51 protein-coding genes and 1 tRNA gene (2 of these 52 running past the window's edge) are annotated in these 57,671 nt (G+C 30.1%); 36 read left to right on the top strand and 16 right to left on the bottom strand.

The window, feature by feature from the left end; all coding sequences use genetic code 11:
- The 7 genes from ACYPV9_RS12990 to truB all read left to right on the top strand — a co-directional run.
- Positions 1-612: the 3' end of a DUF5689 domain-containing protein gene (locus ACYPV9_RS12990; RefSeq protein ID WP_459744353.1), read on the top strand. 813 nt of this gene lie to the left of the window's left edge; the window shows 612 of its 1,425 coding nt (coding positions 814-1,425); its start codon lies off the left edge, out of view; the stop codon is at positions 610-612.
- 72 nt (positions 613-684) lie between these two features.
- Positions 685-1,131: a hypothetical protein gene (locus tag ACYPV9_RS12985; protein ID WP_459744350.1), complete on the top strand. Its 447-nt coding sequence runs from the start codon at positions 685-687 to the stop codon at positions 1,129-1,131.
- Between the two features lie 23 nt (positions 1,132-1,154).
- Positions 1,155-1,556, top strand: a complete 402-nt coding sequence (gene mce / locus ACYPV9_RS12980; RefSeq protein ID WP_459744347.1) for a methylmalonyl-CoA epimerase — start codon at positions 1,155-1,157, stop codon at positions 1,554-1,556.
- 74 nt (positions 1,557-1,630) lie between these two features.
- Complete coding sequence (locus ACYPV9_RS12975; protein WP_459744344.1) at positions 1,631-2,509, top strand: cell division protein FtsX; 879 nt, start codon at positions 1,631-1,633, stop codon at positions 2,507-2,509.
- Positions 2,510-2,513: 4 nt separating this feature from the next.
- Positions 2,514-2,756, top strand: a complete 243-nt coding sequence (locus ACYPV9_RS12970; RefSeq protein ID WP_299063134.1) for a DUF3098 domain-containing protein — start codon at positions 2,514-2,516, stop codon at positions 2,754-2,756.
- Between the two features lie 2 nt (positions 2,757-2,758).
- Positions 2,759-3,553, top strand: a complete 795-nt coding sequence (locus ACYPV9_RS12965; protein WP_299063138.1) for an undecaprenyl-diphosphate phosphatase — start codon at positions 2,759-2,761, stop codon at positions 3,551-3,553.
- 22 nt (positions 3,554-3,575) lie between these two features.
- The gene (gene truB, locus ACYPV9_RS12960) at positions 3,576-4,274 is read left to right on the top strand and encodes a tRNA pseudouridine(55) synthase TruB (protein WP_459744340.1); all 699 of its coding nucleotides are present in this window, start codon (positions 3,576-3,578) and stop codon (positions 4,272-4,274) included.
- 1 nt (position 4,275) lies between these two features.
- Here the strand turns inward: truB and ACYPV9_RS12955 are convergent, their stop codons facing one another.
- Entirely contained in the window at positions 4,276-5,949 is a 1,674-nt protein-coding gene (locus ACYPV9_RS12955; RefSeq protein ID WP_459744336.1) for an RluA family pseudouridine synthase, read from the bottom strand.
- Between the two features lie 159 nt (positions 5,950-6,108).
- Here ACYPV9_RS12955 and ACYPV9_RS12950 point away from each other — a divergent pair, with 159 nt between their 5' ends.
- Both ACYPV9_RS12950 and ACYPV9_RS12945 read left to right on the top strand, forming a co-directional pair.
- Positions 6,109-6,807, top strand: coding sequence for a hypothetical protein (locus ACYPV9_RS12950; protein WP_459744334.1), 699 nt, complete (start codon positions 6,109-6,111; stop codon positions 6,805-6,807).
- A gap of 161 nt (positions 6,808-6,968) precedes the next feature.
- The gene (locus ACYPV9_RS12945; protein ID WP_299063152.1) at positions 6,969-7,442 is read left to right on the top strand and encodes a hypothetical protein; all 474 of its coding nucleotides are present in this window, start codon (positions 6,969-6,971) and stop codon (positions 7,440-7,442) included.
- Positions 7,443-7,498: 56 nt separating this feature from the next.
- Here ACYPV9_RS12945 and ACYPV9_RS12940 read toward each other — a convergent pair whose 3' ends face one another.
- The 4 genes from ACYPV9_RS12940 to ACYPV9_RS12925 form a co-directional block, all read right to left on the bottom strand.
- Complete coding sequence (locus ACYPV9_RS12940) at positions 7,499-8,650, bottom strand: lycopene cyclase family protein (RefSeq protein ID WP_459744331.1); 1,152 nt, start codon at positions 8,648-8,650, stop codon at positions 7,499-7,501.
- A gap of 7 nt (positions 8,651-8,657) precedes the next feature.
- On the bottom strand, positions 8,658-9,143 hold the full coding sequence (locus ACYPV9_RS12935; RefSeq protein ID WP_299063159.1) for an ABC transporter ATPase: 486 nt from the start codon (positions 9,141-9,143) through the stop codon (positions 8,658-8,660).
- 87 nt (positions 9,144-9,230) lie between these two features.
- Complete coding sequence (locus ACYPV9_RS12930; protein WP_459744328.1) at positions 9,231-9,842, bottom strand: thioredoxin family protein; 612 nt, start codon at positions 9,840-9,842, stop codon at positions 9,231-9,233.
- Positions 9,843-9,906: 64 nt separating this feature from the next.
- A complete protein-coding gene (locus ACYPV9_RS12925; RefSeq protein ID WP_459744326.1) occupies positions 9,907-10,848 on the bottom strand; it encodes an NAD-dependent epimerase/dehydratase family protein in 942 nt (313 codons plus the stop codon).
- Between the two features lie 173 nt (positions 10,849-11,021).
- Here ACYPV9_RS12925 and ACYPV9_RS12920 point away from each other — a divergent pair, with 173 nt between their 5' ends.
- On the top strand, positions 11,022-11,645 hold the full coding sequence (locus ACYPV9_RS12920; RefSeq protein WP_299063169.1) for a hypothetical protein: 624 nt from the start codon (positions 11,022-11,024) through the stop codon (positions 11,643-11,645).
- A 5-nt stretch (positions 11,646-11,650) separates the two neighbouring features.
- Complete coding sequence (locus ACYPV9_RS12915) at positions 11,651-12,166, top strand: nuclear transport factor 2 family protein (protein ID WP_299063172.1); 516 nt, start codon at positions 11,651-11,653, stop codon at positions 12,164-12,166.
- Positions 12,167-12,272: 106 nt separating this feature from the next.
- Here ACYPV9_RS12915 and ACYPV9_RS12910 read toward each other — a convergent pair whose 3' ends face one another.
- From ACYPV9_RS12910 to ACYPV9_RS12890, 5 genes are all read right to left on the bottom strand, one after another.
- Complete coding sequence (locus ACYPV9_RS12910; protein ID WP_299063174.1) at positions 12,273-12,746, bottom strand: regulatory protein RecX; 474 nt, start codon at positions 12,744-12,746, stop codon at positions 12,273-12,275.
- 124 nt (positions 12,747-12,870) lie between these two features.
- Positions 12,871-16,332, bottom strand: coding sequence for an efflux RND transporter permease subunit (locus tag ACYPV9_RS12905; protein ID WP_459744321.1), 3,462 nt, complete (start codon positions 16,330-16,332; stop codon positions 12,871-12,873).
- Positions 16,333-16,345: 13 nt separating this feature from the next.
- A complete protein-coding gene (locus ACYPV9_RS12900) occupies positions 16,346-17,518 on the bottom strand; it encodes an efflux RND transporter periplasmic adaptor subunit (protein ID WP_459744319.1) in 1,173 nt (390 codons plus the stop codon).
- Between the two features lie 9 nt (positions 17,519-17,527).
- Positions 17,528-18,859 carry a TolC family protein gene (locus ACYPV9_RS12895; RefSeq protein ID WP_459744317.1) on the bottom strand — a complete coding sequence of 444 codons (1,332 nt, stop codon included), beginning with the start codon at positions 18,857-18,859 and terminating at the stop codon, positions 17,528-17,530.
- A 7-nt stretch (positions 18,860-18,866) separates the two neighbouring features.
- The gene (locus ACYPV9_RS12890) at positions 18,867-19,466 is read right to left on the bottom strand and encodes a TetR/AcrR family transcriptional regulator (RefSeq protein ID WP_299064036.1); all 600 of its coding nucleotides are present in this window, start codon (positions 19,464-19,466) and stop codon (positions 18,867-18,869) included.
- A gap of 127 nt (positions 19,467-19,593) precedes the next feature.
- Here ACYPV9_RS12890 and ACYPV9_RS12885 point away from each other — a divergent pair, with 127 nt between their 5' ends.
- From ACYPV9_RS12885 to ACYPV9_RS12875, 3 genes are all read left to right on the top strand, one after another.
- The gene (locus tag ACYPV9_RS12885) at positions 19,594-20,565 is read left to right on the top strand and encodes a polyprenyl synthetase family protein (protein ID WP_459744314.1); all 972 of its coding nucleotides are present in this window, start codon (positions 19,594-19,596) and stop codon (positions 20,563-20,565) included.
- Between the two features lie 61 nt (positions 20,566-20,626).
- Positions 20,627-20,700, top strand: a tRNA-Ile gene (locus tag ACYPV9_RS12880).
- 82 nt (positions 20,701-20,782) lie between these two features.
- Positions 20,783-20,962 (top strand): PID-CTERM protein-sorting domain-containing protein, encoded by a 180-nt coding sequence (locus ACYPV9_RS12875; protein ID WP_299063187.1) that lies wholly within the window; start codon positions 20,783-20,785, stop codon positions 20,960-20,962.
- 12 nt (positions 20,963-20,974) lie between these two features.
- Here ACYPV9_RS12875 and ACYPV9_RS12870 read toward each other — a convergent pair whose 3' ends face one another.
- The gene (locus ACYPV9_RS12870; protein WP_459744312.1) at positions 20,975-21,571 is read right to left on the bottom strand and encodes a riboflavin synthase; all 597 of its coding nucleotides are present in this window, start codon (positions 21,569-21,571) and stop codon (positions 20,975-20,977) included.
- Positions 21,572-21,628: 57 nt separating this feature from the next.
- Here ACYPV9_RS12870 and pdxA point away from each other — a divergent pair, with 57 nt between their 5' ends.
- The 9 genes from pdxA (at position 21,629) to ACYPV9_RS12825 (ending at position 28,148) form a co-directional block, all read left to right on the top strand.
- Positions 21,629-22,669: a 4-hydroxythreonine-4-phosphate dehydrogenase PdxA gene (gene pdxA / locus ACYPV9_RS12865; protein WP_299063192.1), complete on the top strand. Its 1,041-nt coding sequence runs from the start codon at positions 21,629-21,631 to the stop codon at positions 22,667-22,669.
- A gap of 80 nt (positions 22,670-22,749) precedes the next feature.
- Positions 22,750-23,286 carry a YceD family protein gene (locus tag ACYPV9_RS12860; RefSeq protein WP_299063195.1) on the top strand — a complete coding sequence of 179 codons (537 nt, stop codon included), beginning with the start codon at positions 22,750-22,752 and terminating at the stop codon, positions 23,284-23,286.
- 1 nt (position 23,287) lies between these two features.
- Entirely contained in the window at positions 23,288-23,482 is a 195-nt protein-coding gene (gene rpmF / locus ACYPV9_RS12855) for a 50S ribosomal protein L32 (RefSeq protein WP_068361688.1), read from the top strand.
- 153 nt (positions 23,483-23,635) lie between these two features.
- Positions 23,636-24,625 (top strand): beta-ketoacyl-ACP synthase III, encoded by a 990-nt coding sequence (locus ACYPV9_RS12850; protein WP_299063198.1) that lies wholly within the window; start codon positions 23,636-23,638, stop codon positions 24,623-24,625.
- 31 nt (positions 24,626-24,656) lie between these two features.
- Positions 24,657-25,142, top strand: coding sequence for an acetyl-CoA carboxylase biotin carboxyl carrier protein (accB, locus tag ACYPV9_RS12845; RefSeq protein ID WP_459744308.1), 486 nt, complete (start codon positions 24,657-24,659; stop codon positions 25,140-25,142).
- A gap of 81 nt (positions 25,143-25,223) precedes the next feature.
- Complete coding sequence (accC, locus tag ACYPV9_RS12840; protein WP_299063204.1) at positions 25,224-26,561, top strand: acetyl-CoA carboxylase biotin carboxylase subunit; 1,338 nt, start codon at positions 25,224-25,226, stop codon at positions 26,559-26,561.
- A 94-nt stretch (positions 26,562-26,655) separates the two neighbouring features.
- On the top strand, positions 26,656-27,105 hold the full coding sequence (locus ACYPV9_RS12835) for an Lrp/AsnC family transcriptional regulator (RefSeq protein WP_077810914.1): 450 nt from the start codon (positions 26,656-26,658) through the stop codon (positions 27,103-27,105).
- Positions 27,106-27,109: 4 nt separating this feature from the next.
- Positions 27,110-27,427, top strand: a complete 318-nt coding sequence (locus ACYPV9_RS12830; protein ID WP_299063209.1) for an Hpt domain-containing protein — start codon at positions 27,110-27,112, stop codon at positions 27,425-27,427.
- Between the two features lie 13 nt (positions 27,428-27,440).
- Entirely contained in the window at positions 27,441-28,148 is a 708-nt protein-coding gene (locus ACYPV9_RS12825; RefSeq protein WP_459744303.1) for a LytR/AlgR family response regulator transcription factor, read from the top strand.
- 259 nt (positions 28,149-28,407) lie between these two features.
- On the opposite strand, the gene ACYPV9_RS12820 is transcribed toward ACYPV9_RS12825, so the two are convergent.
- Genes ACYPV9_RS12820 through ACYPV9_RS12805 form a run of 4 tightly spaced genes read right to left on the bottom strand, consistent with a single transcriptional unit; the run spans position 28,408 to position 32,485 of the window.
- Positions 28,408-29,427, bottom strand: coding sequence for a UDP-glucose--hexose-1-phosphate uridylyltransferase (locus ACYPV9_RS12820; RefSeq protein WP_459744301.1), 1,020 nt, complete (start codon positions 29,425-29,427; stop codon positions 28,408-28,410).
- A gap of 5 nt (positions 29,428-29,432) precedes the next feature.
- The gene (gene galK / locus ACYPV9_RS12815) at positions 29,433-30,584 is read right to left on the bottom strand and encodes a galactokinase (protein ID WP_299063217.1); all 1,152 of its coding nucleotides are present in this window, start codon (positions 30,582-30,584) and stop codon (positions 29,433-29,435) included.
- Between the two features lie 11 nt (positions 30,585-30,595).
- Positions 30,596-31,483 carry an aldose 1-epimerase gene (locus ACYPV9_RS12810; protein WP_299063220.1) on the bottom strand — a complete coding sequence of 296 codons (888 nt, stop codon included), beginning with the start codon at positions 31,481-31,483 and terminating at the stop codon, positions 30,596-30,598.
- A gap of 3 nt (positions 31,484-31,486) precedes the next feature.
- Positions 31,487-32,485, bottom strand: a complete 999-nt coding sequence (locus ACYPV9_RS12805; RefSeq protein ID WP_459744298.1) for a GntR family transcriptional regulator — start codon at positions 32,483-32,485, stop codon at positions 31,487-31,489.
- Positions 32,486-32,590: 105 nt separating this feature from the next.
- On the opposite strand from ACYPV9_RS12805, the gene galE reads away from it, so the two are divergent.
- Entirely contained in the window at positions 32,591-33,622 is a 1,032-nt protein-coding gene (galE, locus tag ACYPV9_RS12800) for a UDP-glucose 4-epimerase GalE (protein WP_459744296.1), read from the top strand.
- A gap of 38 nt (positions 33,623-33,660) precedes the next feature.
- Positions 33,661-35,277 (top strand): solute:sodium symporter family transporter, encoded by a 1,617-nt coding sequence (locus ACYPV9_RS12795; protein WP_299063227.1) that lies wholly within the window; start codon positions 33,661-33,663, stop codon positions 35,275-35,277.
- A 902-nt stretch (positions 35,278-36,179) separates the two neighbouring features.
- Here the strand turns inward: ACYPV9_RS12795 and ACYPV9_RS12790 are convergent.
- The gene (locus ACYPV9_RS12790; protein WP_299063230.1) at positions 36,180-37,067 is read right to left on the bottom strand and encodes an AraC family transcriptional regulator; all 888 of its coding nucleotides are present in this window, start codon (positions 37,065-37,067) and stop codon (positions 36,180-36,182) included.
- A gap of 461 nt (positions 37,068-37,528) precedes the next feature.
- Here ACYPV9_RS12790 and ACYPV9_RS12785 point away from each other — a divergent pair, with 461 nt between their 5' ends.
- From ACYPV9_RS12785 to ACYPV9_RS12735, 11 genes are all read left to right on the top strand, one after another.
- On the top strand, positions 37,529-38,941 hold the full coding sequence (locus ACYPV9_RS12785; protein ID WP_299063233.1) for a hypothetical protein: 1,413 nt from the start codon (positions 37,529-37,531) through the stop codon (positions 38,939-38,941).
- Positions 38,942-38,983: 42 nt separating this feature from the next.
- Positions 38,984-42,010: a SusC/RagA family TonB-linked outer membrane protein gene (locus ACYPV9_RS12780; RefSeq protein WP_459744291.1), complete on the top strand. Its 3,027-nt coding sequence runs from the start codon at positions 38,984-38,986 to the stop codon at positions 42,008-42,010.
- A gap of 4 nt (positions 42,011-42,014) precedes the next feature.
- A complete protein-coding gene (locus tag ACYPV9_RS12775) occupies positions 42,015-43,595 on the top strand; it encodes a RagB/SusD family nutrient uptake outer membrane protein (RefSeq protein WP_299063239.1) in 1,581 nt (526 codons plus the stop codon).
- A 21-nt stretch (positions 43,596-43,616) separates the two neighbouring features.
- On the top strand, positions 43,617-45,242 hold the full coding sequence (locus ACYPV9_RS12770) for a glycoside hydrolase (protein ID WP_459744287.1): 1,626 nt from the start codon (positions 43,617-43,619) through the stop codon (positions 45,240-45,242).
- A gap of 42 nt (positions 45,243-45,284) precedes the next feature.
- Positions 45,285-46,721 carry a hypothetical protein gene (locus tag ACYPV9_RS12765; protein ID WP_459744283.1) on the top strand — a complete coding sequence of 479 codons (1,437 nt, stop codon included), beginning with the start codon at positions 45,285-45,287 and terminating at the stop codon, positions 46,719-46,721.
- A gap of 125 nt (positions 46,722-46,846) precedes the next feature.
- Positions 46,847-48,403 (top strand): glycoside hydrolase, encoded by a 1,557-nt coding sequence (locus tag ACYPV9_RS12760; RefSeq protein WP_299063246.1) that lies wholly within the window; start codon positions 46,847-46,849, stop codon positions 48,401-48,403.
- A 13-nt stretch (positions 48,404-48,416) separates the two neighbouring features.
- Positions 48,417-50,027, top strand: coding sequence for a sulfatase (locus tag ACYPV9_RS12755; protein WP_299063249.1), 1,611 nt, complete (start codon positions 48,417-48,419; stop codon positions 50,025-50,027).
- Positions 50,028-50,076: 49 nt separating this feature from the next.
- Entirely contained in the window at positions 50,077-51,480 is a 1,404-nt protein-coding gene (locus ACYPV9_RS12750) for a sugar porter family MFS transporter (RefSeq protein ID WP_459744280.1), read from the top strand.
- Entirely contained in the window at positions 51,481-52,218 is a 738-nt protein-coding gene (locus ACYPV9_RS12745) for an SGNH/GDSL hydrolase family protein (RefSeq protein WP_299063255.1), read from the top strand.
- Positions 52,219-52,240: 22 nt separating this feature from the next.
- On the top strand, positions 52,241-55,081 hold the full coding sequence (locus ACYPV9_RS12740; protein ID WP_459744277.1) for a glycoside hydrolase family 2 protein: 2,841 nt from the start codon (positions 52,241-52,243) through the stop codon (positions 55,079-55,081).
- 37 nt (positions 55,082-55,118) lie between these two features.
- Positions 55,119-57,671, top strand: partial view of a DUF5107 domain-containing protein gene (locus ACYPV9_RS12735; RefSeq protein WP_459744275.1) — the 5' portion only. The gene runs 747 nt beyond the window's last position; 2,553 of the gene's 3,300 nt are visible here — the first part of the coding sequence; it begins with the start codon at positions 55,119-55,121; its stop codon lies off the right edge, out of view.

Genomic DNA, 57,671 nt, shown 5'->3' with positions numbered 1-57,671 from the left:
GATTATAATGGAGATTTCTTAGTACTTGTATTAAATTCTACAGAAGACGTTTTAATGTCTAATGAAAGATGTACTACGCAAACCGAAGAAGATTTTAATATTACATTATTAGAAGAAGATTTCGAAATAACTTCCGGAGAAATTAGAATTTCGGATTGGTTAAACTACAGAGAAGAAGGTACAAAATCTTGGCGTTCTTACACAGATACTTATTCGCAAAGTAAAGCTGCAAGAATAGGTTCTGCTAATTCTTCTGATGCAAGTACAATAACTTGGCTGATAACCAAAGGTATTGATTTAGATACTACTTTAGAAGAGTTTCTTTCTTTTGAAACATCAAATAGTTTTGCTAACGGTAGCGAATTAGAAGTTTTAATTTCTACGAATTTTGATGGTGATTCAAATAATATTAATTCAGCAAATTGGACGGTCTTACCAGCAAAAATTGTTTCTGATGGAGAGGGTTTTAAAAATTGGGTACATTCTACTTATATAGATTTGTCTAATTACTCGGGCACTGCACATATTGCTTTTAAATATATAGGAAATGGTAATGTGAATTTTGATGGAACTTACGAACTAGATAATGTAAAAATTATAGCAAAAGATTAAAATACTGATGTTTATGGGTGTTTTTCCTTAGATATGTAAAACAATCTACATGTATTTTTGAAATAAAAAATTATGGAAATTGTTTTAGATAAAACTACCGGGTTTACATTTTATGAAGAATTAAAAGAAATAACGATATCTGGTAATATAGATTTTAATTCTAAATATAGTGCTTTTACAAATAAGAAATTAATTATTCCTGTTTACGGTATTTATAAAATAGATTGGGGTTTTAGTCAAAACTCTTTAAGTACATTTTATAAAGATGCAGCATCAGAATTAAGTTTATATGTAAATAATTATAAATATGAAATTACAGCAGTAATTAGTAAAGAAACTAAAAGTTATCATGCTGTAAAATCTACTAATAAATCTATAACTTTATTATTAAGAGAAAAAGATTCAGTGTTTTTAAATGCAGTAAATTTAAATTCAGAAAACTTATTAATGAATAATGTTTATCTAAAAATAGAAAAATTAGAGGTTGAAGACAAAAGTGGTTTTGGTTATGATGGTTAAATAGCTTTTACTATTTTTACCTTATGGATAAAATAGAACACATAGGTATTGCAGTAAAAGATTTAGAGGTTTCAAATAAACTATTTGCATCACTTTTTGGCGAAAAGCATTATAAAGAAGAAGAGGTTGTATCCGAAGGTGTTATAACTTCATTTTTTAAAACAGGGCCCAATAAAGTAGAATTGTTACAAGCAACAAAAGAAGATAGCCCAATTGCTAAATTTATAGAGAAAAAAGGAGAAGGAATTCACCACATAGCATTTGCTGTAACAGATATTAATGCAGAAATAACTAGATTAAAAAACGAAGGTTTTACTGTGCTAAATGAAACCCCAAAAAAAGGAGCAGATAATAAATTGGTTGCTTTTTTGCATCCTAAAACAACAAACGGTGTTTTAATTGAGTTATGTCAAGAGATAGAATAGTTAAAATACTGCTAACAGACACTGTTAACTGCATACTAATTATTATCTTGCCATCGTTTTAAAAGTTATTATAAATGCCTTCAAAATTTGAATCTTATCAAAAAAGACGCTTAGCTTCTTCTTACATTTCTGTTGTAATTAGTATTGCTTTAGTGCTTTTTATGGTTGGTGTCTTAGGTTTGGTGCTTTTAAAATCTACTTTGGTTTCTAATCGAGTAAAAGAAAAAGTAGCGATTACATTATTTTTAAAAGATAATGTAAATAGAAAGCAAATAAATTCTTTTAAAGAGTCAATTCAAAAAGAAGAATTTACAAAAAGAGTTATTTTTACTTCGAAAGCGCAAGCTGCAAAAAAATATAGTAAAGAAATAGGAGAAGATTTTATGAAGTTTTTAGGTGAGAATCCTCTTAAAAACGGACTAGATATTTATTTAAAAGCAGATTTTGTTACTCCAGAAAAAATGGAATCTTTAGAAACTAAGTTTTTAAAAAATGCATTTGTTGCAGATGTTTCTTACGATAAACCTTTAATAAATATACTTACTAAGAATATTAAAAGAATTAGCTTTTGGTTATTAGCCTTAAGTGGTTTTTTTAGTTTGGTAGCAATTATATTAATTAATAGTGCTATTAGATTGTCTATTTATTCTAAAAGATTTAATATAAAAACCATGCAAATGGTTGGGGCAACAAAAGGTTTTATTAGAAGACCGTTTATTTGGCAAGGTATTAAGTTAGGCTTAATTGGTGCAATTTTGGCATTAATTGGTTTAGGCTTAGTAATCTATTACCTAGATAGTTTAGCACCAAGTTTAAAATTGTTAAAAGATTATGTTACTATCAGTTATTTGGTTGTAGGTGTATTGTTATCTGCTTTTATTATAACTTGGTTAAGTACATTTTTTGCAACGCAACGCCTTTTAAATTTACAAACAGAAGAACTTTATTATTAATACTATGAAAGACGAACAGGTACAGAGTCCAGAATTTATTTTTGGGAAGAAGAACTATATTTTTATGATTATTGGTATTGCAGTAATTACTTTAGGATTTATTTTTATGTCTGGTGGAGGTAGTGATAACCCAGAGGTTTTTAATGAAGAGATTTACAATTGGCAAAGAATTAGACTTGCGCCAACATTAGTAATTCTAGGATTGGCAATAGAGATTTATGCAATCTTATTAAATCCTAATAAATAAATATGGATATTTTAGAAGCTATAATTCTTGGAATTATACAAGGTTTAACAGAGTTTTTACCAGTTTCTTCCAGTGGTCATTTAGAATTAGCAAAAGCTATTTTAGGTGATACGTCTGTGCCAGAAGAAAGTTTAACTTTTACCGTAGTTTTGCATTTTGCAACAGCCTTAAGTACAATTGTAATCTTTAGAAAAGAAATTTTAGAAATTTTTAAAGGTTTGCTACAGTTTAAATGGAATGAAGAGTTTAAATTTTCTCTTAAAATTATAATTTCCATGATTCCTGCAGTAGCTATAGGTTTATTGTTTGAAGAGCAATTAGAATCTTTCTTTGGCGGTAAAATTTTACTTGTAGGTTGTATGCTTTTACTAACAGCTTTGTTATTATTGTTGGCAGATAAAGCTAAGAATACAGAAAAAAAAGTATCCTTTTTTAACGCAGTAATTATTGGTGTTTCTCAAGCAATTGCAATGTTACCAGGTATTTCTAGATCTGGTGCAACAATTTCTACATCAGTGTTGTTAGGTATTGATAGAACTAGAGCTGCTAAATTTTCTTTTTTAATGGTTGTGCCTTTAATTTTCGGTAAAATAGGAAAAGATGTTTTAAGCGGAGATTTAAATTTTCAGTCATCTGAAATGATGCCAATTATTGCAGGTTTTATAGCTGCATTTTTAGCGGGGTTATTAGCCTGTAAATGGATGATTTCTTTGGTGAAGAAAAGCAAACTTTCATACTTTTCTATTTATTGCGCTATAGTTGGTTTTATTGCAATAGGATATTCTCTTTTAAATTAATTTTACAAAACGATTCAGCTAAATGACTGAAGAAGATTATAAAAACGGACAGGTTTTATTGATTGATAAACCACTAACTTGGACTTCTTTTCAAGTAGTAAATAAATTACGTTGGGAAATTAGACAACGTTTTAATATCAAGAAAATAAAAGTTGGTCATGCAGGTACTTTAGATCCTTTAGCAACAGGTTTACTTATTATTTGTACTGGTAAACAAACCAAGCAAATAGATACTTATCAAGGGCAAATTAAAGAATATACAGGTACTTTTACAATAGGTGCAACAACACCTAGTTACGATTTAGAGACAGAAATAGACAAAACATTTTCTACAGACCATATTACAGAAGAGTTATTACATGAAACTACCAAACAATTTGTAGGTGAGATTCAGCAAAAACCTCCTATTTTTTCTGCAATTAAAAAAGACGGAAAGCGTTTGTATGAATTGGCTAGAAAAGGAGAAACAACAGAAATTAAAGCAAGAACAGTTACCGTTTCAGAATTTGAAATAACCAAAGTAAATTTACCTGAAGTAGAGTTTAGAATTGTTTGTAGTAAAGGAACTTACATTAGGTCTTTAGCTTTTGACTACGGATATGCTTTGAATTCTGGTGCGCATTTATCAGTATTAAGAAGAACTAAAATTGGAGATTTTTCTGTGGATAAAGCTCTTTCGGTAGAAGGTTTTATTGAGAATTTGAAAAAAGAACAAGCCTAAATTAAAAATCGGCATCTACTTTTAAACTCATTCTTTTAAGAGTTTCAGGATGATTAAATTCTATAAATTCTGCATGTAAATGCAACCTGTTTTCTTTGTTTCCATACAAATCATCGCCAACAATTGGTGTGTTTAAACCATCTTTATGAGCTGCATGAACTCTTAATTGATGGGTTCTACCTGTAATTGGATAAAAATAAACTTTAGTTTTATTATTGATTTCAGAAATTATTTCCCAGTCGGTTTCTGCAGGTTTTCCAAAAGTAAAATCTACCAATTGCTTTGGTCTGTCATCTAAATCTACTCGCAGTGGTAATTTTATTTTACCTTTATTTTTAGGTAAAACTCCGTCTAATAAAGCAACATAACGTTTTTTAATAGTTCTATTTATAAACTGACTTTGTAAAACTTTGTTAGCTTCTTTCGTTTTGGTAAGTAATAAAATACCAGATGTAGACATGTCTAATCTATGAACAATTATTGGGCCGGTAGCTTCTGGATATTTTTCTTTTATTCTTGTGTAAACAGAATCTGTAATTTCTTTACCTGGTACAGACAAAAATTCTGAGGGCTTGTTTACCGCAAGAAGCACACTATCTTCATAAATTATTTCTAATTCTTGATTTTCTGACAAACTATCTAATAATAAATTATCATCCATATTAACACCTTTAAGCATGTGAGATAAAATAGGTTTACATCTACTTTGGCAAGCCGGATAATAATTTTTATGCTTTCTAATTGCTGAGTTTGGTGAAATTCCCCACCAAAATTCTGCCATTGTAATTGGTCTTAAATCATTTTTAAAAGCATATTGTAAAAGCTTCGGTGCAGAACACTCTCCAGAACCAGCCGGCGGTTTAACTGCAGGATCATTAAATATATCTAATAAATTTTTAGAATCTTTGTCTTTATTTAAAAAAGCATATTTACTAAATAAGGTTTGCTGTAAATAATTTGATTTTTCTTTTCTAGATTTTTTTAATTCTGAAATTTTAGCTTTAAGTACCAAGTAATTACTACTAGCTTTAGATAATTTATCTTGATAATATTCTTCTAATTCTTTTATAAAAAACTGGTTGTTGTAACTCTCTTGCATCAGTTTTTGTGTAAGCTTTTCAAACTCTTCCTTATTTAAAGAGTTTTCAGCATTTCTTTTTACAGCTTTCCTTTCAGACTTTAAAAGTTTCATTTTTTTTCTTTGAAAAGCTAAATCATCTTCTATTTCTTTTGATAATTTTTTTACACTTTTTTTTGCAGCCATAAATTCTGTACTATTTATTATAGTACCAAGTTTTACATTTATAGCGTCTATTTCTAATTCGCCTTTTATATAAAAACTTCCTTTTGTGCGCATATTAAAAACAGGAGGTACAAATTTATTTGGCAAACTTTTATCTGCTAATTTGCCAGAGAAAGCCGCTAAATAACCAATGTTATCAAACTTATCTTTTACAACCAAAACACCAAACATTTTACCTATTGGTAAAGTTGTAGTATCGTTATTTAAGCCAAAATTGTGTTTAAAATCTTGCTGATTTACTAAATACTCTTGCAGCTCAGTACTAGCAATTTTAGCCAAAGGATGTGGTTCATAGTAAAACGGAAATGTAAATTTTTCTGGCAATTGTATGCTAGATATATCTGTTTTAAAAGATTGTAAGTGCTTTAACATATTTAATATAAAAACCCAAAGATAGTTAGTTTATAGGTAATAAGTTTTTTTAAAATAGAATAGAAATTATCTTTATTAAAAGAGTCAACATAATTTTTGAATGCGTTAAAAGATAGATTAATTATCCTATAGTTTTGTATCGAACTTAAAATGAATATTATGAAAAATATAAAAATGAATTCGATAAAATTATTTGCTACGGCATTAACAGTTTCTAGTTTTATGCTAGTTTCTTGTGACAATACAAAAAAGAAAACTGAAGAAGCAAAAGAAGAGGTTGCAGAAATGATAGATTCTGCAGAAAAAAGTTTAGAAGACGGTGCTAATGAAGTGAAAGAGGAAATGGAAGTAAAGACCAGAACTTATAAAATGAAAGATGGTACCGCTATTGTTTATAATTTAGATGAGAAAGGTATTGTAGGTTTTGATGATTGGTCTGACTATACTGTTGTTAATTCTGAATTGGCAGAAATTAGAAAAACAAATTATGTTACTACAGCTCAAAGAGTAAGAAACATGAACTATAGAATTGCAAACTTAGGTAACACAATTCCGGCTTGGTTAAAAACAGAAGAAGTTATGGAAGACGTTGCAGATGTTCAGAAAGAATATTTAGAACTAATCGAAGACGCTGATGCTTCTGAAAGTGAAATGAAAGAAAATTTAGAGGAATTATCTGAAAAATTTGACGATTTAAGAGAAGAATTAAACGAAACAGTAGAAGAATATACTAAGATTAACGAGTCTGCAATCGAAGAATTTAATGAAGAATTTAAAAAAGGTAAGATAGATGCAGCTATTGAAGAGTATAACGAAGAAATTAAAAAATTAGATAAAATGATTGAGAAGAAACAGTAATAAAAACTTCTTAAATAAATTTTTAAAGAGGTAGACTTATAGTCTACCTTTTTTTTTGAAATCGATTGTTAGCTCATTTGTAAAGAGTTAATAATCGATTTATCTGCGTTAAAAAATAGTGCATGTTTCCTTTAATTTTGTATCAAATTAAAACACATATTATGAAAATTATTAAAAAATTTACAGCAGTTTTAACAGTTACAGGTTTATTATTTATGTCTTGTAATAAAACTACAGATACTGAATATAAAACCATGGAAATTAAAATTGCAGACGGACAAACAGTTGAGTATAAAGTAGACTCTGAAGGACATTTGGCATTTAACGATTGGGATGTATTTAATGATGCAAATCGTGAATTAATGGAAATTGAAGAGAGAGATTTGGCAGTTAACCCAGAAATTATCGAAGGCTTAAATAATTCTGTAAATAACTTAGGAAACACGATTCCTTCTTGGTTAAAGACAGAAGAGGTTTTAGAAGATATAGAAGATGTACAAGAAGAGTATAAAAAACTTTTAGACGAAAGAAATGAACCGGCCAAAAACGTAAAACAGAATTTAGAAGAATTAAACGAAAAGTTTGATGATTTACGTGAAGAGTTAAATGAAACGATTGAGGATTACAATTCTTAATAAAAAAATAGTTAACATTAAAGGATAGATTTTAAATCTATCCTTTTTTTTTGAAATTATCTTTTGATAAATAGTTGTCGAATTCCGGAAGTTAAAAAGGGAAGAATTGGTAAATTTTTCATTATCGAAAAATCTTCTTTTATAGTACTTTCGTTGCCTAAAAAAGCTAGAATTTTTTCTGGTGAATTTTTTTTAAAAATTCTTGTAAAAACTTCTTTACCAGTTAATTTGTTAGAAAGTAGTACATCAATTAAAGTTCTATCATACCAGTTATATATTCTATCTTTAAAAGTAGTTTTATTTAAAATAGGTTGATTATTCTTTAAGTTTAATACAATTTCTGATACATTCTTTTGAATGAATTGAAATGTATAACCGCTGCTTGCTTTTGTAAATCCGCCAGCAGTACCAATATTTATTATTGTATTGCTTTCAGTTCTTTTAAAATTTGCTAAAGACATTGGTATAACACCAAATTCTTGATGTTTAATTGAATATTTATCTATATTTAAATCTTCTTTAATATATTTCTTTAAAGCGTTATCGTAGGCTTCTTTTTCTATAAGTTTTGGTGTAAATAAAGTGTATTCTATTAAAGCTTCTGTTTTAGAAGTTGGTAAAACATACATAAAAGTGGCACCATGTTCTTGAGAAATGGTAAAATCCATTAATCGCCCAACGTTTGTGTCAAATTGAGCTGTTTCTGTTTTTATAACCCAACCTTTAAAATGTTGTAAAAGAGAGTTTTTTTCTGTGATTACAGGATTGAATAAACTTGTCGAATTGAACACTATTTTACTCGTATAATTGGCAAGGTTTGTTTTTACAATTCCAAGATTTTCATCAGAAGAAATCGAAAGAATATTTTCTTGAACAAAAGTTACGTTTGTAAACTTTTTTACAGAGTCTAAAACAAAATTATAAAAATCAATTCCTTGAATCATTTTGTAAGTGTAACTGCCTAAATCTAGATTTTTTTTAAAATTTGAGGTTAGAAATGCAAGACTATTCCATTTTGCGGAAACAACTGCTTCAAAAGTACCAGTTTCTTTTTCCCAATAACACCAAGTTCTATCGTTGGTTTTCTTAGAATCTTTATCGATTACTAAAATAGATTTATGTTGTAGTAAAGGTTCTTGTAATATACGATATAGCAAGCTTAAACCTGCGCATCCAGAACCTGCAATAATATAATCGTATTTTTTCATCAAAAAATTATTTCAAAAAGCGGTTATACCAACTGTCTTCGATAGGAATTTCCCAGAAATTCTCAAAATCTTCTTTTGTAGTAATTAAGTTATCAAAAACTATTGATTTACCTGTTAAAGCTTTGTTTTTTAATAGTTTTTTAAAGTCTTTTAAATCTTTGTATTGTACAAATTCACCTTGTTTAAAACAAACATTCATTCTGTCTAGAAGTTCTACATCATATTCTTGTTGTAAACTTAAAATAAACGATACAGAAGCATCTATATCTGCGCCTTTTAAAGGTGTGGTAACATCATCTGCCGTAATTACAATAAATCGATTGTATAAAATTTTATAAGAAGCTTTAAAAGTCTCATCATCTTGTTTCCAAGTACTAATAAATGCTTTTACCTTTTCTTCTAAAGCTTCAATTTCATTTGCATAAAATTTTCTACTAGAAGGATATACCCAAACTTTTGCGTCTTCTGGTATTTCTTTAAAATCTACAAACATTCTATTTTATTTAGAGTACAAATATAACCAAAAGAAAAACCGCAAACAGAAAATGTGTTTGCGGTTTTTAAAAAAGATAAATACTATTTATATTTCTTTTGCCGATATTTCTGTAGCAAGCTTTACTAAATCTTCTTGCACATTTTTACCTTTGTTTTTATTGTACCAAACTTGTAAATCTTGTTTAAACTGTGCGTCAATAGTGCCATTTTTTTCTTTATAATCTGCAACCATTTTAGTAGCTGTAGAAGGTCTTGGTCCCCAAGTATTAATAACATTGTTGTCTTTATCTAAAGCAATTAATTTAGGAATACTTCTACCGCCGTTAGTAAGAAACAAATCCATTAAAGGTAAGTTTTCGTCTCTTAAAACTATTCTTAAATCTACTTTATCTGTAGTATCTGCAATTTTTTGAAGTACAGGAATGTTTTGTGCAGCATCGCCACACCAACCTTCGGTAATTACCAACCAAGTTTGTGGTGCAGTTACTTTTTGAAATTTAGAGATTGTTTCTTCAGAAATTTTAATAGTTTTATCTAAACGTTTCATACGTTTATCATTTAATAAACTATAATTTGTTAAAGCCTCAGATTGTATTGGGCCTGTTGCTTTACCTTCTTCTAATAAATTGCTAACTAAATTTCTGTACTCTGCGTAAGAAATTGTGTTTTTAAGACTATTCTCTATAATTTCTTTCATGCTAAAAATTGCTTGGTTTAAGAGTTTAGACGTACATTTTTAATAATCTTACAATGCTTAAATTTTAATTATTTAAGTTCGATAAAATTTCTTTGGTCATGCTTTCTAAATTAAATTTATGTTGCCAGTTCCAATCTTTTCGAGCTTCAGAATCATCAATAACAGAAGGCCAACTATCTGCAATTTCTTGTCTAAAGTCTGGTTTGTAAGAAATTTTAAATTCTGGTAAGTGTTTTTTTATTTCTAAAGCAATTTCTTCTGGTGTAAAATCTATAGCGGCTAAATTATAAGCAGTTCTAACTTTTACATCTTTTGGTTTTGCTTGCATAAGTTGTATGGTAGCGTTTACAGCATCATCCATAAACATCATTGGTAAACGTGTTTTTTCTGATAAAAAGCATTCGTAATTACCTTCTTCTAATGCTTTAAAATAAATATCTACGGCATAATCTGTTGTGCCGCCACCTGGTTTTGTTTTCCAAGAAATGATACCAGGATAACGAATGCTTCGAACATCTACACCAAACTTTTCGTGATAATAATTACACCAAAACTCTCCAGAAAGTTTACTAATTCCGTAAACAGTACTTGGTTCCATTATTGTTTTTTGTGGTGTATTCTCTTTAGGAGTTGTTGGTCCAAATACGGCTATAGAGCTTGGCCAATAAACTTGTTTTATATGTTTTTCTTTAGCCAAATCTAATACGCCAAGTAAAGATGTCATGTTTAAATCCCACGCTTTTTGTGGAAATTTCTCGGCTGTTGCAGATAACATTGCCGCTAATAAATAAACCTGAGTAACATCATATTTTTTAACCATTTTTAAAATGGTTTCTTTATCTGTGGCATCTATAATTTCAAAAGGACCAGAAGTCATCATATCTTCATTACCTTCTCTAATATCAGAAGCAATAACATTATTGTTACCGTAAATTGTACGTAGTTTTTGGGTTAACTCGTTACCAATTTGCCCGCTGGCACCTAAAACTAAAATAGTTTCATTCATTTTTAGATTGAATTAAAATCAACAACAAAGGTACTTAATTTAAGTATTCGTAATAATTATTTAATAAAATAATTATTCAGTAATTTATTAGCTTATATAACCAATTTGTTATCATTTCTTTAAAAACTATTTTACGCTTAAAAATGTGTATTTTTACTTTTTTAAATAATATCGTGAAATATATATACCTTTTATTACTAAGCGTTTTTGTAGTTTCTTGTGGAAACAAACAAGAAAATAAAGAAGAAATAAAACCAAAACCATTAATGGCTTTGGCACAATCTCACACCAAAACAGCACCAGTTTTACCTACATTTTACAACGAAGTAAAAGACTGGAAATACCTAAAAGAAGTAGATTCTTTTTTTGTTAAATATCAAAAAATTTCACCTAACGAAGCTTTAAGTAATGCTGTTGAGTTAAAAGATTTGGTTAAAAGGTTAAAAGACAGTGTTAAACCTCAAAAATTTGATATTCCTTCTGTAAATGCTAGAATCAATATTTTATATAATGAGGTTTTAAGATTAGCAGATATTACAGAAATTAGTGCTATTGAAGCAGCAGAAGTAAATAAACAAGTAAGTAAAACGATGGCTGCCTTTTCTGATATTAATACAAAAATAAATACCGTTTTAGCTAAAATTAGATTTGAGAACGAAATTGATATTGATGTAGATTTTATTGGTTTAGATTCTACGCGATTAGATACTGTTTCTAAAAAATCGATAGATTTAAGAATGAAAGAAAAGCTAATAGAAAAAAATAATTTAGACAAAGGCTCTAGGCAAAGACAATAAACATCATGAAAAAAGTAATAGCAATATTAACAAGTATATTGGTTTTAAGTGCTTGTGCATCATCAAAAGTTATAAAAAAAGATGCTGAAACTATAAAGGAAGATATAAACATTTTTATGGTGAATTGGCACAAAGCTGCTGCAGATGCAAATTTTGACAATTACTTTAATGCAATGTCTACAGACGCGGTTTATATTGGTACAGCAGCCGAAGAAATCTGGACCAAAAAGGAATTTATTGGCTTTAGCAAACCTTTTTTTGATAGAGGTAAAGCATGGTCTTTTACCACTTTAGAAAGAAATGTTTATGTAAACAAAAACAAAGATTTTGTATGGTTTGATGAGCTTTTAAATACTTGGATGGGAACTTGTAGAGGTTCTGGTGTTTTAGAAAACATCGATGGTAAATGGCAAATAAAGCAATATGTTTTATCTGTTGCAATTCCAAATGACGATGTTCAAAAAGTTATAAATGCAAAAAATGAAAATGATGCTAAGTTTTTAAAAAAATATAAAAATTAATTTTTTAGTAGCTATTTCCTGCTTTCGCAACTCGCTTTTTTCGTTCCTCAAAAGAGCTCAAACAAATTGCTCTATCAGGGCTAAGTGTATTTGCTAGCTTATTCTATTAACTAACAATTTCATTAACCACTTTAAAAATAAGTTCATTTTCAAAACCTTTGCGCATTAAAAAGCCTATCAATTTATTTTTACGTTTGTAAATATCGCTTTCAGAAATTACAGCATTTCTATTTTCTGTAATTCTATAAATGGTTTCAATATATTCTTCTTCTTCAATTTCTTTAAGAGCAGTTTTAATATTATAAGCAGAAATATCTTTAAACTTTAACTCTCTAACAATTCTTTGTTTTCCCCAATTTTTAATCCTGAATTTTCCTCTTGCAAAACTTTTAGCAAAACGTTCTTCGTTCAGAAAATTATCTTTCATTAAACTTAAAAGTATAAGTTCTCTAGCTTCCGGAATCAAATTATAATCACGCATTTTTTGTTCTACCTCTTTATGGCAACGATCTTGGTAAACACAATACTGTTCTATTTTGCGTTTAATTTCTTCTACGGTAAACGATTTTTTTTGCATCATTGGCTCAAAAATATAAAAAGGGATGAAACCTAAACGATTTCATCCCTTTATTTGTTTACATTTTCTTTTAAAAATTATTCTTGTCCTTCTGTGTAAGCAAGTTTTGTTTTATCTACGTCATTATTTAATTGTCTTTAATTCTCATTTTAAATTTAGTAATTAAAAAGAATAAAATTGGCACAACAATAAGAGTTAAGAAAGTTGCCACAACAAGACCATAAATAACTGTCCAAGCTAATGGTCCCCAAAAAACAACGTTATCTCCACCAAAATAAATATGAGGGTTAAACTCGCTAAATAAAGTGAAAAAGTTAATATTTAAACCAATTGCTAAAGGTATTAAACCTAAAATAGTAGTAATAGCAGTTAATAAAACGGGTCTTAGACGCGCTTTACCAGCTTGTACAATACTTGTAAATAGTTCTTCTTTTGGTAAAAATTCATCTTCCTCTAAATCTAAACTATCTTTCTTTCTATCTATTAACAATTGTGCGTAATCTAGTAAAACTACACCGTTGTTTACCACAATACCAGCAAGAGAAATAATTCCCATCATTGTCATCATAATAACAAAAGGAGCGCCAGAGATTACCAATCCACCAAATACACCAATGAAACTTAAAAATATGGCAAGCATTATAATTCCTGGTTTAGAAACCGAATTAAATTGGAAAATTAAGATGAAAAATATCAATGCCAATCCTGTAAAAAATGCTCCAACTAAAAAGTTCATTTGCTTTTCTTGTTCTTCTAGTTGACCAGTATAATCTATTTTAATTCCTTTAGGTAAATTTTTAAAGTTTTTCATTTCTTCTCTAATTTTACCAACAACAGCGCCTGCATCTGTTTCTCCAGGAGCTAATGCAGAGTAAACTGTTACAACACGTTTTAATTTTTTATGCTTAATTGCACTGAAACCAGAGTTGTTTGTTTGTGTGGCTACTGTAGAAACCGGAATTTCTTTTATTTTACCAGAAGCCATATCTCTAAAGATTATATTCTGATTAAAAACAGCACTTTTATTATATCTATCTTCTTTATTAAAACGAACATAAATGTCATAATCTTCACCATCTTCTTTATAAACACCTGCTTTGTTACCAAAAATAGAAGCTCTTAATTGTTGCCCAACTTGTCCTGTAGATACGCCTAATTCACCTGCTTTTTTTCTATCTACAACAACTTTCATTGCTGGTTTGTCTCTGTTAACATCAATTTTTAGTTCATCAATACCAGAAATACTTTTGGTATTAATAAAATCTCGCATTCTTTGCGCAGTTGTAATTAATTCTGCGTAATCATCACCTTGTATTTCAATGTTGATAGGAGATCCAACTGGTGGTCCGTTTGCGTCTTTTTCTACAGAAATTAATACACCAGGATAAATACCTACCAAAGCAGTTTGTACTTTTTGTCTTAAAAGCTCACTGTCTAAACCTCTTCTATATTTATATTCTCTCATAGAAGCGGTAATTTTACCTTTATGTGGCATTTCTGCTGCAGAACCACCATCCGTTTGTGGATTTCCGGCACCTTCACCAACTTGAGATACTAAACTTTCTACCATAAAGTTGTAATCGCCATCCATATAATCATCACTATATAAAACATCAGATACCTTTTGTTCTATTAATTTAGTAATGCTATTTGTTTTTTCGATATCTGTACCTTCTGGGTATTCTATATAAACAATAATTTGATTTGGTTTGTTGTCTGGAAAAAATTCAACTTTTGTTCTTTGTGATTTCAAAGACATACCAAAAGACATAAAAGCAACAATTAGTAGTACAAAAGTACTAAAGGTTAAAACATAAGGTGTCCAGCCAGACAATGCTCTTTTTAATTGTCTTTCGTACCAAGATTCTAACCTAGGTAATACTTTATTTTGAAAACTATTTGCCCAACCTCTTAAAAATAATCTATAAGCCCAAAGCATTATTGCTGTAAAAATCATTAAAGTACCTAAAGCCCTATAAGCGCCACCAGTTATTAAAACTAGAACACCTAATGCTGTCATAATACTTGTAATAATTACAATTCTTTTTACTGGCATATCTTTATCTTCTACGCTCATGTATTGTGATACAAGTACAGAGTTAAAGAAAATAGCAACTAATAAAGAAGAACCTAATACAGTAGATAATGTAATTGGTAGCAACTTCATAAAGTCTCCCATAATTCCTGGCCAAAGACCTAAAGGAATAAATGCAGCAACTGTTGTTGCAGTAGAAATAATAATAGGAAAAGCAATTTCACTAATACCTTTTTTAGCGGCATCAACTTTATTCATTCCTTCTTCATCCATTAAACGATATACGTTTTCTACAACTACAATTCCGTTGTCAACTAACATACCAAGACCCATAATAAGTCCGAAAAGTATCATGGTATTCATGGTGTAGCCCAACATGTTTAAAATCATTAAAGACATAAACATAGACATAGGTATTGCAAAACCAACAAAAACAGCGTTTTTAAATCCTAAGAAAAACATTAAAACAACGACAACTAGTATTACACCAAAAATAATGTTGTTTACTAAATCATCTACTTGTCCAATAGTTTTGGGAGATTGATCATTTGCAATTGTAACTTTTAAATCTTTTGGAAACTCATTTGCAATAGCATCATCTACAATTACCTGAATTTTTTCTGCGGCAGCAACCATGTTTTTACCTGCACGCTTTTTAACATCTAACATTACAACAGCTTCACCACGTTCTCTTGCATAAGTTGTTTTGTCTTTATCTTTAAAAGATACTTTTGCAACATCTTTTAAGTAAATAGGATTGTTGAATTCAGATTTAATTACAAAATCTTCTAATTCTGAAGGTTTGTCTATTTCTCCTATAATTCTGATGGTTCTTCTTTGTCCGCTTGTTATAAAATTACCGGCAGACATTGTTACGTTTCCGTTTCCAATTGCAGCTGTAATGTCGGCAAAACTAACTTTATTGGCCATCATTTTATAAACATCAACAGCAACTTCTACCTCTTTTTCTTGCGCACCTCTTATATCTGCCTTTTTAATTTCTGGTAAATCTTCAATTTCATCTTGTAAATATTCACCAAACTCTTTTAGTTTATAAACAGGATAATCTCCAGAAATATTAATATTTAAAATTGGCATTTCTTCAGACATACTTAAATTAAATACGTTTGGTTCTACTTTTGCGCCATTAAAAGTAGGCCAATCTTCACTAGAAGTTTCTGTATCTATTTCGTCTTTTACCTTTTGTTTGGCTTGTTCTACGGTAATGTTTTCATCAAACTCTACAATTACAATAGAATAATCTTCTTGCGAAGTAGAAGTAACTTCTACAACATTACTTACTGTTTTTACTTTATCTTCTAAAGGATCTGTAATTAGTTTCTCTATATCTTCTGCTGTGTTACCAGGATAAATTGTACTAATATATATTTTAGTTTCTTTTACTTCCGGAAAATTTTCTCTGGCCATACTAAAATATGCAGTAATACCATAGAAAAACAATACGCCCATTATTACATAAATGGTAGTTTTGTTGTTAATTGCCCAAGAAGATAATTTAAACTCTTTGTCTATTTTCTTTTTTTCTTTTGACATCTTAGATGAGTTTTTATTTATTGATAACCTTTACAGTTTGACCATTATTTACACTTCTAGCACCTTCATCAATAATTTCTGTACCTACAGGTAAGTTTTCTAAAACCTCTATAAGATTACCTTGTGTTTTACCAGTTTTAATAATTACTCTTTCTGCTGTAGCTTCTTGTGCATCATTTTTATCTCTAATAACATAAATAAACTGTTCTCCGTTAGCGTTTTCAGAAATAATACTTTGAGGAATTAATACAGATTCTTCATCAGAATAATCATTAATTTGAAGTTTTGCCGTTAAGTTAGGTTTTACATTTCCGCTTTTATTAGAAACAGGAACCTCTATTTTAAATGATCTGTTGTTAGGATTGATGTAGCTACCAACTTGATTGACTTTACTGTCTAAAGAAATTCCTAAAACAGGAAAACTAACTTTAACAGCTTTGTTTTTTGTAATACTTGTAATATATCTTTCTGGCACTTCTGCTTCGATATACATATTGTTTAAGTTAACTATTCTAAAAACTTCAGAACCTTGCCCAGGTGCAATTACTGTACCTGCTTCTTTAAAAATATCATCTATAACTCCAGAAAAAGGAGCTCTAATAGAAGCTTTTGCTAACTGACTTTTTAATTGCTTTAAACTGCTTGATTGTGCTTGGTAATTTGTTTTTGTTTGTAAAAACTGTATTTCAGAACCTATTTTTTGTTCCCATAAACGTTTTTGACGTTCGTAAGTAGTTTTTGCCAATTGTGTAGTTGCTTCTAGTTGTGCAACTTGATTTGCCAAACCGCCATCGTCTATTGTAGCCAACAATTGTCCTTTGTATACTTTTTGACCTTCTTTAACCAAAACTCTTTTTAAAATACCAGGCATTTCTGGGTATATTAAAATGTTTTGTTTAGTTGTTACGTTTCCTTGTAACTCTAAATAATGATTAAAAACAGTGTCTTTTGCAACAAAAGTTGTAATTAAAGGAAGTTTTTTATCAGTATCTTTTTCTGCAATAGCTGCATTTATAGCTTCTAAATCTTTATTTATTTCTTCTAATTTAGAAGTTATTTCTTTTTTCTTTGCTGTTAATTCTTTTAAATTACCAGTAGTAACGATGCTTTCTACTGATGTTTCTTTGCTTTCTCCACAAGAAACTAAAATAGCCGATATAACTAATAATGAATATATTTTTCTCATTGTAATGTATTATTTGATTGGTAGGTTTAATGCGTTTTCTAAAGTTGCTTTTTTAGCAATAACTTCTAACATAGATTGTATGTAGTTTTGTTGCTGTGTATATAATTGGTTTTGAGCTTGTAATAAATCGAAACTAGAAGAAATACCTTCAAAAAACTTTACACGTTGTTTCTTTTCGATTCTTTCCGCTAAACCAACATTCTTTTTATTAGTTTGATAATTATCTATGCTTATTTGATAGTCGTTTTTAGCTTTTTGAGCTTCTAAAGACAATTTTTGTTTTATTTCTTGTAACCTTAGATCTGCAGTTTCTAATGCAATTTTTGCTTGTGCGGTTTTTGCACTTCTACCAAAACTACTAAAAATAGGAATTTTTAAACTTACGCCTAATAAAGAAGAATCGAACCAACGTTGGTTGCTATCTAAAAATGTAAAAGAATCTGAGTTTGCTTGTGCACCATAATTTAAAAAAGCACTTAATGTTGGTAAAGCTTTACTTTGCTCTAATTTTACCATTAATTTTTTAGTTTCTAAGTCGTTTTCAGAAATTTTAAAATCGATATGATTGTTTACATTAAATGTTTCTGAAATTAGTTTTAAGCTGATGTTGTCTTCAGCTAAAGAATCTAAAGAATCTGTAAGAATTAATTTTGTAGAAATAGGATTTCCTAAAGAAAGATTTAACATTTGATATGCAATTTCTTTCATTCTTTTAGTGTTATTTAATTGGTTTTTTAGGTTTCCTAAAGTAATTTCTAGTTGTTCTACATCTTCTTCTTCATTTAAACCATTTTCATAAATTTTTCTTGCATCGTCAAAATTCTTTTGAAGAATTTTTATGTTTCCTTCTAAAATAGAAATACTATTTTCTGTAACTAAAACATTTCCGTAGGCATTAATAACAGCTTCTTTGGTTAACATTTCTGTTTTTTCATTTGCTTGTTCAGAAATCTTTAAGTAGGTTTTAGATGCTTGTAAACCTACAAGATAAGAACCATCAAAAAGCAATTGTCTTAAAGTTACAGTTGCATTCATGTTTTGTTTTGTACCAAAAATAAACTCTTCATTTGTACCATCTTGGTCAAAATCTGCCAACGTAATCGGTTGTTTTATAAAGTTTTGATAATCGATATTACCATCAATTTGAGGTAAACCAATTGTGGTAGTTTCCCAAACCTTTTTTTCTGCAGCTAAAATGTCGTTTTTAGAGGCTTTGGTGTTATAACTATTCTCTAGTGCAAAGTTAATTGCTTCTTTAAGAGACAGCGTTTGTGTTTTTTCTTGTGCGTTAGTTATTAAGAAAAAACAGGTGCTAAAGTATACCAGTATTCTTTTTTTCATGGTAGATTTATTTCAGTTTTAATTGGGTTTCTAATTGTTGTATTCCTATATCTGTGCAAATACCTCTTAAGTGATATTCTAAATGATATTGCATTAATGTATTCATAGAATAATCTCTTAAAGGAAATAGGTCTTTGTCTTTAATACCTATCATTCCGTTAAAATAAATTCTAGAAATAAATTCTACATCAATATCTTTTCTGTATAGGCCTTTGTTAATTCCTTCATTTAAATTCTTAATCACAAAATCTTGCATAATTAAAAATTGTTTTTTCTTTAAAGGAGCATAAATTTTAGGGTAATATTTTTGTAGTTGATATTGAGGGGAAGATTTTTCATCCTTTAAATTTTCCATAATAAACCTTTTAATAGTAAAAAGTTCGTCTATCGGATCAAGGTTTAAGCCACATATTGAGTCAATACCGCCACAAACATTATCAAACATATATAATGTTACAGCGTCTACAAGTTCCGTTTTGTTTTTAAAGTACTTATATATTGTCTTTTTAGAGACGCCTAAAGAACTCGCAATTTCGTCCATGGTTACGCTCTTAAAGCCGAGGTTTAAGAATAGCTCTCTAGATTGGTCTAATATTTTATCTCTCATAATTCGGATGCAAATGTACAAAAGGAAACTTTAGAAACAAAAATAGTTTCCAAAGTTTTAAACATTTTTTAACGTTAGAACTTTAAATAAGAATTTCTTTACATTATTTTTACAAAAAATTTTAGATTTGGACATTTTACAATATCAAAAGGAATTTCTATCTTATTTAGAATCAAAAAAATGGATACACGAGCCTAAAAACTTGTACGAACCAATAGATTATATTTTACAGCTAGGAGGTAAGAGGATTAGACCTGTTTTAACTTTAATGGCTGCTGATATATTTTCTAACAATGTAAGTAAGGCACTACCAGCTGCTTTAGCGGTAGAGGTTTTTCATAATTTTACATTAGTTCATGATGATATTATGGATGATGCCCCACTTAGAAGAGGTAAGGCAACGGTTCATGAAAAATGGAATATAAACACAGGTATACTTTCTGGAGATGCTATGCTAATATTAGCATATCAATATTTCGAGAATTACGAACCTGTTGTTTTTCAGAAATTAGCCAAATTATTTAGCAAAACTGCTTTAGAAGTATGTGACGGACAGCAATTAGATGTTGATTTTGAAACAAGATCTGATGTTGCGATTCCGGAATATATTAACATGATTCGCTTAAAAACGTCTGTTTTAGTTGCAGCTGCATTAAAAATGGGTGCAATTGTAGCCGAAACAACAGATGATAATGCAAATTTAATTTATGATTTTGGTTTAAATTTAGGGTTAGCATTTCAGTTACAAGACGATTATTTAGACACTTTTGGAGATCCAGAGACATTTGGAAAACAAATTGGTGGAGATATTATAGAAAATAAAAAGACATATTTATATCTTAAGGCATTAGAAATTGCTAATGAAGAAGAGAAAGGTAAGTTGCAATATTTTTATAAGAAGAAGCTTAATGAGAACTCTGTTAAGATTTCTGAAGTAAGAAGAATCTTCGAATTGAACGATATTCCGCTTTTAATTAAGCAAGAAATAACAAATTATACCGAAAAAGCTTTCGATACTTTAGCTAAAATGAGTATTAAAGAGTCTGATAAACAGGGTCTTAAAGATTTTGGTTTATGGTTGATGAATAGATCTGTATAAGATTTTTGTTTTTTTTTACCAGAATATTAAAAATAATAGTACATTTGCATCCAATAATTTTGGTCCCATAGCTCAGTTGGTTAGAGCACCTGACTCATAATCAGGTGGTCCTTGGTTCGAGCCCAAGTGGGACCACTTTATTTTTTTAGCATATATCAAATAAAAATTAGATATTTGTAAAAAAAAATTTCAAAATTTTAATCTGGGGGGATATAAAATGAAGAAAATAAAATATTTAGTACTAATAATAGTGCTTTTTTCTGTTCAATTGGTTTTTGGTCAAATTGTACCACCACCAATACCACCACCACCACCACCAGGGTTGTCTGTTGATGGAGGTTTGTTGTTTTTAGTGGCTTCAGCTTTAATTTATGGTGTAGCTAAATTAAAAAACTAACCTTTTTTTATTTTAATCGTTATTTTTTAAAGTTAGTCTGCTAACGTATTTTCCTATAACATCAAATTCTAAATTTACTTTATCGTTTATTGCTAAATTTTTAAAAGATGTGTTCTCTAATGTGTAAGGTATTATTGCAACACTAAACGAGTCGTCTTTAGAGTTTACAACTGTTAAACTAACTCCGTTTACAGTTATAGAACCTTTTTCTATTGTAATATTATTGTTTATTTTAGAGTTGTATTCAAACGTAAAAACAGTACTTCCATTTTGATTTTCAATATTTACGCAAGTACCTGTTTCATCTACATGCCCTTGTACAATATGGCCATCTAATCGATCGCCAAGTTTCATTGCTCTTTCTAAATTTACAATAGAATTTACTTTTAATTCTCCAATATTTGTTTTGTTTAAAGTTTCTTTAATAGCTGTAACCGTGTATTCACTATCTTTAATACCAACAACAGTTAAGCATACGCCGTTATGTGCAACACTTTGGTCTATTTTTAATTCGTTTGTAATACTGCTACTTACTGTTATATGAAGATTATCTTTCTCACTTACTAAATTTGTTACTTTACCAAGTGTCTCTATTATTCCTGTAAACATTTCTCTAAATTTTAGTTACTTTTGTAGAATATCAAAATTAAGAATATTACAAGAGTTATGGCTGATAAAACTGATAAAATAATCGTTGGAATTTCAATAGGAGATTTAAATGGTATAGGTATTGAAGTTATTTTAAAAACATTTGAAGATAAGAGAATGTTAGATTTCTGTACGCCGGTTTTATTTGGTGCGATGAAAGTTGTTTCTTATCATAAGAAAGCTTTAAAATTAGATGTTCCTGTACATGGAATTAACCAAATTAATCAATTAAATCATTCTAAAATAAATGTTTTAAATGTTTGGAAAGAAGATGTTTCTATTAAATTAGGAGAGGAAACTAAAGTTTCAGGTTTATATGCAGCAAAATCTTTAGAAGCTGCGGTAGAACATTTAAAGAATAAAAGTATAGATGTTTTACTAACTGCACCTATTAATAAAGAAACCATACAGTCAGAAACATTTAATTTTCCAGGTCATACAGAATATTTAGAAGAAAACTTACCTGGTAAAAGTTTAATGATTCTAATGACAGACGTATTAAGAATTGGTTTGATAACGGGTCATATTCCTATTTCGAAAGTAGCAGAAGCTATTACTCCAGAAATTATTAAAGAAAAAGTGTCTACAATGCATGCTTCTTTAAAGAAAGATTTTGGCATTGCGAAACCAAAAATTGCAGTTTTAGGTTTGAATCCTCATTGTGGTGATAAAGGAGTAATTGGTAAAGAAGATGATGAAATTATAAAACCAACAATAGAAGAAATTAAAGAAAGTGGCAAATTAGTTTTTGGGCCTTATGCTGCAGATGGTTTCTTCGGGTCTGAAACTTATAAGCAATTTGATGGCGTTTTAGCAACCTATCACGATCAAGGTTTAGCTCCTTTTAAAGCATTGTCTTTTGGTAACGGCGTAAATTTCACTGCAGGATTAAGTGAAATTAGAACATCACCAGATCATGGAACCGGTTTCGATATTGCTGGTAAAAACCTTGCAAACCCATCGTCTTTTAAGGAAGCTTTGTTTTCTGCTATTCAAATTTATAAGGAAAGAAATGAATATAAAGAACTCACTAAAAACACGCTTTTAGTAAAGCATTAAAAATAAATTTCTTTTTTTTAAAGAAAACGGTGTATAAAAACATTTTTTTATATCTTTGCACGCTCAATTGATGTTTGATAATGAAAGACTTGAAACAATACAACATACAGTTTGTAGGACTAAAAGAAGGAAAACATCTATTTGAGTATAGTATTGATAATACGTTCTTTGAGTTTTATAATTATAGTGAGTTTAATAAATCTTCTATAAATGTTACTTTAGAGTTTGTAAAAAAAAGCACTTTTTTTGAGCTTTTGTTTATAGCCTCAGGTACAGTTAACGTACCTTGTGATGTTACAAATGAGTATTTTGAGCTTGAAATTACTTCTAAATTACCTTTAGTTGTGAAATTTGGTCCAGAATATAATGATGATAATGAAGAGATTTTAATTTTACCTCATGAAGTATATCAATTTAATGTAGCGCAATTTATTTACGAAATGATTGTGTTAGCTGTTCCAAGTAAAAGAGTTCATCCAAAAGTACTAGATGGTACAATGAAGTCTGAAGCTTTAAGCAAATTAGAAGAGTTAGAAATAAAAGAAGAAAAAACTGTTGAAACAACAGACCCTAGATGGGATAAATTAAAGAATTTAATAACAGAAAAAAAGACATAAAATGGCACATCCTAAAAGAAAAATATCGAAAACGAGAAGAGATAAAAGGAGAACGCATTATAAAGCATCTGCACAACAGATTGCTACAGATCCAACTACAGGTGAAGCACACTTATATCACAGAGCTCACTGGCACGAAGGTAAACTTTACTATAGAGGTCAAGTAGTATTAGAATCTGCAGCAGCAGAAGCATAGAAAATTTTTATTTTACATAAAAAACCCTCAAATTTGAGGGTTTTTTTGCGTTTTTATACGAAATCCCATCGTTTTAATACTTTTTATTCTAAAAAGTAAAATAAATTTCATTTCTTTGAAATTCCTTAACATTGGGATAACAAACTAAGTATTATGACAAAAATCACTGCAGCAATTACAGCAGTAGGGAAATATGTTCCTGAATATGTTTTAACTAACAAAGAGTTAGAAAGCTATGTAGATACCAATGACGAATGGATTACTACAAGAACAGGTATCAAAGAAAGAAGAATCTTAAAAGGAGAAGGTCTAGGTACTTCTTATATGGCTATCAAAGCATCAGAAGACTTAATTAGCAAGAAAAATTTAGATCCTAAAGAGATTGATTTGGTAATCGTTGCTACAGCAACACCAGATTTACCAGTGGCATCTACTGCTTCTTATGTTGCAACAGAAATAGGAGCAACAAATGCTTTTGCTTACGATTTACAAGCTGCTTGTTCGAGTTTCTTATATGGTATGTCTACTGTTACTAGTTATATAGAATCTGGTAGGTATAAAAAAGTACTTTTAATAGGAGCCGATAAAATGTCTTCTATAATAGATTATACAGATAGAGCAACTTGTATAATTTTTGGTGATGGGGCAGGAGCTGCTTTATTTGAACCAAATACAGAAGGGTTAGGTTTTCAAGATGAATACTTAAGAAGTGATGGTATTGGTAGAGATTTTTTAAGAATTGAAGCAGGTGGTTCTCAAATGCCAGCTACAAAACAAACAGTAGAAGAAGGTAAACATTTTGTTTATCAAGAAGGTAAAACTGTTTTTAAATATGCCGTTTCTAATATGGCAGATGTTGCCGAAAAAATGTTGGTTAGAAATAACTTAACAGAACCAGATATACAGTGGTTGGTAGCACATCAAGCTAATAAAAGAATAATAGAAGCAACAGCTAAAAGGGTAGGTGTTTCTGCAGAAAAAGTAATGATGAATATTCACCGTTACGGTAACACTACTTCTGCAACTTTACCATTATTATTAGCAGATTACGAAAATGAGCTTAAAAAAGGAGATAATTTAATATTTGCCGCATTTGGTGGTGGTTTCACTTGGGGAGCCGCGTATCTTAAATGGGCTTACTAATTTATAAAAATAACAACTAAACAATAAGGAAATGGATATTAAAGAAATTCAAAATCTTATAAAATTTGTAGCTAAATCTGGTGCAAGCGAGGTAAAGTTAGAAATGGAAGATGTAAAAATTACAATTAGAACAGGTTCTGGAAAAACAGAAACTACTATTGTGCAAGCTGCACCAATGCAAGGTTTACCTCAAATGCCGGCGCAACAAGCACCATCGGCACCAGTTGTTGCTACAGAACAAGCTGCTGCACCTGTATCTGATAATGACGATTCTAAATTTATTACTATAAAATCTCCAATAATCGGAACTTTCTATAGAAAGCCTTCTCCAGACAAGCCAAACTTTGTAGAAGTTGGTACAGAGGTTAAAGTTGGTGATACAGTATGTGTTATTGAAGCGATGAAATTATTTAACGAAATTGAATCAGAAATCTCTGGTAAGATTGTTAAAGTATTAGTAGACGATTCTTCTCCTGTAGAATTCGATCAACCATTATTTTTGGTAGACCCATCATAATAATTAATTATGAATTACAAATTACGAACGAGAATTATCAAACTTGTAATTACAAATTCATAATTCATAATTTTTTATAATATGTTTAAAAAAATATTAATTGCCAATAGAGGTGAAATAGCACTACGTGTTATTAGAACCTGTAGAGAAATGGGTATAAAAACTGTAGCAGTATATTCTACTGCAGATGCAGAAAGTTTACACGTTAGATTTGCAGATGAAGCCGTTTGTATTGGACCAGCACAAAGTTCAGAATCTTACTTAAAGATGTCTAACATTATTGCTGCTGCAGAAATAACAAATGCAGATGCTATTCACCCAGGTTATGGGTTTTTATCTGAAAACGCTAAATTTTCTAAATTATGTGACGAGCATAATATTAAGTTTATTGGTGCAACAGGTGAAATGATTGACCAAATGGGAGATAAAGCAAATGCTAAATCTACTATGAAAGCTGCCGGTGTACCTTGTGTACCTGGAAGTGAAGGTGTTATTACCGATTTTGAAGAGTGTGAAAAGTTAGCTGTAGAAACAGGTTACCCAGTAATGCTTAAAGCTTCTGCCGGAGGTGGAGGTAAAGGTATGCGTGCCGTTTGGAAACCAGAAGACTTAAAAGATGCTTGGGATTCTGCAAGACAAGAATCTAAAGCCGCATTTGGTAACGACGACATGTATATGGAAAAACTTATTGAAGAGCCAAGACATATCGAAATTCAAATCGTTGGAGATTCTTTTGGAAAAGCATGTCATTTATCTGAAAGAGACTGTTCTGTACAAAGACGTCACCAAAAATTAACAGAAGAAACACCTTCTCCTTTCATGACAGATGAATTAAGAGAAGCAATGGGTAATGCAGCAGTAAAAGCAGCAGAATTTATTAAATATGAAGGTGCAGGTACTGTAGAGTTTTTAGTTGATAAGCACAGAAATTTCTACTTTATGGAGATGAATACTCGTATACAAGTAGAACACCCAATTACTGAAGAAGTTGTAAATTATGACTTAATTAGAGAGCAAATTTTAGTAGCGGCTGGTGTGCCAATTTCTGGTAAGAATTATTATCCTAAAATGCATTCTATAGAATGTAGAATTAATGCAGAAGATCCTCATAATAATTTTAGACCTGCTCCAGGTAAAATTACTACTTTTCATGCTCCTGGTGGGCACGGAATAAGAATTGATACGCATGTTTATGCAGGATATATGATTCCGCCTAATTACGATTCTATGATTGCTAAATTAATTACGACTGCTCAAACAAGAGAAGAAGCAATTAATAAAATGAAGCGTGCATTAGATGAGTTCGTTATCGAAGGTATAAAAACAACAATACCTTTTCATAGACAATTAATGGATCATCCAGATTATGTTGCAGGTAATTATACAACTAAGTTTATGGAAGATTTTACAATGAGTTAAAATCTAGCTATTTAGTTATAATAATAAAGTTAAATAGAGAATACAGTTTGTATTCTCTATTTTTTTTACCTTTATACTTAATATATATTGAAATATGAAAATTGACGGAATTGATAAAACAATAATTAGAACTTTGGTAAAAGATGCTAGAACACCAATTTTAAGTATTGCTAGAGAAGTAGGTATATCTGGTGCGGCAATTCATCAAAGGTTAAAAAAATTAGAAAAATCTAAATTAATAGAAGGTTATAATATGATTATTAACCCGAAATCTTTAGGCTACACAACTACTGCTTTTGTTGGGGTTTATTTAGATTCTTCAAGTCAGCTTTCATCATCAATAAAAAGGTTAAAAGAAATACCAGAAGTTATAGAAAGCCACTATACAACGGGTAATTACGCTATTTTAGTTAAAATACTTTGCAAAGATAACGAGAGTTTAATGCGTATTTTAAATGATAAAATTCAGCCAATAAAAAACGTTTTAAGAACAGAAACATTTATTTCTTTAGATCAACAAATTAAAAGGCAAATAAATATTTAATCCTTTGGAAAAACCAAATTTAAATTACCTAAAAGAAATTTCTGGTGGAGATATTGATTTTGAAAACAGTATGTTATCAATCTTAAAAACCGAGCTTCCAGAAGAATTATCAATCTTAAAAAGTTACTATGAAAATAGTAATTATGAAGAACTAAGTTTGTCTATCCATAAAATAAAACATAAAATAGGTATGTTGGGTATGCCAATAGCTTTAGAATTTGCTTCTAAAATAGAAAATGATGTAAAAAAAGGCAATTTAGAACAATATACAGATCTAATATTTATTTTAGAGAGAATTAATGTATATTTAAAAAACCAATAGTACTAACTACACTATGAATTGTATAATAATAGATGATGATGCATCTGCCAGATTAATAATTAGGCAGTTATGTAAAGAAACAGATTTAGAAGTAATAGAAGAATTCTCTTCTGCAATAGATGCTATAAAGTTTTTAAATACAGATACCAATATTGATGTAGCATTTTTAGACATCCATATGCCTACTTTTTCTGGTATTGATTTTGTTAAAACAATTAATTCTAGTGTAAAAATTATATTAACAACATCAGATAAGAATTTTGCATTAGAAGCTTTTGAGTATAAGAGTGTTGTAGATTACTTATTAAAACCAATATCTAAAGAAAGGTTTAAAAAGTCTATAGATAAATTAACAAATTTTGTTTCAGAAAAATCTAAGCAAAACACTGTAAATAAAAATATAGAAAATAAAGATTTTATTTTTGTGAACGTAGAAAAGCGTTTGGTTAAAATTAATATTCCTGAAATACTCTTAATAGAGGCTAAAGGAGATTATATTGGTATTAGAACAGACAAGCAGAGTTTTATAGTTCATTCTACTTTAAAGAAAATTGAAAAGAAGCTTCCGTTAGATTCATTTCTTAGAATTCACAGATCTTATATAATTAATACTTCTGAAATAATAGATATAGAAGATAATAGTGTATTAATTAAAAAACATGTAATACCTATTAGTAGATCTCATAAAACAGAATTGATGAAAAGGCTAAACTTGTTGTAAAACGGCTTACCTAAGAACTACTGCCATTCGTCGATAATTCTAAATCACTTATCGAAAATTAAATTTAACAACACATATAGCACGTATCTTTGAAGTGTATTTAGAGGTAGATACATTTTCATAATAAAAAGTTGAGTTATTTTATCAAAGTTAGTTATGTTTATGAGTTGGGGAACTTGTAAACAGAAAAAAATAAAAACATTTATTTTTTTGAATTGATAATAAAAAAAGGCCTTTGTTTAATTACAAAGGCTTTTTTTTATATAAGATTTTTTAATCTTTTTGCTGCTAATTCTGCAGTTATATCTCGTTGTGGAGACCCGAACATTTCATAACCAACCATAAACTTCTTTACCGTTGCACTTCTTAATAATGGCGGATAAAAACTCATGTGCCAATGCCAATGTTTGTTGTCTATATTATTAGTTGGCGCTTGATGTATACCACTAGAATAAGGAAAAGAAGTATTAAATAACTTGTCGTAAGCCTTGGTTATTACAGATATAGCTTCAGCATAATTTAAAGCTTCTTCATCTGTCATCTCAGTAATATTTTTCTGAGCTTTTTTAGGAGCAATCATTACTTCAAACGGCCAAATTGCCCAAAATGGAGTTAATACAACAAAGTCTTTATTTTCAAATATTATTCTTTCGTTAGTCTCTAACTCTTGTTTTAAGTAATCTTCTAAAAGGTTACTATTTTTACTATTAAAATATTTTAATTGTTGATTATCTTTCTTTTCAACTTCATTGGGTAACGTAGATTGACTCCAGATTTGCCCGTGAGGATGCGGATTGCTACATCCCATTACCGCACCTTTATTTTCGAAAATTTGAACATAATTGATGTTTTTGTTTTCACCTAAAGATATATATTCTTTTTGCCAAACATTGATTACTTTTTTTATGTCTTTAACGTCCATATCTGCTAAACTTTTAGAATGATCTGGACTAAAACAAATAACTTTACAAATTCCGGTTTCGCTCTTTGCTTTAAATAAACCTTCTTCTACTTTAAATGATGGTGAATCTTTTTGTAGTGCTGCAAAATCGTTTGTAAAAACAAATACATCTTTATAATCTGGGTTTACTTCTCCATTAATTCTAGTATTTGTTGCACAGAGATAACAGTTTTCATCATAAGTAGGTCTTTTTTCCTTTGAAATTTCTTCATTTTGACCTTGCCATGGTCTTTTAGATCTATGTGGTGAAACTAAAACCCATTCACCAGTTAAAATATTTAATCTCTTGTGTGAATAATCTTGTAAGTTTGTATTCATAACAATTATTTTTTTAGGATTCTTGTTCCTTCAGATAATTTTACCTGATAAATAGAACAATCTTTGCCAAATTCTTTTTTGAAATTCTTAGCGATTTCTTTTTTAAAATCTTCAATTTCAGATTTTTTAATAAGGTTTATTGTGCATCCGCCAAAACCACCACCCATCATTCTTGCACCTAAAATTTTAGAATTATTTCTAGTTTCATCTACCAAAAAATCTAATTCTTTGCAGCTAACTTTATATTTAGTGCTTAAGCCGTCATGAGATTGATAAATTAATTCACCTAAAGTTTCTATATCATTTTTTTGTATGGCTTCAGAAAATTTTTCTACTCTAGAATTTTCTTCAATAACATAAGAAGTCTTTTCATAATCAGCTTTAGATATTTTAGATTTAATTGCATTTAAGTCTTCTAGTGTAGCATCTCTAAGTGCTGTAATGTTTAGTAGTTTAGAAACCTTTTCGCAAACCGCTCTTCTATCATTATACGCGCTTTCAGATAAATCGTGCTTTACATTACTGTTAATTAAAAGGAGTTTGTATTTTTTAAAATCGATTTTAAAAGATGTAGATTCTATAGATCTGCAATCTAACAAAAGTGCACTTTTCTTTTCTCCAAACATACTAGCATATTGATCCATAATACCGCACTTTACTCCGGCATAATTGTGTTCTGCTTTTTGAGAAATTAGAATCATTTGTTCTTTGGTAAGTTTTAAATTAAACAACTCATTCAAACCAAAAACAATACTATTTTCTAATGCTGCTGATGATGACATACCAGCGCCACCAGGAATATCTCCTGCAAAAACACAATTAAAATTTTCTAATTTAATATCTAATTTTTGAATTTCTGAAACAATGCCTAAAATATAATTTCTCCAACCTCCATCTTGCAAAGGTGTTATGTTCTCTAAACCAAAAGAATACATTTCTTCTTTATTTAAAGCGTACACATTGCTTATATTTTCGTCATTTTTATAAATTGCTAATGCAATACCTTTATCTATAGCGGCAGGAAACACAAAACCATCATTATAATCTGTATGTTCTCCTATTAAATTAATTCTACCAGGAGAAAACACAACAATTGGTTTTGCATTAAAGTGTTTTTTAAAACTTTTTTTAACCTCTTTTATTAATTCTTTTTTCATAATATAATGTCCTAAATATCTACTGATAAAGTATAAATTGAAGAAAAACTTGTATTAGGTTTTAATAGTTGTAGACCTACTTTATTATTAAAACTATCAGATATACCTGTTATTGGTTCAATAGCAATGGCATTTTTATTTTCTGGAGTATATATTTGTAGATAATTTTCTTTTAAATTAGAATTTAAAGTAAAATTGTAAGTCGGAGTTTCAAAAATAACTTTACCGCTTCTTAAACTAAAACAATCATCGTAATTACCAGATTCTAAATCTCTTAATTCGCTTATATTGGTTGCTTCTAAATTTTTAGTAATCATTTTTTGATTATGAATTACTTTTTTATCAGCATTAAATTTAAGAGTACTTTTAGATAAGTTTTTAGAATAGAAATAAGGATGCCAACCTACTGTAAAAGGAAAATTCTCTGTACCTATATTATCAATTTTAATTTCTAAAGCAACACTTGTATTAGAAAATGTATAGATTAACGTAATTTTATATAAATATGGAAATGCGGGATTTTTATTTTTTTCTGTATAACTTAAAGTAATTGAAGTGCTATTAATACGGGTATGTTCATTTTCAAAAACGAATTTTTTATTATAAACTAAGCCATGTAGTGCGTTATTATTGGCAGGTTCATTTATTTTAAATTGATATTCTTTTTTATTAAAAATGTATTTGCCGTTATCTATTCTGTTTACAAAAGGAAATAGAATTGCAGAGTGGTAGCAGGTTTCGTATGGTACAGGATGCATGTCCGCAAGAATTTGTTCGCCATTAATTTGAAGTTTTTGTAAACTTCCTCCTAATTTTAAATTGATTATAGCCATAGAATTATTTCGGGTGTTTTTAAATTCTATGATGTTATTATCTTCTAAATGTTTAACCGTTATCATAATTTACAAAGAGTTTCTAACAATTATTTTTGATGGATTTTCTATCTGTACTTTTTCTTTTGTCGTTAAAATTGATGCAAGATTTTTACCCATTGCTGTAAAATCTGTAGAGATAGTTGTAATTCCGCCTTCTACAATTTCTTTAAGCATAGTGTCGTTATAACAAATGATACCAATATCTTCTTTAAGAAGTAATTTGGTCTCTTTAATTCTCTTAATAATTCGTATTAGAATTTTATCTTCAGGAATAATATAAACGTCACCTTTTTCAATTTTTCTTGTTGTTAAAGTGTCAATAATTTCATTTTCAAAATTTTCTTTTTTGCAGAATTTTTCGAAGCCATCTAGCATTGCTTTTGGCTGAGTTTTTTTATCATACACAAAAATCAACTTGCTGTAGTTTGTTAATTTATCTTTAACTTCATCTAAGCCAGAGTAAATGTTTTTTTTAAAATTTTGAAAAATCGAGGAATATGCTTTTAATTTTGGATTTAGCTGGTCTAAAATAAATACTTTCTCTTTTGGTAAGTTTTCTAGAACTAAATCTGTGTTTTCTAGATTTGCTGGCATAATTATGTAATGATTATAATCGCCAATATTGTCTAGAATTAAAGCATTAAAAATTTTAGGATTAAAATGATGAAAGTAAATATCAACTTTAATATTAGTATCTAAATTACTTAGAAAAGAATTATATAAATCTTCCTTAAAGGCATTAAACTCATCAAAAAGTAGAAATATATTTTGAGAAACACTTACATTTTCTGATGATAAATAATATCCTTTACCAACCACAGAATGTATAATTCCTCGGTTTTTTAGTTCGTTAAAGGCCATTAAAACAGTATCTCTAGATAATCTGTAAGTGTCTCTTAAGCTGTTTATTGATGGTAGTTTATCTCCTTTTTTAAGTGTACCGTTTTGTACAGCATCTTCAATAGATGCTATTATTTGTTTGTACTTAGGTACTTTAGATTTCTTATTTAAGGTTACTAAACTCATGTTGCAAATATATAATTATTTTTAAATAAAGCAACTAGTAGGTACTAGTGGGTTTTTAAATTTTAATTTTGTATAATTGCATATCATAATTATATTTAACACAGCATGAATACTAAAATTATAGTAACTGGTGGTTGCGGTTACATAGGTTCTCACACAGTAATAGAATTGATTGAGAATAATTTTGAAGTAGTTATTATAGACGATTTATCTAACTCTTCGAAAAAAACTTTAGATAGAATACATCAAATTACAGGTGTAAAACCAATATTTGTAGAACTTGATTTAAAAGATGCACCTAAAACAAATTTGGTTTTTTCTGAACACAAAGATGCAAAAGCTGTTATTCATTTTGCTGCTTCAAAAGCAGTAGGAGAGTCTGTGAAAAATCCTTTAAAATATTACAAAAACAATTTATATTCTTTAGTTAACACTTTAAGTGCGCAGATAGAAAACGGAATTAACAATTTTATCTTTTCTTCTTCGGCAACAGTATATGGCACACCAGAAATTTTACCAATAACCGAAGAAAATAAAACCCAACGACCATTTTCTGCTTACGGAAATACAAAAAAGATTGCTGAAGAAATTTTAGAAGATTTGATAAATTCTAACGATTCTTTTTCTGCAATATCTTTACGTTATTTTAATCCTATTGGCGCGCACGAATCTGGTTTAATTGGCGAGTTACCAAGTGGTATTCCTAATAATCTAATGCCGTATATTACTCAAACAGCAGTAGGTTTAAGAGAAAAACTAATGGTTTATGGTAATGATTATCCAACACCAGATGGAACACCCATTAGAGATTATATTCATGTTTTAGATTTAGCAAATGCACATGTAATTGCTGTAAAAAGATTGTTGTTACAAAAACAAGAAACGGCTTTAGAAACTTTTAATTTAGGTACTGGTAAGGGTTTTTCTGTTTTAGATGTAATAAAATCTTTTGAAGAAGTTTCTGGGATCAATTTAAATTATGAAATTACAGAAAGAAGACCTGGCGATGTACCTCAATTATTTGCATCTACCGATTTAGCAAAAGTAAAATTAGGTTGGTCAGCAAATAAAACCTTAAACGAAATGATAAGTTCTTCATGGCAATGGGAAAAAAAATTAAGAGACGGTAATTTATAATAATTATAAAATTATTACATTACCGTAAATATTAAACTATGCAATTACTAACATTTTTAAGTTTTACGGTTCTTGTTGCTCTAATTTCTTTTTTATTAACAAGGTCCTCAAAAGAAACATCTAAAGATGGTTATTTTTTAGGAGGAAGAAGTTTGACTGGAATTGTAATTGCGGGATCTCTATTATTAACCAATTTATCTACAGAACAAATAGTTGGTTTAAATGGGCAAGCATACGAGCAAGGTATTTTAGTAATGGCTTGGGAAACTTTAGCAGCCATAACTATGGTGATAATTGCAGTTTTTCTTTTACCTCGTTATTTAAAAGGTGGTATTTCTACAATTCCGCAATTTTTAGAACGTAGATATGATAAAACTACGAAAGCAATTGTTTCTGGGTTGTTTTTATCTGGTTATGTAACTATTTTTTTACCCGTAGTTTTATATACAGGTGCTTCTGCTATTAATACAATGTTTGATGTACCTGCAGTTTTTGGAGTTTCAGAAAATTTAGCACTTTGGTTTACAGTATTTTGTATAGGTATTATTGGGTCTGTTTATGCTGTGTTTGGTGGTTTAAAAGCGGTTGCTGTTTCAGATACAATAAATGCGATAGGATTAATTATTGGAGGTTTGATGATTCCGTATTTTGGTTTAACTTACATTGGAGACGGAGATATGTTTACAGGTTTAGATACTTTAATGACCGCACATCCAGAGAAATTTATTGCTACAGGTTCAGAAGATTCTTACGTTCCTTTATCTACTTTATTTACGGGTATGCTTTTAATCAATCTTTTTTATTGGGGGACAAATCAAGCAATAATTCAACGAGCTTTAGGAGCCAAAAACCTAAAAGAAGGTCAAAAAGGATTGGTTTATGCTGCGTTTTTAAAAATATTAGGTCCGCTATTGCTTGTTTTACCGGGCATTATAGCTTTTTATATTTTTAAAGGTGAATTGTCAAAGCCAGATTTAGCTTACGCGTCTTTGGTTGCAGAGGTATTACCAAAACCATTGGTTGGTTTTTTTGCGGCAGTATTATTTGGTGCGATTTTAAGCTCTTTTAATTCAGCCTTAAATAGTTGTGTTACACTTTTTGGTATTGATATTTATCAAGAATATATCAACAAATATGCAACAGAAAAGCAGGTTGTAAAAGCGGGAAAAACGTTTGGTGTATTTCTAGCGGTTTTAGCAATGATTGTTGCGCCATTTATAGCAAATGCAGGAAGTGTTTTTGCTTACTTGCAAGAAATTAATGGTACATATTCGATTCCTATTTTAACAATTGTTGTTGTTGGTTATACTACCAAGTATGTGCCAGCAATTGCAGCAAAAATTGGTTTAATTTCAGGTGTTGTATTATATTCTATTAGTCAGTTTATTATTAAGCCTAGTTTTGATGTAATTGAACTTGTAAATGGCGTAGAGGTTGTAACAGGCAATATATATCCACATTTTTTACATATTTTGGCTATACTCTTTTTGTTTAATGTTATTATTATGTTGTTGATAGGAAAGTTTTATCCAAGAAAAGAAGCTTACATACAGTTTGATTCTAAAGAAGTAGATATTACTCCGTGGAAATATTTAAAACCAGTAGGAGCTTTTATTTGTGTAATTGTAATTGGTATTTATATATACTTTTCTTAATTAAAATTTAAAAACATTAAAAAAGCTAGTTTTATTTATAGAATTAGTCTTTTTTCTATTGTAATATAAATATATCTAAGAGTTAATAATCAGGTATTTCAGAATTCTTAAAAATAGTGTATAATAAACCGTAACAAATAGATGTTACGGTTAAAAGAAAATATTTATAAAGGTAAATATAGTATTAAAAATAACATCAAGTAAATCTCAATTTGGTGAAACTATATTGAACCAATTAAAATAAAATAACTGTTTATAATTTGAAGTTTCGCTTTGTATAGAGTTGGGAATCTACTCCTTATTCCTGAAAAACATATTTTTGAATCTGGTGCTAAAGTGAATCTAAAGACATCAAATTTTTAAGAGCAAAATATTTTTAGATATGTAAATTAAGTTTTTTTCATATAAGATTAAACAGTAATCAACTTATAAAATGTTTAAACAACTTTATAAGGAGAATTAGGAGATGTGCTTTGTAGAAAATGGTAAAAGAGTTAAGTAAAGAAACAAAATAGCAGTATCAACTAAATGCGCTTTTACTCGTTTTTAAGTAACTATGGAAATTGACGAAATTAATCATAAAATCAATTCTTTAAGAGTGAATACTATTGTATATGCTGTTTAAAGTTTCTACCCTACTTAAAAAAAATCAGCAATAAAAATTATTGTTAAAAGCTGGTTTGGGATCACTTTCCCTTCATGGATTGCCGTGTATTTAAGTCATCAAAATGTAAAAATTTAACGTTCTGGTTAGAGTTTAAGAATTACAACTATGAGACCCGTATCCGAAATTTTTTCTCTTAAAAAAATTTATCGAAAGTAGTCTTTTTCATGTAGATAGAAAATTCTGAGTTTTATAGGCAACAATTTAAGTGATTAAAACTTTATTTTTTAATTGAAATTTATTTTCGCTGACTTTGCTTATAATTTCTAGGAGATTTTCCCATATAATTCTTAAAAGTTCTGGAGAAGTATAGAGGGTCGTCAAAACCAATTTTATAGCTAATTTGTTTTATGCTCAAATCTGTATAACTAAGATATTCACAAGCTTTTTGAACTTTTTTTAATTTAAAAAATACAAGTATGGGGTAGCCTGTTTCCAATTTAAATTTAGTATGTAGGTATGATTTAGAGTAGTTGAACTTAGATGCGATATTATCGAGTGTAAAATTCTTATCTAGATTATTCATTAAAAATTCTTTGACAGAGTTAATTAGGTTCTCTTTAGGATGTGTTGTTTTAATCGAATTAAGTTTATGGTAAACAAATGAGCTTATAAAATTCAGACCTAATAAATTTGCATATTCAATACTATTTAATAAATAATTGTTATTTAATAAATCGAAAATTTTATTAAATTGATCTATACTACTTTTTGAGAAAGGAATATTTTTATAGTTATTAATATTGCTTTTTAAGTATCGATTATATATATTTTCGCTAAAAGAACCCTGAAAATGAATCCAATAAATACTCCATGGATCACTATTGTCAGCCTTGTATTCGTGTCTTGTGTTTTTCGGTATTATGCAAAAATGATTCGGTGAGATTAAAGTTTTTTGATTTTCAATAGTAACTATTCCTTTTCCTTTAGTACAGTATATAAAAATATATTCTTTAGCTCCTTTTTTTCTTAATCTATAGTGATGGCTTGCAACAGGGTAATATCCCATGTCGCTAATGTAAAAATTTCTTGAAATAGGATTGTTTTTTATATCCACTAAAAATGATTTTGGAAAAGCTATCATTTTTTGTCCAAGAAATCCTTTTTTTAAAGTGTTTTCATCCATTTATTTGCTATTTATGTGTTTTTTAGATTTAGATAGAGTTAATTTTACATAGAATAAAGATAAAAAAATATATTACAATATTTATTTTTTTTTATTTTATTCACTTTTTTTACTTTATGTTAATTTATTTTATTCACTTTTATCTTGTTTTTATTGAGGGTGTCTAATAAAATCCTTTTTTTATTTGTAAATCATAAATTTTTAATCTTTTCAATTCTCCTTTTGAGCTATAAATAGCTGTTAAAAGTTATATTATCCATGTTTGTGCTTTTTTTGTCTATTGTTTGAGTTCTTGTAAGCTGTACATTTGTATGATATTCTCAATTTATTTATGATATAATTATCATTTTAATAAAAAGAGATGTGATTATTGTAATTAATCGAGTGTTTTATGGAGTTGGTTTATAGCTTCTTTTTCTGTATCGATATAAATAAAGTAGAACTTAAATTTAAATTAAAAAATGAAAACAGTTAAAACAAAATTACTTTGCATATTCTGCTTAATGGTGGTTGTAGTAAGTTGTAGTGATGATTCTATAAAGGTTGATTCTGAGCCAGAATTTAATTCGTTTCTAGAAGATATTTCAACTTTACCGGGAGAAGTAATAACTTTCGAAGCAGTAATTTCTGACCCAGCAGGGGTTAAATCTATTAATATTAATTATGATAATTGGTTTTTAGATAAAACCATTGTTAATGATTCTTTACCAGATATTTATAATTTGTCTTATCGTTTTAAAGTGCCAGAGACTGAGGACGAATTTAGTGTTCATAAAATATCAGTTACTGTAACTAATTCAGGTGATATAGCTACTGTAAAAGATGTGGTGGTGACTTTAGATAAAGATATAGCTGCACCAATAATAACGGTTAATAGTCCTTCTGATGCGTCTACCGTTTTAATAGGTGATGGTGATGAAATAAATTTTGATATTGATTTAGCTGATAGAGAGTTGTTTGAGTTTAAGATTGAAAGTGATATTCTAAATGAAACCATAACTTTAAATGGATCTGCTACCTATAAATATAGCAAGTCATTAGATGTGTTAACACCTGGTAGTTATACTTTTAATATTATAGCTAAAGATATGTCAGGCAATGATGCGCAAACTTCTGTTACTGTTAATGTTGCAACAGATTTGCAGTTTACGGCAATGTATTTAACAGATGAAACAAGTGATGCTGCATTAAATCAAGATTTGTTTGGTATTCCTTTCAGTACAACAGCAAGTCAGGCTACAGGAGAGAACGGATATGTTTTTACAGCGTTGTATTATTCTAAAAGTGCAAATTCTAAAGTAAGATTTATTCCTCAGAAAGAATCATTTTCACCGTATGCATTTGGGGCAAACGCAAACAATGACGGTAAATTAACATTGGGTGCAGATGCAACCGTTAACCCAATAGTCGTACCTGGTGTTGGTTATTATGAAATAGCAATGGATGTGAGAGATTTGTCATATACTGTTAAACCTTACACGCCAACAGATGCAGCATATGATCAGGTGTATGTTTTAGGAAGAGGAATATTTGTAGATGCAGCTACTTCTACCTGTACAAATAACGCAGACGGTTCTACTCAATGTTGGCATTTTAAATCAGGTAAACCGTTTATTCAAGATCCTAATAATTCATATTTATGGACATTAGATGTTACAGTAAAAGATCAGCCAGATGATAATGGGGCTAATGGTTTTATATTAAATGCTAATCCAATTGGGTGGGCTCCTTTTTGGAGAGCCAATACCCAAGATCGCTCTATTGCTGTTCCTGGTGGTGGTGGTAATTATGTCTTTGAGGATAGTGCTTTAGATAAAGATTATACCTTCATATTTGATACACATTTAAATAGGGTGATAGTTAAAAATAGATAATCAAATATTTCACAAAAATAATATCAATCAAATAGTAAATAAATGAAGCAATTAATTATAATTATAATAAGTATTCTTTGTTTTAGTTTTTCGGCTACAGCTCAGAAAACTGTTAAAGGAACGATTACAGACGAATTAGGGGAGCCTATACCAGGTGTTAATATTTTAGAGAAAAAGACATCTAAGGGTACGTTTTCTGATTTTGATGGTAAATTTTCTATCTCTGTTAGTGAAAAAGCTACTTTAGTCTTTAGCTATCTTGGTTTTAAAAAGCAAGAAGTGAGTGTTGATGGTAGGTCGCAAATCACAGTTAAGATGGTGTCAGATTATACTCAGTTAGATGAAATAGTTGTAATTGGTTATGGTTCTGTGAAAAAAGATAAAATAGCAACCTCTATAGCAACTATAGATGGATCAGAAATTTCAAAACAAGTTGCAAGTAACCCTGCAGAAGCGCTACAAGGTAAAGCAGCAGGTGTTCAGGTTTTGTCTTCTGGAGGTTCTCCAGGTGCGTCTCCTAGAATTGTAATACGTGGTATTACTACAGCTAATGGTAGTACAAATCCACTTATTGTTATTGATGGGATTTTACAACCAGATGGAACATCTCTAAATTCTGTAAACTCTCAAGATATTGATAGTTTTCAAATTTTAAAAGATGCAGCTGCATCTGCAATCTATGGTTCAAGAGCATCAAATGGTGTTGTTCTTATTACTACTAAAAGAGGTAAGGTTGGTAAAACTGTGGTTGGTGTAGATTTAAATTATGGTGTGCAATATTGGCAGAAAATAGAAAGTGCAGATGCTCAAGAGTATATGAGAATAATGAATACTAGAAGAACAAATGATGGTAATGCACCATTGTTTGATCCAAGTAATTTTCAAGGTGAAGGTACAGATTGGTGGAATGAAGTTGTTCAGAACTTTGCCCCAGTTTTAAATGCTAACGTAAGGGTTTCAGGCGGGGCAGAAGATTTAAAATATTCAGGAAGTGTTAGTGTTTTTGACCAGCAAGCAAATTACTCTAAAGGTTTTTATCAAAGAATTACTGGTAGGTTTAATGTAGATTATAAGATTTCTGATAAAGTTACTCTTAAGCAGGATCTTAGTCCAAGAATTGAAAAATGGGAAAATACACCGAATTTGTTGTTTAATTCAATGAGAATTGATCCTCTAACACCGGTATTTATACCTCAAAGTGAACGAGAAGGAAGAAATCAATATAGCATCTATGGTTTATCTCAAAATTTGGTGCCAAATCCTGTGGCTCAATTGGCAAGACAGTTTAATGAAAATGATTTTTTTGGGTTTTTCTCTAATACACAGTTAGATTATATCATACTACCAAGTTTAACATTTAGATCTCAATTAGGATTAAATATTTCTAAGCAAACTTCTCAAAGCTTTAATCCTGAGTATTTTATTGGTCCAAACCGCCAATTAGAAATTAATAACTTAACCAAAACAGTTACCAATAATTTTGACTATGTACTAAATAATACAATAACTTTTGATAAAACCTTTATCGATAAGCATTATTTAAATATTACTGGTGGTATTGTGTTTGATTCAGAAAATTGGGATTATTTAAGAGGTTATAGTGATGGTATTCCTAGTAACACAAATATGAATTTATGGCAATTAGATGCGGCTGAAGGAGAAACTATTAGAGCTAATGCTAATAAGGCTACAGATAATATTTTGTCTGGTGTTTTTAGAACTATTTATAGTTATGATAATAAATACTTTTTTAATGGATCTGTAAGAGTTGATAAATCTTCAAGATTTCCAAAAAATGGAAGAACTGGAATTTTCTCTAGTGTGTCTTTTGCTTGGGATATAGATTCAGAAGATTTTTTCAAAAGTGAGACTATTAATAACTTAAGAGTTAAGGTAGGGGCTGGTGAAGTAGGTAATCAAAATATAAGTCGTAACGGTCAGTTTTTCTCAATTGGATCAGGTGATTTCGTATTTGGAGGTGATCGTGTTGTGGCTAACTTTTTGTCGCAATTTGGTAATCCTAACTTAAAATGGGAAACTGTGAGGGATAAAAATTTTGGAATTTCAATGGGTTTATTTAATAATGAAATTACTATTGAAGCAGAGTATTATGAGAAAACTTCTGAAGACTTGTTGTTTAGTGTAGAAACACCAAATTATACAGGTATACCAGGTACTGTGGCTCAAAATGTAGGTAGTTTTCAATCTAAGGGTTTTGATCTAACTTTAGGATATAATAAGACTTGGAATGATTTTAAATTAGGTGCAAATTTTACATTGTCTACTAATCAAAGTAAAGCTATAGAATTAGCTCCTGGAAATGAAGTGATTTTGGGGCAAAGAAGACCTAGGTTAGGAAATAGATTTGTAAAAATTACCGAATTAGGAGAGACTGTAGGTTTGTTTCAGGGCTACCAAACCGCAGGGATATTTCAAAATCAAACCGAGTTAAATTCTCATACCTCAGAAGACGGAACTATAATTCAGCCTAACGCTCAAGTAGGTGATTTGATATTTGTAGATCAGAATGGAGATGGGGTTTTAAATGACGATGATTTAACCACAATTGGTAATCCATTTCCAGACTTTTACGGTGGTTTAAATCTTAATATGAGTTATAAGAATTTTGACTTTTCTATGCAGTGGTATGGAACTTTTGGAAATGATGTGTTTAATATAAATACAGAATATATTCTTGCTGGTACTCAAAACCTAAATGTATTAGCTGGTTTAGAAAACCTGGTATGGTCTCCAACAAACACAGATGCACAATACCCAAGGTTAACAGAACTTGATAGAAATGGTAATTATCAAAACCCATCAGACATTTTTATAGAAGATGGCTCTTATTTAAGATTACGAAACATTCAGTTAGGTTATAATTTTAAATTAAAAGGTGTTAATAGAATGCGTCTTTATCTAGCAGGCCAAAATTTATTAACGTTTACAAAATACTCTGGTTTTGATCCTGAGGTAAGCAGTGGAGGTATTATTAACGGTTTAGGAGTTGATGCTTCAAGTAACCCTGTGGCAAAAACATTTTTATTAGGATTAAATTTAACATTATAAAATTATGAAAAAACTTATTTTATTTTTAGGATTTTGTATTGCTTTTCTTAACGTAAGTTGCGATGCAGACAAAATATTAGACCAACCTTTGCAAGGTAGACAGCAATTAGATGATTTTTTCTCAACATCAGAAAATGCAGAGCTATTTGTTAATAGTATTTATCAAATGGTTAATGGGACAAATTGGAATCAAGTAAATTTTCAGCGTCAAATTAATGAAATGGCTTCTGATGATAATTGGGCTGGAAATACAAGGCAGCCAAGACCAGATATTACAGGGATAGCGCAATATAATGTATTTCCTGGTTCTACTTATTTTAACTTGTTTTGGGAAAATCATTACATAGGTATAACAAGAGCTAATATAGCTTTAGACAGAGTTCCAGGGATAGAAATTGATGATGAAACAAAGGCTAGGTTAATTGCAGAAGCAAAGTTTTTAAGAGCGTTCTTCTATTTTGATTTAGTTAGAAACTTTGGAGGCGTTCCAATTGTAACGACGTACAATGAGATTTTAGAACCAACAATTAATGACAAAGTTAGGGCTTCTGTAGCTCAAGTTTATGCTTTTATTGAGTCAGATTTAAAAGAAGCTATGAACTCACTGCCATTAAGAAGTCAGCAAACTCTGGGACAATCTGGAAGAGTGACTAAAGGTGCGGTACAATCTTTATTGGCAAAAGTGTATCTTTTTGAGGAAAAATGGGCGGAAGCTCAAGCTATGGCAAAAACGGTAATGGATTCAGGGGAGTATAGTTTAGAAGTAGATTTTGCTGATGTTTATAAAGTAGGTAATTTAAATGGTGTTGAAACTATTTTTGAAATTCAATACATTAATAACCCAACATTTAACGGTGTTGGTGGTCAGTTTTCAATTACTAATGGGAGTCGTGGGGATCGCGGATGGGGTTGGACATCGCCAACTAGCGATCTAGAAAATGCTTTTTTGAGTGAGGGTGATAATATTAGATTAAGATCTACGATTATAAAACACGGGGAACCTGTTTTTGGTGATCCAGCCGTTACAGAGTTTGACGCTAAACCATCAGAAAATAAATCAGGTCGTACCAATAGAAAGTATTATATACCTGTAGATGAAAGACCAGATCCTTATCAAAGAGGGCAATTGCCATTACATTACATTCATTTAAGATTAGCAGATGTTATTTTAATACATGCAGAAGCTGCTTATTTTAATGGAGATGAGGCAGCTGCTAAAAGTTCTTTGCAATTGGTTAGAGATCGAGTTCAATTGCCTTCTAAAAATAATTTATCAGGAGACGCTTTAAGAGATGCAATATGGAAAGAAAGAAGATTAGAATTGGCGCTAGAACAGCATAGGCTTTATGATCTTAGAAGACAAAAAATTAATGGAGTTCCTAGAGTTGCTCTAATATTAGGTCCAAATGGTTCTTTTGTAAAGTATAATACAGAGGTAAGTACAGATCCTTTTGAGACAACTAACTTGTTAGAACCTCAAAATAGTGGAGCGTTATTTGATCCTAATATTCATTTATTATGGCCAATACCACCTGAAGAGATTCAATTGTCTAGAGGTAATATCGTGCAGAATCCGGGATATTAATTCGGTTTTAACAAATGCAATATGTTGAATAAGTATTTTAGTTATTTTTTTGGAGTAGTTTTTAGTTTGGTTTTTGTTGGCTGTAGTCAAGATATGGCTACAGATCCAAATGACCCTAAATTTGATGTTCCTGAAGAAGGTATAATACTTAACATTAATAATACATTTCAAATTATAGATCATTTTGGTGCTTCGGGTGGTTTTCAAGATCAATGGGTTGGAAAATGGCCTGATGCATCCAAAAATAAAGTAGCTGAACTGCTTTTTAGTTCAGATACAGATCTACAAGGTAATCCTAAAGGAATTGGTTTGTCTTTATGGAGGACAATCATAGGTGATGGAGCAGCTGATCAAGTTAATAGTGGTTTTTCTTCATCCAATTGGTTTAGAGAAACAGAATGTTATTTAGATGCTTCTGGAAATTACAATTGGTCAAAACAGCAGGGAGAGCAGTGGTTTATGAACAAAGCAAGAGAGTTTGGAGTTTCTAAATTTACTACATGGGCAACAGCAGCTCCTTATTTTATGTCTAAAAATGGTTATGTTTTTAGTACTTCAGATGTGAGTAATTTTAATTGTAAGCCAGAAAATTATACTAAATATGCAGATTTTTTAGCAACTGTAGTAAAGTATTATGAAGATCAGGGTTTTAATAGTACTACTATGTGTCCGTTTAATGAAACTCAATATCAATGGAATGCAGTCGCTGGCTCTGCGCAACAATCAGGTACAAGAGCAACAAATGCAGAAATTGCACAAGTAACCAAAATTATCGATAATGCATTTACCCAAAAAGGGGTAAAAGCCAAAATTATGCTTCCAGAAGCAGCGCAACTAAAATATTTGTTTGAAGGTGGTAATAACACTAGTAATCAGGTTAATGATTTTTTTAGTGAGTCTAGTCTAAATTATATAGGAAACTTAAAAAACTTATCAAAATACATAGCAGGTCACAGTTATTTTAGTAACGGTACTACTCAAGAGTCTTTAAGACAAAGGAAAACGTTAAAAACAACTTTAGCAAATTACAATTTAGATTATTGGCAAACAGAATATAGTCTATTAGGTACTGGCTATCAACAGGGTTTAGATGTCTCAACTTTTTCAGAGATAGATTATGCGTTATGGATGGCTAGAATCATTCATACTGATTTAGCTTTAGGAAATGCAACAGGTTGGAGTTTTTGGACAGCTTTAAATCAATCGACTTTTGGAGATCATCCTTTTCGCTTTAATTTAATTCTATATCAACCAAATTCAAATAGCCCTACCCACACCGATGGTACTTTTACTTCTAACAAACTTCTTTGGGCGCTTGGTAATTATAGTAGGTTCGTTAGACCAGGAATGGAAAGATTTGAAGTTATTGATGCAGATTATAATGATGAAACATCGGTTGAAAACTTTATGATTTCAGGTTATAAAAATCAAAACACAAAAGAAATTGTATTGGTATGTATTAATAACACCGATACAAACAGAGATTTAAAATTAGAAAATTATAGTGCAGATTTTGAGGTTGTTGGGCATGTTTTTGACGTTTATACAACATCAGGTTCTAGTAATTTAAGAAAGTCTACAGCTTATGTAGAGTCTGTAAGTGTCCTAAAGAAATCTATAGTAACATTAAAAGCAGTCTTAAAATAAGTCTAGCTAAAAAAAATTAATTAAAATAAAAATTAGTAAAACATGAAAAAGCATATCGAATTGAGATCTTTTTTTTTAGTTATAATATTTGGTCTTTTTGTTTTCGCTTGTTCAAGTGAGGGAGCTACGGATCCTAACGATCCTATTTTTGATGATATAGATGATAGAGGTGGTGTTACCGGTGATATAGCATTTGATATAACGCTTAAAGTTGATGCAACTGATGGTGTAAATATTAATCCAGATATTTTTGGAGTAAATAATGATTGGAGGAGAGTGCCAAATACAGGCTTTTCTACTTTTACAAATACACTTGAAGATATGGGGTTAAATTCTAAAGTTTTTAGATTTCCTGGTGGTTGGGAATCAGAATTTTATGCTTGGACAAGCAATACAACTCCTGATTGGAAAGACGCTCCAGCAGAACCTGGGGCTTCTGTACCTGCATTAAAAGAAAATTTTAATAATTACAGTATAGTGATTCCTACTGTAGATGCTATGAATACAAGTCCTGGTTCTTCTCAATGGAACAATGCGATACAAAGGTTAGAGCAAGTTGCAGAAAATGCGATTGAAGCATCAGGTATTAATAATGGTATTGTAGAGATTGGTAATGAGTGGTGGTTACAATGGGCAGGAGGTGTTTCTAGGGCTCAGAAGTTAGATAAATATGTAAAAGTTGCTATGGAGATTGCAGAGCATTTAGATGAAAAATTCCCAAATCATACCTTTAAACTTTTAGTGAATGGTGATTATACTTTTCCTGATGAATTTACAACAATGAAGCAGAAATTTACTAAAGCATATGATGTTATAGATGGTGTAGCTTTACATACTTATACAGGTTACACAACAAATACACACAATATAAAAGATTTAGAAAAAAGAATTATAGACTGTGCTAATAACTTCAACCCAAGCAAAAATTTTAAGTATTTGTCAGAGTGGATGCCTTCTAGAGATTACAATGAAAGAGCACTTTATATGGAGGCAGCTAATATTATTCCAGATATAATTCATATTTACGCAAGAGCAGGTTCTGAGGCAGCAGCTTATTGGCCACCAGTGAATACGCCTGTTCCAGGTTTAGGTTTAACAAATTGGAATTTTTCTAAAATTTTCCCAACAGGTCAGATTTTAGGAGAAATGGCAAGTGAATATAAGGGGAAAGCATTAAAAACAACATCTAATACATTTCATATTGCAGCAGCTTTACAAGATGCAAATACTATGGTTTTATATGTTACAGGAGCTAGAAAAAGTGGTAAAAAAGTAGGAGTCCAGATAGATGGATTTACTATAACTTCTATAGAAAGCGTTCATCGTTTTGTTCCTTCAGATTATAAAGATACTGCCAAAGCAGAACCATACATAACAGAAGTAGCTTCTGCAAAATTATCTTCAAATAATGAAGTAGTTTTTGATATCAATAAAGAGGGTTTGTATCAAATATATAAGATTATTTTAAAGGGTAATTAATTTTTGATATAAGTGTTTTTGTCCATAATTAAGCTCTTGGTGTCTATTTTTTTTAATTGATGTTTTTTTAATTTTGTTAATGAAGTGCACTAGTAAATTAGTTTTTTGTTAATTTTTCATAATAAATGAATAAGAGTAGTATTTTATATGTTTTTCTAATTTTTATATTTCTTATAAATTGTGAGTCTAAAGCTCAACAAGTTTCAAAAATAAATATTAATTCGAAAGAAATATACCAAACAATTGAAGGTTTTGGAGCGTCTGATGCATGGAGATGTCAATTTGTTGGTAAAAATTGGCCTATACATAAGAGAAGAAAAATAGCTAAGTTGCTTTTTAGTCAAGAGCTTGACAGACAGGGAAACCCAGAAGGAATTGGACTATCAATTTGGAGATTTTATATAGGTGCAGGAACAACCGAACAAAAAGATAGTTCTCATATAGAAAATGAATGGAGAAGAAGTGAATCTTTTTTAGATGCTAAAGGAAATTATGATTGGACAAAACAGAAAGGGCAACAATGGTTTTTAAATTCGGCTAAAAAATATGGAGTAGATCAATTTTTAGCATTTTCTATTTCAGCTCCTGTTCAATGGACAAAAAATGGAAAAGGTTTTAATGGCGATAATAAAGATGGAGAGATAAATTTAAAACCAGAGTATTTTGATGATTACGCTCAGTTTATGGTAGAGTTTCTAAAGCACTTTAAATCTAAAGGGATTGCTTTTGATTATTTAAGTCCAATTAACGAACCACAATGGGATTGGGAAAAAAAATCGCAAGAAGGAACACCAGCAACCAATGCTAATATTTTAAAAATTTCAAAATCATTAAATCAGAAAATAGAAGAAAATAACCTATCAACAAAAATTGTATTAGGGGAAGCAGCAGATTTGCGTTGGTTGTATTCAGATTTTGGTAAACCAGAAAGAGGAAATCAAATAGAATACTTTTTTAACCCCAATAATAGAATAGAAAATGTAAAACAAACCATTTCAGGACACAGTTATTTTACAACTTGGCCTGTAGATAGTTTAATATCAACAAGAAAAAAATTAAGTAGTAAACTAAAAGCGCACAAAGTAAATTATTGGCAAAGTGAGTTTTGTATCCTTGAAAATACAGATGACATTGGAGGAGGATGGAAAAGAGATTTAGGTATAAACACTGCACTTTATGTAGCACGTGTAATTCATGCAGATTTAACTATTGCAAATGCAAGTTCTTGGCAGTGGTGGACAGCCTTAACAAATGCCAATTTTAAAGACGGTTTAATTTATTTAGATACAGGAGACCAAAATGATTTATACAATTTGAATAAAATGAAATCGGATGGAGATTTCCACGATTCTAAATTATTGTGGGCTTTTGGTAATTTTTCAAGATTTATTAGGCCTAAAATGCAACGTATAAAGATTCAATTAGATGAAAAGAAAACATTAAAAAAACAATATAAAGATTTAATGTTATCTGCATATATAGATAAAAAGACGTCAAAATTAGTGATTGTAGCCATAAATTATAGTGATACAGACAAAACAATTGATTTTTCAGGCTATAACATTCAAGCTAAATACGAAACATCAAAATATAAAAATTTAGAGCAACAAAAAGTAACGAAACAAATAATAACATTAAGTGGACGTTCAGTTAATACATTAATAGGTAGTACATCCAAATAAAATACATTAGTAAATGAAATATAAAAATAATTTTTTTGAATCAGTTTTAAGTCTTTGTTTAGTTGCCATTTTATTAAATGGCTGTAAGAATAAAGAGGATAAAAGTAGCATTAATGTCCAAGAAAAACCCAATATAATTTTTATTTTGGCAGATGATCTTGGTGCTCATGATTTAAGCTATTCCGGTAGTAAATATTATGAAACTCCAAATATTGATGCTATTGCCAATGACGGAGTACAATTTACGCAAGGATATGCTGCAGCTCAAGTATGTAGCCCTTCTAGAGCAAGTTTAATGACAGGGCAATACACTGCTCGTCATGGAGTAACAGATTGGATTGGTGCTGCAACTGGAAAAAAATGGGGAGATTATTATAATACTAAAGTGATGCCACCAGAGTATGCTCATGCTATACCAGAAGAGAGTATTACAATTGCTGAAGCTCTAAAACAAAACGGTTACAAAACTTTTTTTGCAGGAAAATGGCATATAGGTGATGAACCTCATTCTCCAGAAAATAATGGATTTGATATTAATATTGGTGGATGGGAAGTTGGTGGCCCAAAAGGAGGGTATTATGCTCCTTGGAGAAATCCAAAGTTAGATTACAAATACGAAGGAGAAAATTTAACCAAGCGATTGGCTTTAGAAACTGCAGATTTTATTTCAACTAATAAAGATGAGCCATTTTTTGCTTTCTTATCCTTTTACGCAGTTCATGGCCCTATTGAAACTACCCAAGAAAAATGGAGTAAATATAGAAATAAAGCAGAAGCTCAAGGCATACCTGAATCTGGTTTTGAAATGGAGGCAAGATTACCTATCAGAAATGTACAAGATAATCCTATTTACGCAGGTTTAGTAGAATCTATGGATGATGCTGTTGGTGTTGTTTTAAAAAGATTAAAAGAATTAGGAATTGACGATAATACAATCATAGTTTTTACTTCTGATAATGGAGGAGTTGCTAGTGGAGATGCATTTTCTACTACTAATTTTCCATTAAGAGGAGGAAAAGGATATCAATGGGAAGGTGGTATTAGAGAGCCTTATTTGATTAAAGTACCAATGTTAAAAAACACACCTAAATCTATTGATTATCCTGTTTCAGGAATCGATTTTTATCCTACACTTCTAGATTTAGTTGGTGCAAAGAAAGATCCTAAACAAATTATTGATGGAGTAAGTTTAGTGCCATTATTAAAAGGAAAACCTCTAGATACAAGACCATTGTTTTGGCATTATCCTCACTATGGTAATCAAGGAGGTGATCCTGTAAGTATCATCAGAAAAGAAGAGTATAAATTGATTCATTATTGGGAAGATGGGCATGATGAGCTATATAATTTATCAAATGATCCAGGAGAGAAAAATAATATTTCTAAAAAAGAAGACGTAATTGCTAAAAGTTTAAGAGTAGAGTTAGATACGTATTTAAAAAATATGAATGCTAAAATACCTGAAGTTTATGCCGATTATGATGCCGCTAAAGCAGCTAAAAAACAACAGGAAAGAAGAACAAAAATGCTACAACGTCTAGAAAAACAGCGTAAGAACTTTTTGAGTAAAGATTTTGATCCTAATAATAACTGGTATGACAGTAGCTTAAATACAAAAGATTAAAAAATAACAATACTAAATACTTACAATTAATCGACCAAAATCACAATTTATGACTAAAACTAAATTTAATTTTTCCTATTTGTTATTCCTTGCACTTGTATCTGCAATGGGTGGTTTTCTTTTTGGTTACGATTGGGTAGTTATAGGAGGTGCAAAACCATTCTATGAACTATTTTTTGATATTAGTTCGCAACCAACATTACAAGGTTGGGCAATGAGTAGTGCATTAATTGGCTGTATTTTTGGGGCAGTTATCTCTGGTTTTGTAGCAGATAAATTTGGAAGAAAACAACCTTTAATTTTAGCTGCAGCTTTGTTTACGTTATCTGCATTTGGTACGGGTTATGTAAATGAATTTACTCCCTTTATAATTTATCGTCTTGTAGGTGGTTTAGGTATTGGCTTAGCATCTACTTTATCGCCAATGTATATTGCAGAAATAGCACCAGCAAAATATAGAGGTCAATTTGTAGCAATTAATCAATTAACATTAGTAATAGGAATTTTAGCTGCTCAGGTTGCTAACTTTTTAATTGCAGAAACTATACCAGATGGTTTTTCGTCTGAAATGATTTTAGGTTCTTGGAACGGTCAAACCGGATGGCGTTGGATGTTTTGGGCAGAATTGATACCTGCAGTTTTATTTTTTGGGTTGTTGTTTATTGTACCTAAAAGTCCAAGATTTTTAGTGAAAATAAATAATTATGATACTGCCAAATCGGTTTTATCTAAAATAGGCGGGGCTACTTATGCAGAAGAAGAGTTAGCTAATATTAAACAAACACTTCAAGAAGGAAGTACCTCAAAAATTAGTTTTTCAGATTTTAAAAGTCCAAAGATTAAGCCTGTCCTAATCATAGGTGTTGTTTTAGCAATATTCCAACAGTGGTGTGGTATCAATATTATTTTCAATTACGCTGAAGAAATTTTTACAGCAGCAGGTTATACTGTTGGAGATATGTTATTTAACATTGTAATTACTGGAAGTGTAAACCTAATATTTACACTTGTAGCAATGCGAACAGTAGATAGTTGGGGGCGCAGAAAATTAATGCTATTAGGTTCTATTGGTTTAGGTGTTGTATACATCATTTTGGGTGGAGCATATTATATGGAGTTTACCGGGTTACCTGTTTTAATTTTAGTAATAACTGCAATTGCAATTTATTCGATGTCTCTAGCACCAATTACTTGGGTAGTTTTATCAGAAATATTTCCAAATAAAATTAGAGGTGTAGCAATGTCTATCGCAACATTTTCGCTATGGGTAGCTTCATTTATATTAACCTTCACTTTCCCAATTTTAAATGATGCTTTAGGTGCTTCAGGTACATTTTGGGTATATGGATTCATCTGTATAGCAGGGTTTTTATTTATAAAAAATAAATTACCAGAAACAAAAGGTAAAAGCTTAGAAGAGATAGAGTTAGAACTAACAAAAAACAAAGAATAAATGACGAAATTAAAAAAACATAAAATTCTGATTGTTATCTTTTTAATGAGTTTAAACTTTTCTTATGCTCAAGAATTTTCTAATTCGAATAAGGATATTGTAAAGCATTATTTAGATTCACTAAAAAAAGAATTAAAAGTAAAGTGGCCAAAGAATAGAACAATTAATCTAGTTTTTCACGGACACTCTGTTCCTACAGGTTATACTACAAGAGGTGTATTAGATCGCTCAAATTCATATCCATACAGAACCTTAAAAAAGGTCAACGACTTTTATCCGTATTCTGTAGTAAATACCATCACAACTTCAATTGGTGGAGAACAGGCAGAACAAGGAGCAAAACGTTTTAAAGTTGAGGTATTAAATCATAGGCCAGATGTACTTTTTATTGATTATGGATTAAATGATAGAAGTATTGGTTTAGAAAGAGCAAAAATTGCTTGGGAGCAAATGATAAAAGAAGCCTTGCATTATGGAACAAAAGTGATTTTGCTAACACCTACACCAGATTTAAAAGAAGACATATCTTCAAACGAGACTCCTTTAGCGAAACATAGTGAACAAATTAGGGCTTTAGCAAAAAAATATAAAGTTGGTTTGGTTGATAGTTACAAGCTATTTAAAGATTTAGCAGTAATTCAGCCATTAAGAGGTTATATGTCTCAAAACAATCATATAAATCAAAAAGGACATCAATTTGTTGCTGATGCTATTTTCGAATATTTCAAAATACACTAATACAAGAAAGAAGATAAACTAAATGAAGTTATTAAAAACCATAAAAGTTATAGCTATTTGCGCATTTTTATTAGCATTCAATGCTTGTAAAGATAAAGAGCAAATACAAATAGATTTATCTGGCAATTGGAGTTTTAAAATTGATTCTTTAAATGTTGGAGAAAAGCAAAACTGGTTTTTAGATAATCTATCAGATACGATTAAGTTGCCAGGTTCTATGGCAGAAAATGGTAAAGGAAATGATATTACTGTAAATACGAATTATACTGGTAATATGTGGAATGACAGTTTGTGGTATACAGATCCAAAAATGGCAAAGTATAGAAAAGAAGGAAATATTAAAATTCCTTTTTGGTTGCAACCTGTTAAAGACTATAAAGGGGCTGCTTGGTATCAAAAAACGGTAACTATTCCAGAAAATTGGAATGGTAAAACCATTAAACTTAATTTAGAACGCGTGCATTGGGAATCTACAGTTTGGGTAGATAACAAAAAAGTAGGGATGCAAAATAGTCTAGCCACAGCACATAATTATGATTTAAGTGATTTCTTATCTTCAGGAGTTCATACTATTTCTATTCGAGTTGATAATAGCATTAAAAATATTAATGTTGGTAAAGATGCCCATAGTATTTCTGATAATACACAGACAAATTGGAATGGTATTGTTGGTGGTATTACACTTAACCTTTCTCCTAAATTATCATTAGGTTTAGTTAAATTGTATCCTAATGTTTCTACTAATTCAGTAAAAGTTGTTGTACAAACACAAGGTAATACAGAAAATGTTAAAACAGAATTAACTCTTCAAGTTAGAGAGAAATCAAACCATAAAAATATTTTAAAAGAAGTTATAGAGAATGTTCATCTAAATGAAGATCATAAAATAATAGTTGATTTTAATATGGGAGAAAAGCCAAAGCTTTGGGATGAATTTAACCCTAATCTTTATGAGATGCTACTTACCTTAAAATCTAATAAAACAGTTGATACAAAACGTATAGTTTTTGGTATGCGAGAGTTTAAAGCAGTTGGTACTATTTTTAAAATAAATAACCGTCCTATATATTTAAGAGGCACTTTAGAGTGTGCAATTTTTCCAAAAACAGGTTATCCCCCTACAGATGTAGATTCGTGGAAACGAATTTTACAAATTATTAAATCGCATGGATTAAATCATGTTCGTTTTCACTCTTGGTGTCCGCCTGAAGCAGCATTTATAGCAGCTGATGAAATGGGCGTGTATATTCAAGCAGAAGCATCTGCTTGGTTAGCTAATTTAGGAGATGGAACACCAGTTGATAAATGGTTGTATAAAGAAGGTGAAGCTATTATTGATGCTTATGGAAATCATCCTTCTTTTGTTTTAATGACCTACGGAAACGAGCCTAGTGGAAAATACCACAAAGAATATTTAACTAAATACGTAGATCATTTTAAAAATTTAGATAACAGACGTTTGTACACAAGTGGTGCAGGGTATCCGTATTTGCCAAATATGGATTATTATAATCATAGAGGGCCTAGAATTCAAGGTTGGAATGAAAATTTAAAAAGTATAATTAATGCCAAAGCTCCACAAACAGTATTCGATTGGAGTAAGTTTATAGATAAAACTCCAATGCCTTATGTAAGTCATGAAATGGGGCAATGGTGTGTGTATCCTAACTTTAAAGAAATGTCTAAATATACTGGTGTTTTAAAACCTAAAAACTTTGAAATTTTTAAAGAATCTTTAGAAGAAAATGGGATGGGTGAATTGGCAGAGGATTTTCTAATGGCTTCAGGAAAATTGCAAACCCTTTGTTATAAAGCAGATATAGAAGCAGCTCTAAGAACCAAAGGAATGGCTGGTTTTCAATTACTAGATTTACACGATTTTCCTGGTCAAGGAACAGCTTTAGTAGGGGTTTTAGATGCTTTTTGGGATGAAAAAGGATACATAACTCCAGAAGAATTTAAACAGTTTAGTGGAAAAACGGTACCGTTAGCGCGTTTAGAAAAAAGAACTTTTGAAAATAGAGAAACTTTATCGGCAACCATTGAAATTGCTCATTTCGGAGAAAAAGCATTGCAGAGTGTAACTCCAAAATGGACATTCACAAATCCTGATGGGAGTATTTTTTCTGAGGGAGAATTAAAAACAACGAACATTCCGTTAGGAAATGGAATTCAATTAGGTGTAATAAATCAATCTTTTAAGAAAATTACCAAAGCCCAAAAATTAACATTAAGTATTGCTGTTAATGAATTTAAAAACAGTTGGGATGTTTGGGTGTATCCTAATGAAAAATCAATAATAGAAACTACAAAAAACTATAAAGTAGCCAGTAGGTTAGATAAGAAAACAATGGCTTATTTAAAAAATGGTGGAAGTGTTTTGTTAAATATAACCAAAGGAGATATTACTCCAGAGTATGGTGGTGAAATCGGAATTGGGTTTTCAAGTATTTTCTGGAATACCTCTTGGACTAAAGAACAAAAACCACATACACTAGGAATTTTTTGTGATCCGAAGCATCCTGCTTTGGCTGATTTTCCAACAGAATATCATTCTAATTGGCAATGGTGGGACGCTATGAGTCATTCTAACGCTATCATTTTTGATCAAATTCCAGAAATTAATCCAATAGTTAGAGTAATTGACGATTGGTTTAAAAATAGAAAAGCTGCATTGCTTTTTGAAGCAAAAGTAGGTAAAGGAAAACTTTTGTTTTCTGGAATAGACTTACATACAAATTTAGAAGAAAGATTAGAAGCAAAACAATTGTTGTATAGTTTAGAGAACTATGTATCAAGTGATGCTTTTAACCCTAAAATAGACCTAAAAGAGAAACAATTAAAACAAATGTTAAAGTATTAATACTCATTTTTTTGAGTGTTATGTAAAACAAAGTCATATGAGAACTGTAAAAGCCTGGGAGGAGAAAGTGATTATTCCTACTTATGAAGTTGGGACTCCAGAAAAATATCCTGTTTTTTTAGAAAAAAGAGTATATCAAGCAAGTAGTGGAGCAGTATATCCACATCCTGTAATAGAAAAAATTAGCGATACAAAAGTAGATAAAGAATGGGATGCTATTTTTATAGAAAATGATTATATAAAATTAATGATTTTACCTGCTTTAGGTGGAAGAATTCAAAGAGCTTATGATAAAATTCGTAAACGTGACTTTGTATATTATAACCATGTAATAAAACCAGCACTTGTGGGTTTAACTGGTCCTTGGATTTCTGGAGGAATAGAATTTAACTGGCCACAACACCATAGACCAAGTACTTACGATCCAACAGATTTTTATATAGAAGATAATAAAGATGGTAGTAAAACTATTTGGGTAAACGAATTAGAACGTATGTTCCGTACAAAAGGTATGGCAGGTTTTACTTTACATCCAGATAAAGCTTATATAGAAATTAAAGCTCATTTGTACAACAGAACCCCTCATCCACAGACTTTTTTATGGTGGGCAAACCCTGCTGTAGCAGTTAACGATCATTATCAGTCTGTATTTCCACCAGATGTAAATGCTGTTTTTGATCATGGAAAACGTGATGTTTCTGAATTTCCAATTGCAAGAGGAGAATACTACAAAGTAGATTACGCGCCAGGTACAGATATTTCTAGATATAAGAACATTCCAGTGCCAACAAGTTACATGGCAATTACGTCTAAATATGATTTTGTTGGTGGTTATGAAAATGATTCAAAAGGAGGATTATTACATGTTGCAGACCATAATGTATCTCCAGGGAAAAAACAATGGACTTGGGGTAATGGAGAATTTGGCAAAGCATGGGATAGAAATTTAACAGATGCAGATGGTCCTTATATCGAATTAATGTGTGGTGTTTATACAGATAATCAGCCAGATTTCTCTTGGATGCATCCTTATGAAGAAAAAAGTTTTAAGCAATACTTTATGCCTTATTATAATGTAGGTGTAGTAAAAAATGCAACCAAAGAAGCTTTAGTAAATTTAGAAATGGTTGATGGTAAGGCTTTAGTGAAAGTTTATGTTACGTCTACTTATAATAACTGTGTAATCACTTTAAAAGCAAATGATACCTTATTGCACGAAGAAGTTTTAAACCTTTCTCCAGAAGTAGGTTTTGAAAAATTTATAGAAATTGGAAGTAATACTTTTGATGATTTACAAATTTCAGTAAACGAGGCAACTGGGCAAGTATTGGTTTCGTGGGAACCAGATAAAGGTTTATCGGAAGAAATTCCAGAGCCAGCTAAAGCAGCAAAAGACCCTAAAGATATAGATACTGTTGAAGGTTTATATCTAAGAGGTTTACATTTAGAGCAGTACAGACATGCTACATTTAATGCCACAGATTATTATGAAGAAGCATTAAGAAGGGCGCCAAAAGATGTGCGTTGTAATAATGCAATGGGGTTATGGTATATGCGCAAAGGACAATTAGAAAAATCTATCAAATATTTTAATACGTCTATTGAAACGTTAACAAGTCATAATCCAAATCCTTATAATGGAGAGCCTTACTTTAATAAAGGATTGGCTTTAAATTTTTTAGGTAAAAAAGAAGAAGCCTATGCTAGTTTCTTTAAAGCTTGTTGGAATGCACAATGGCAAGATGCAGGTTATTTTAATTTGGCTCAAATAGATTGCTCTAAAGGTGATTTAGAAAAAGCGTTAGACCTTGTAGATAGAGCATTAATTAAAAATTGGCACAATCATAAAGCAAGACATTTAAAGGTTATTATTTTAAGAAAGCAGAATAAAATTGAAGCAGCTAATAAATTAATAGACGAATCTTTAGCTATCGATAAGTTTAATTTTGGTGTTTTGTATGAACGTTATATTTTATCCAAAAAACAAGAAGATTTAGATGTTCTTAAACATATCTTAAGAAATAATGCGCATAATTATATTGAGTTTTCTTTAGATTATGCCTCTGCAGGTCAGTTTGATGAAGCTGTTGCTTTATTAAAAGTGCATACAGAAGTGAATACTAAGGTTTATCCTATGGTGTATTATTTTATGGGATGGTTTTGCGAACAAAAAGGAGATCATATAAATGCATTAGAAGCTTACAAAAAAGCATCTCAAATGCCAGATAAATATTGTTTCCCAAATAAAATAGAAGAAGTATTAGCGCTACAAGCTGCATGTAAAGCAAACCCTACTGATGCCAAAGCATTTTACTATGTAGGTAACTTTTGGTATGCAAATAGACAATATGTAGAAGCGCAAGAATGTTGGGAAACATCAGTGAAGTTAGATGACCGTTTTGCAATCATTCATCGTAATTTAGCGCTATTGTATTACAATAAAACCAATCAGAAAGAGTTGGCAGTACAGCATTTAGAAAAAGCTTTTCAGCTTGATAATACAGATGCTAGATTGTTAATGGAGTTGGATCAATTGTATAAGAAAATAAATGTTTCTACAGACAAGCGTTTGTCTCTTTTAGAGCAATAT

The organism is Polaribacter sp. OB-PA-B3 (assembly GCF_054589375.1).
The sequence above is the reverse complement of the archived record's forward strand: the minus strand, read 5'-3'. Positions and strand labels throughout refer to the sequence as shown.

Coding starts and splice junctions, on each gene's coding strand:
- ACYPV9_RS12985 (WP_459744350.1), top strand. CDS start 685: ATGGAAATTGTTTTAGATAAAACTACCGGGTTTACATTTTATGAAGAA.
- mce (WP_459744347.1), top strand. CDS start 1,155: ATGGATAAAATAGAACACATAGGTATTGCAGTAAAAGATTTAGAGGTT.
- ACYPV9_RS12975 (WP_459744344.1), top strand. CDS start 1,631: ATGCCTTCAAAATTTGAATCTTATCAAAAAAGACGCTTAGCTTCTTCT.
- ACYPV9_RS12970 (WP_299063134.1), top strand. CDS start 2,514: ATGAAAGACGAACAGGTACAGAGTCCAGAATTTATTTTTGGGAAGAAG.
- ACYPV9_RS12965 (WP_299063138.1), top strand. CDS start 2,759: ATGGATATTTTAGAAGCTATAATTCTTGGAATTATACAAGGTTTAACA.
- truB (WP_459744340.1), top strand. CDS start 3,576: ATGACTGAAGAAGATTATAAAAACGGACAGGTTTTATTGATTGATAAA.
- ACYPV9_RS12955 (WP_459744336.1), bottom strand. CDS start 5,949: ATGTTAAAGCACTTACAATCTTTTAAAACAGATATATCTAGCATACAA.
- ACYPV9_RS12950 (WP_459744334.1), top strand. CDS start 6,109: ATGAAAAATATAAAAATGAATTCGATAAAATTATTTGCTACGGCATTA.
- ACYPV9_RS12945 (WP_299063152.1), top strand. CDS start 6,969: ATGAAAATTATTAAAAAATTTACAGCAGTTTTAACAGTTACAGGTTTA.
- ACYPV9_RS12940 (WP_459744331.1), bottom strand. CDS start 8,650: ATGAAAAAATACGATTATATTATTGCAGGTTCTGGATGCGCAGGTTTA.
- ACYPV9_RS12935 (WP_299063159.1), bottom strand. CDS start 9,143: ATGTTTGTAGATTTTAAAGAAATACCAGAAGACGCAAAAGTTTGGGTA.
- ACYPV9_RS12930 (WP_459744328.1), bottom strand. CDS start 9,842: ATGAAAGAAATTATAGAGAATAGTCTTAAAAACACAATTTCTTACGCA.
- ACYPV9_RS12925 (WP_459744326.1), bottom strand. CDS start 10,848: ATGAATGAAACTATTTTAGTTTTAGGTGCCAGCGGGCAAATTGGTAAC.
- ACYPV9_RS12915 (WP_299063172.1), top strand. CDS start 11,651: ATGAAAAAAGTAATAGCAATATTAACAAGTATATTGGTTTTAAGTGCT.
- ACYPV9_RS12910 (WP_299063174.1), bottom strand. CDS start 12,746: ATGATGCAAAAAAAATCGTTTACCGTAGAAGAAATTAAACGCAAAATA.
- ACYPV9_RS12905 (WP_459744321.1), bottom strand. CDS start 16,332: ATGTCAAAAGAAAAAAAGAAAATAGACAAAGAGTTTAAATTATCTTCT.
- ACYPV9_RS12900 (WP_459744319.1), bottom strand. CDS start 17,518: ATGAGAAAAATATATTCATTATTAGTTATATCGGCTATTTTAGTTTCT.
- ACYPV9_RS12895 (WP_459744317.1), bottom strand. CDS start 18,859: ATGAAAAAAAGAATACTGGTATACTTTAGCACCTGTTTTTTCTTAATA.
- ACYPV9_RS12890 (WP_299064036.1), bottom strand. CDS start 19,466: ATGAGAGATAAAATATTAGACCAATCTAGAGAGCTATTCTTAAACCTC.
- ACYPV9_RS12875 (WP_299063187.1), top strand. CDS start 20,783: ATGAAGAAAATAAAATATTTAGTACTAATAATAGTGCTTTTTTCTGTT.
- ACYPV9_RS12870 (WP_459744312.1), bottom strand. CDS start 21,571: ATGTTTACAGGAATAATAGAGACACTTGGTAAAGTAACAAATTTAGTA.
- pdxA (WP_299063192.1), top strand. CDS start 21,629: ATGGCTGATAAAACTGATAAAATAATCGTTGGAATTTCAATAGGAGAT.
- ACYPV9_RS12860 (WP_299063195.1), top strand. CDS start 22,750: ATGAAAGACTTGAAACAATACAACATACAGTTTGTAGGACTAAAAGAA.
- rpmF (WP_068361688.1), top strand. CDS start 23,288: ATGGCACATCCTAAAAGAAAAATATCGAAAACGAGAAGAGATAAAAGG.
- ACYPV9_RS12850 (WP_299063198.1), top strand. CDS start 23,636: ATGACAAAAATCACTGCAGCAATTACAGCAGTAGGGAAATATGTTCCT.
- accB (WP_459744308.1), top strand. CDS start 24,657: ATGGATATTAAAGAAATTCAAAATCTTATAAAATTTGTAGCTAAATCT.
- accC (WP_299063204.1), top strand. CDS start 25,224: ATGTTTAAAAAAATATTAATTGCCAATAGAGGTGAAATAGCACTACGT.
- ACYPV9_RS12835 (WP_077810914.1), top strand. CDS start 26,656: ATGAAAATTGACGGAATTGATAAAACAATAATTAGAACTTTGGTAAAA.
- ACYPV9_RS12825 (WP_459744303.1), top strand. CDS start 27,441: ATGAATTGTATAATAATAGATGATGATGCATCTGCCAGATTAATAATT.
- ACYPV9_RS12820 (WP_459744301.1), bottom strand. CDS start 29,427: ATGAATACAAACTTACAAGATTATTCACACAAGAGATTAAATATTTTA.
- galK (WP_299063217.1), bottom strand. CDS start 30,584: ATGAAAAAAGAATTAATAAAAGAGGTTAAAAAAAGTTTTAAAAAACAC.
- ACYPV9_RS12810 (WP_299063220.1), bottom strand. CDS start 31,483: ATGATAACGGTTAAACATTTAGAAGATAATAACATCATAGAATTTAAA.
- ACYPV9_RS12805 (WP_459744298.1), bottom strand. CDS start 32,485: ATGAGTTTAGTAACCTTAAATAAGAAATCTAAAGTACCTAAGTACAAA.
- galE (WP_459744296.1), top strand. CDS start 32,591: ATGAATACTAAAATTATAGTAACTGGTGGTTGCGGTTACATAGGTTCT.
- ACYPV9_RS12795 (WP_299063227.1), top strand. CDS start 33,661: ATGCAATTACTAACATTTTTAAGTTTTACGGTTCTTGTTGCTCTAATT.
- ACYPV9_RS12790 (WP_299063230.1), bottom strand. CDS start 37,067: ATGGATGAAAACACTTTAAAAAAAGGATTTCTTGGACAAAAAATGATA.
- ACYPV9_RS12785 (WP_299063233.1), top strand. CDS start 37,529: ATGAAAACAGTTAAAACAAAATTACTTTGCATATTCTGCTTAATGGTG.
- ACYPV9_RS12780 (WP_459744291.1), top strand. CDS start 38,984: ATGAAGCAATTAATTATAATTATAATAAGTATTCTTTGTTTTAGTTTT.
- ACYPV9_RS12775 (WP_299063239.1), top strand. CDS start 42,015: ATGAAAAAACTTATTTTATTTTTAGGATTTTGTATTGCTTTTCTTAAC.
- ACYPV9_RS12770 (WP_459744287.1), top strand. CDS start 43,617: ATGTTGAATAAGTATTTTAGTTATTTTTTTGGAGTAGTTTTTAGTTTG.
- ACYPV9_RS12765 (WP_459744283.1), top strand. CDS start 45,285: ATGAAAAAGCATATCGAATTGAGATCTTTTTTTTTAGTTATAATATTT.
- ACYPV9_RS12760 (WP_299063246.1), top strand. CDS start 46,847: ATGAATAAGAGTAGTATTTTATATGTTTTTCTAATTTTTATATTTCTT.
- ACYPV9_RS12755 (WP_299063249.1), top strand. CDS start 48,417: ATGAAATATAAAAATAATTTTTTTGAATCAGTTTTAAGTCTTTGTTTA.
- ACYPV9_RS12750 (WP_459744280.1), top strand. CDS start 50,077: ATGACTAAAACTAAATTTAATTTTTCCTATTTGTTATTCCTTGCACTT.
- ACYPV9_RS12745 (WP_299063255.1), top strand. CDS start 51,481: ATGACGAAATTAAAAAAACATAAAATTCTGATTGTTATCTTTTTAATG.
- ACYPV9_RS12740 (WP_459744277.1), top strand. CDS start 52,241: ATGAAGTTATTAAAAACCATAAAAGTTATAGCTATTTGCGCATTTTTA.